Source organism: Collinsella sp. AF36-3AT (assembly GCF_003475205.1).
GTDB lineage: Bacteria > Actinomycetota > Coriobacteriia > Coriobacteriales > Coriobacteriaceae > Collinsella > Collinsella aerofaciens_AF.
Genome location: NZ_QROZ01000005.1, coordinates 1 through 57,671 on the forward strand (window position 1 = coordinate 1; position 57,671 = coordinate 57,671).

At 60.5% G+C, this 57,671-nt stretch carries 49 protein-coding genes and 5 tRNA genes (1 of these 54 running past the window's edge); 43 read left to right on the top strand and 11 right to left on the bottom strand.

All coding sequences use genetic code 11. The features are described 5' to 3' along the window. Window positions 1-147: 147 nt before the first annotated feature. The 7 genes from DW003_RS05660 to typA all read left to right on the top strand — a co-directional run bounded on the left by DW003_RS05660 (window position 148) and on the right by typA (window position 3,956). Window positions 148-224: transfer RNA gene (locus DW003_RS05660), tRNA-Ile, on the top strand. Window positions 225-291: 67 nt separating this feature from the next. Further along, window positions 292-367 (top strand) — tRNA-Ala (locus tag DW003_RS05665). 4 nt (window positions 368-371) lie between these two features. Continuing rightward, window positions 372-448, top strand: a tRNA-Ile gene (locus tag DW003_RS05670). A gap of 184 nt (window positions 449-632) precedes the next feature. Continuing rightward, a complete protein-coding gene (locus DW003_RS05675; RefSeq protein WP_118388028.1) occupies window positions 633-1,133 on the top strand; it encodes a bifunctional nuclease family protein in 501 nt (166 codons plus the stop codon). A gap of 30 nt (window positions 1,134-1,163) precedes the next feature. Further along, a complete protein-coding gene (locus DW003_RS05680; RefSeq protein ID WP_055251342.1) occupies window positions 1,164-1,520 on the top strand; it encodes a hypothetical protein in 357 nt (118 codons plus the stop codon). A gap of 30 nt (window positions 1,521-1,550) precedes the next feature. After that, window positions 1,551-2,000, top strand: a complete 450-nt coding sequence (locus tag DW003_RS05685) for a hypothetical protein (RefSeq protein WP_089572580.1) — start codon at window positions 1,551-1,553, stop codon at window positions 1,998-2,000. A 117-nt stretch (window positions 2,001-2,117) separates the two neighbouring features. Further along, complete coding sequence (gene typA / locus DW003_RS05690) at window positions 2,118-3,956, top strand: translational GTPase TypA (protein WP_118388030.1); 1,839 nt, start codon at window positions 2,118-2,120, stop codon at window positions 3,954-3,956. A 129-nt stretch (window positions 3,957-4,085) separates the two neighbouring features. Here typA and DW003_RS05695 read toward each other — a convergent pair whose 3' ends face one another. Next, entirely contained in the window at window positions 4,086-5,231 is a 1,146-nt protein-coding gene (locus DW003_RS05695) for a polymer-forming cytoskeletal protein (protein ID WP_118388032.1), read from the bottom strand. Window positions 5,232-5,337: 106 nt separating this feature from the next. Beyond that, a complete protein-coding gene (locus DW003_RS05700) occupies window positions 5,338-6,027 on the bottom strand; it encodes a trimeric intracellular cation channel family protein (RefSeq protein WP_233504599.1) in 690 nt (229 codons plus the stop codon). A 304-nt stretch (window positions 6,028-6,331) separates the two neighbouring features. Here DW003_RS05700 and DW003_RS05705 point away from each other — a divergent pair, with 304 nt between their 5' ends. Beyond that, a complete protein-coding gene (locus tag DW003_RS05705) occupies window positions 6,332-7,339 on the top strand; it encodes a hypothetical protein (protein WP_117786844.1) in 1,008 nt (335 codons plus the stop codon). A 190-nt stretch (window positions 7,340-7,529) separates the two neighbouring features. On the opposite strand, the gene DW003_RS05710 is transcribed toward DW003_RS05705, so the two are convergent. Further along, window positions 7,530-7,620, bottom strand: a tRNA-Ser gene (locus DW003_RS05710). Window positions 7,621-7,668: 48 nt separating this feature from the next. Continuing rightward, window positions 7,669-7,759: transfer RNA gene (locus DW003_RS05715), tRNA-Ser, on the bottom strand. A 505-nt stretch (window positions 7,760-8,264) separates the two neighbouring features. Here DW003_RS05715 and rpsF point away from each other — a divergent pair. The 12 genes from rpsF to carB all read left to right on the top strand — a co-directional run bounded on the left by rpsF (window position 8,265) and on the right by carB (window position 22,992). Continuing rightward, window positions 8,265-8,558 carry a 30S ribosomal protein S6 gene (rpsF, locus tag DW003_RS05720; protein WP_006235831.1) on the top strand — a complete coding sequence of 98 codons (294 nt, stop codon included), beginning with the start codon at window positions 8,265-8,267 and terminating at the stop codon, window positions 8,556-8,558. A gap of 48 nt (window positions 8,559-8,606) precedes the next feature. Then, the gene (locus tag DW003_RS05725; RefSeq protein WP_006235830.1) at window positions 8,607-9,059 is read left to right on the top strand and encodes a single-stranded DNA-binding protein; all 453 of its coding nucleotides are present in this window, start codon (window positions 8,607-8,609) and stop codon (window positions 9,057-9,059) included. A gap of 72 nt (window positions 9,060-9,131) precedes the next feature. After that, a complete protein-coding gene (gene rpsR / locus DW003_RS05730) occupies window positions 9,132-9,398 on the top strand; it encodes a 30S ribosomal protein S18 (RefSeq protein WP_006235829.1) in 267 nt (88 codons plus the stop codon). A gap of 15 nt (window positions 9,399-9,413) precedes the next feature. Then, window positions 9,414-9,953: a 50S ribosomal protein L9 gene (rplI, locus tag DW003_RS05735; RefSeq protein ID WP_022094073.1), complete on the top strand. Its 540-nt coding sequence runs from the start codon at window positions 9,414-9,416 to the stop codon at window positions 9,951-9,953. A gap of 218 nt (window positions 9,954-10,171) precedes the next feature. Next, window positions 10,172-11,569, top strand: coding sequence for a replicative DNA helicase (gene dnaB, locus DW003_RS05740; protein ID WP_118388036.1), 1,398 nt, complete (start codon window positions 10,172-10,174; stop codon window positions 11,567-11,569). A 93-nt stretch (window positions 11,570-11,662) separates the two neighbouring features. Then, on the top strand, window positions 11,663-12,949 hold the full coding sequence (locus DW003_RS05745; RefSeq protein WP_022094075.1) for an adenylosuccinate synthase: 1,287 nt from the start codon (window positions 11,663-11,665) through the stop codon (window positions 12,947-12,949). Window positions 12,950-13,066: 117 nt separating this feature from the next. Continuing rightward, window positions 13,067-14,371 carry a phosphoribosylamine--glycine ligase gene (gene purD, locus DW003_RS05750; protein ID WP_118388038.1) on the top strand — a complete coding sequence of 435 codons (1,305 nt, stop codon included), beginning with the start codon at window positions 13,067-13,069 and terminating at the stop codon, window positions 14,369-14,371. A 21-nt stretch (window positions 14,372-14,392) separates the two neighbouring features. Beyond that, on the top strand, window positions 14,393-15,088 hold the full coding sequence (locus DW003_RS05755) for an NUDIX domain-containing protein (protein WP_187361906.1): 696 nt from the start codon (window positions 14,393-14,395) through the stop codon (window positions 15,086-15,088). Window positions 15,089-15,272: 184 nt separating this feature from the next. Continuing rightward, window positions 15,273-17,045 (top strand): ABC transporter ATP-binding protein, encoded by a 1,773-nt coding sequence (locus DW003_RS05760; protein WP_118388138.1) that lies wholly within the window; start codon window positions 15,273-15,275, stop codon window positions 17,043-17,045. Between the two features lie 19 nt (window positions 17,046-17,064). Further along, window positions 17,065-18,030: a hypothetical protein gene (locus DW003_RS05765; protein WP_118388040.1), complete on the top strand. Its 966-nt coding sequence runs from the start codon at window positions 17,065-17,067 to the stop codon at window positions 18,028-18,030. 206 nt (window positions 18,031-18,236) lie between these two features. Then, on the top strand, window positions 18,237-19,676 hold the full coding sequence (gene carA / locus DW003_RS05770) for a glutamine-hydrolyzing carbamoyl-phosphate synthase small subunit (protein ID WP_118388042.1): 1,440 nt from the start codon (window positions 18,237-18,239) through the stop codon (window positions 19,674-19,676). Window position 19,677: 1 nt separating this feature from the next. Beyond that, window positions 19,678-22,992 (top strand): carbamoyl-phosphate synthase large subunit, encoded by a 3,315-nt coding sequence (carB, locus tag DW003_RS05775; protein ID WP_118388044.1) that lies wholly within the window; start codon window positions 19,678-19,680, stop codon window positions 22,990-22,992. Window positions 22,993-23,211: 219 nt separating this feature from the next. On the opposite strand, the gene DW003_RS05780 is transcribed toward carB, so the two are convergent. Further along, a complete protein-coding gene (locus DW003_RS05780) occupies window positions 23,212-23,994 on the bottom strand; it encodes a GntR family transcriptional regulator (protein ID WP_158551165.1) in 783 nt (260 codons plus the stop codon). A gap of 308 nt (window positions 23,995-24,302) precedes the next feature. On the opposite strand from DW003_RS05780, the gene DW003_RS05785 reads away from it, so the two are divergent. From DW003_RS05785 to DW003_RS05830, 10 genes are all read left to right on the top strand, one after another. Further along, window positions 24,303-24,737, top strand: coding sequence for a PTS sugar transporter subunit IIA (locus DW003_RS05785; RefSeq protein WP_089572603.1), 435 nt, complete (start codon window positions 24,303-24,305; stop codon window positions 24,735-24,737). Between the two features lie 79 nt (window positions 24,738-24,816). Further along, entirely contained in the window at window positions 24,817-25,305 is a 489-nt protein-coding gene (locus tag DW003_RS05790) for a PTS sugar transporter subunit IIB (RefSeq protein WP_089572604.1), read from the top strand. A 72-nt stretch (window positions 25,306-25,377) separates the two neighbouring features. Then, window positions 25,378-26,235 (top strand): PTS sugar transporter subunit IIC, encoded by an 858-nt coding sequence (locus tag DW003_RS05795; protein WP_089572605.1) that lies wholly within the window; start codon window positions 25,378-25,380, stop codon window positions 26,233-26,235. Beyond that, a complete protein-coding gene (locus DW003_RS05800) occupies window positions 26,235-27,062 on the top strand; it encodes a PTS system mannose/fructose/sorbose family transporter subunit IID (RefSeq protein WP_118268016.1) in 828 nt (275 codons plus the stop codon). Before DW003_RS05795 ends, DW003_RS05800 begins: the two co-directional genes overlap by 1 nt. 195 nt (window positions 27,063-27,257) lie before the next feature. Continuing rightward, a complete protein-coding gene (locus DW003_RS05805; RefSeq protein WP_118388046.1) occupies window positions 27,258-27,584 on the top strand; it encodes a hypothetical protein in 327 nt (108 codons plus the stop codon). A gap of 104 nt (window positions 27,585-27,688) precedes the next feature. Then, window positions 27,689-28,129 carry a MarR family winged helix-turn-helix transcriptional regulator gene (locus DW003_RS05810; RefSeq protein WP_158550938.1) on the top strand — a complete coding sequence of 147 codons (441 nt, stop codon included), beginning with the start codon at window positions 27,689-27,691 and terminating at the stop codon, window positions 28,127-28,129. Between the two features lie 546 nt (window positions 28,130-28,675). Further along, the gene (locus DW003_RS05815) at window positions 28,676-35,056 is read left to right on the top strand and encodes a discoidin domain-containing protein (protein ID WP_158573187.1); all 6,381 of its coding nucleotides are present in this window, start codon (window positions 28,676-28,678) and stop codon (window positions 35,054-35,056) included. A gap of 217 nt (window positions 35,057-35,273) precedes the next feature. Continuing rightward, window positions 35,274-35,738, top strand: a complete 465-nt coding sequence (gene purE / locus DW003_RS05820) for a 5-(carboxyamino)imidazole ribonucleotide mutase (RefSeq protein ID WP_006235810.1) — start codon at window positions 35,274-35,276, stop codon at window positions 35,736-35,738. Window positions 35,739-35,773: 35 nt separating this feature from the next. Further along, window positions 35,774-36,772 carry a class B sortase gene (locus DW003_RS05825; RefSeq protein ID WP_117584046.1) on the top strand — a complete coding sequence of 333 codons (999 nt, stop codon included), beginning with the start codon at window positions 35,774-35,776 and terminating at the stop codon, window positions 36,770-36,772. A 67-nt stretch (window positions 36,773-36,839) separates the two neighbouring features. Continuing rightward, window positions 36,840-37,256 (top strand): molybdenum cofactor biosynthesis protein MoaE, encoded by a 417-nt coding sequence (locus DW003_RS05830; protein ID WP_117584047.1) that lies wholly within the window; start codon window positions 36,840-36,842, stop codon window positions 37,254-37,256. A gap of 90 nt (window positions 37,257-37,346) precedes the next feature. Here the strand turns inward: DW003_RS05830 and DW003_RS05835 are convergent, their stop codons facing one another. Then, window positions 37,347-38,576, bottom strand: a complete 1,230-nt coding sequence (locus DW003_RS05835) for a putative ABC transporter permease (protein ID WP_118388050.1) — start codon at window positions 38,574-38,576, stop codon at window positions 37,347-37,349. Between the two features lie 294 nt (window positions 38,577-38,870). On the opposite strand from DW003_RS05835, the gene DW003_RS05840 reads away from it, so the two are divergent. The 11 genes from DW003_RS05840 to DW003_RS05890 all read left to right on the top strand — a co-directional run bounded on the left by DW003_RS05840 (window position 38,871) and on the right by DW003_RS05890 (window position 48,998). Next, complete coding sequence (locus DW003_RS05840) at window positions 38,871-40,541, top strand: amidophosphoribosyltransferase (RefSeq protein ID WP_117786181.1); 1,671 nt, start codon at window positions 38,871-38,873, stop codon at window positions 40,539-40,541. A gap of 157 nt (window positions 40,542-40,698) precedes the next feature. Beyond that, window positions 40,699-41,802, top strand: a complete 1,104-nt coding sequence (purM, locus tag DW003_RS05845) for a phosphoribosylformylglycinamidine cyclo-ligase (protein WP_055251557.1) — start codon at window positions 40,699-40,701, stop codon at window positions 41,800-41,802. Then, a complete protein-coding gene (gene purN, locus DW003_RS05850) occupies window positions 41,792-42,493 on the top strand; it encodes a phosphoribosylglycinamide formyltransferase (protein ID WP_118388052.1) in 702 nt (233 codons plus the stop codon). Before purM ends, purN begins: the two co-directional genes overlap by 11 nt. A 125-nt stretch (window positions 42,494-42,618) precedes the next feature. Continuing rightward, window positions 42,619-43,083, top strand: a complete 465-nt coding sequence (locus DW003_RS05855) for a PTS sugar transporter subunit IIA (protein ID WP_118388054.1) — start codon at window positions 42,619-42,621, stop codon at window positions 43,081-43,083. A gap of 134 nt (window positions 43,084-43,217) precedes the next feature. Then, window positions 43,218-44,438, top strand: coding sequence for a peptidylprolyl isomerase (locus DW003_RS05860; protein ID WP_118388056.1), 1,221 nt, complete (start codon window positions 43,218-43,220; stop codon window positions 44,436-44,438). Between the two features lie 54 nt (window positions 44,439-44,492). Continuing rightward, window positions 44,493-44,936 carry a GatB/YqeY domain-containing protein gene (locus tag DW003_RS05865; protein ID WP_006235801.1) on the top strand — a complete coding sequence of 148 codons (444 nt, stop codon included), beginning with the start codon at window positions 44,493-44,495 and terminating at the stop codon, window positions 44,934-44,936. 360 nt (window positions 44,937-45,296) lie between these two features. After that, window positions 45,297-46,028, top strand: coding sequence for an amino acid ABC transporter ATP-binding protein (locus DW003_RS05870; protein ID WP_117766319.1), 732 nt, complete (start codon window positions 45,297-45,299; stop codon window positions 46,026-46,028). An 8-nt stretch (window positions 46,029-46,036) separates the two neighbouring features. Continuing rightward, window positions 46,037-46,912 carry a transporter substrate-binding domain-containing protein gene (locus tag DW003_RS05875; RefSeq protein WP_117766317.1) on the top strand — a complete coding sequence of 292 codons (876 nt, stop codon included), beginning with the start codon at window positions 46,037-46,039 and terminating at the stop codon, window positions 46,910-46,912. Window positions 46,913-46,937: 25 nt separating this feature from the next. Continuing rightward, the gene (locus DW003_RS05880) at window positions 46,938-47,684 is read left to right on the top strand and encodes an amino acid ABC transporter permease (RefSeq protein WP_035136546.1); all 747 of its coding nucleotides are present in this window, start codon (window positions 46,938-46,940) and stop codon (window positions 47,682-47,684) included. Between the two features lie 3 nt (window positions 47,685-47,687). Continuing rightward, a complete protein-coding gene (locus DW003_RS05885) occupies window positions 47,688-48,326 on the top strand; it encodes an amino acid ABC transporter permease (RefSeq protein WP_035136551.1) in 639 nt (212 codons plus the stop codon). Between the two features lie 48 nt (window positions 48,327-48,374). Then, window positions 48,375-48,998, top strand: coding sequence for an AAA family ATPase (locus tag DW003_RS05890; protein ID WP_117766315.1), 624 nt, complete (start codon window positions 48,375-48,377; stop codon window positions 48,996-48,998). 462 nt (window positions 48,999-49,460) lie between these two features. Here DW003_RS05890 and gltA read toward each other — a convergent pair whose 3' ends face one another. The 5 genes from gltA to glmU form a co-directional block, all read right to left on the bottom strand. Next, on the bottom strand, window positions 49,461-50,870 hold the full coding sequence (gene gltA / locus DW003_RS05895; RefSeq protein WP_022094914.1) for an NADPH-dependent glutamate synthase: 1,410 nt from the start codon (window positions 50,868-50,870) through the stop codon (window positions 49,461-49,463). Then, on the bottom strand, window positions 50,861-51,700 hold the full coding sequence (locus tag DW003_RS05900; protein WP_006235793.1) for a sulfide/dihydroorotate dehydrogenase-like FAD/NAD-binding protein: 840 nt from the start codon (window positions 51,698-51,700) through the stop codon (window positions 50,861-50,863). Before DW003_RS05900 ends, gltA begins: the two co-directional genes overlap by 10 nt. A gap of 359 nt (window positions 51,701-52,059) precedes the next feature. After that, window positions 52,060-52,689, bottom strand: coding sequence for an aminoacyl-tRNA hydrolase (pth, locus tag DW003_RS05905; RefSeq protein ID WP_187361907.1), 630 nt, complete (start codon window positions 52,687-52,689; stop codon window positions 52,060-52,062). 224 nt (window positions 52,690-52,913) lie between these two features. After that, window positions 52,914-53,900, bottom strand: a complete 987-nt coding sequence (locus DW003_RS05910) for a ribose-phosphate pyrophosphokinase (protein ID WP_089573682.1) — start codon at window positions 53,898-53,900, stop codon at window positions 52,914-52,916. Between the two features lie 192 nt (window positions 53,901-54,092). Then, window positions 54,093-55,505 carry a bifunctional UDP-N-acetylglucosamine diphosphorylase/glucosamine-1-phosphate N-acetyltransferase GlmU gene (gene glmU / locus DW003_RS05915; RefSeq protein WP_117637148.1) on the bottom strand — a complete coding sequence of 471 codons (1,413 nt, stop codon included), beginning with the start codon at window positions 55,503-55,505 and terminating at the stop codon, window positions 54,093-54,095. A gap of 199 nt (window positions 55,506-55,704) precedes the next feature. Between glmU and DW003_RS05920 the strand changes: the two genes are divergently transcribed. After that, window positions 55,705-56,592 (top strand): energy-coupling factor transporter transmembrane component T, encoded by an 888-nt coding sequence (locus DW003_RS05920; protein WP_233545527.1) that lies wholly within the window; start codon window positions 55,705-55,707, stop codon window positions 56,590-56,592. Beyond that, a protein-coding gene (locus tag DW003_RS05925; protein ID WP_118388058.1) for an ABC transporter ATP-binding protein crosses the window boundary here: on the top strand, window positions 56,592-57,671 show its 5' portion. It continues 564 nt past the right edge of the window; only the first 1,080 of its 1,644 coding nucleotides appear in the window; its start codon is at window positions 56,592-56,594; its stop codon lies beyond the right edge, outside the window. The genes DW003_RS05920 and DW003_RS05925 overlap by 1 nt, the downstream gene beginning before the upstream one ends.

Consider the following 57,671-nt stretch of genomic DNA (forward strand, 5'->3'; position numbering starts at 1 on the left):
CACTTAATGTGCTCTCCGTGCGAGCAGGACTGTCCGAGCAGACGACTTCGCATGCCGCCGGGCAGCCGGGGCCGACATCCCCCAAAGATTTTCAAAAAAGTTGTTGACGCGCGCGTAACGACTCGTCTAATATATCCCTTGCGCGATGGACCTGTAGCTCAGTTGGTTAGAGCGTCCGGCTGATAACCGGGAGGTCACAAGTTCGAATCTTGTCAGGTCCACCACTTTCTTTCGCAATAAACACCCCAGCGAGAGCCGAGTCGCCGCTGGGGTGTTTATTACTGTCTCCGTGGGGGTTTAGCTCAGCTGGGAGAGCGCGGGCTTTGCAAGCCTGAGGTCAGGGGTTCGATCCCCCTAACCTCCACCATGATGGACCTGTAGCTCAGTTGGTTAGAGCGTCCGGCTGATAACCGGGAGGTCACAAGTTCGAATCTTGTCAGGTCCACCATCAAAACTGTGAAGAGCCCTGGGGCGTTGCCTCGGGGCTTTTTTCTTACCTACTGAAAGTAGTCAAAAAAGCCCCGCCCCAAATTAACTACTTTGATTTTGTGTGCTGTGCGAAAGTTTGGGTAGTATAGCTATTCAATGCGGCGGGCTGCCGCGTGTTAACCGCTACGTACCGGAGGTGTTCCATGGTTCGTGTCGACATAGAGACCATCGTCATGGCCGCCGGTCCCGTGCCATCGCTTATCGTACTTCGTGAGCGCAGCAGCAAATCGGACTCGCCCGCGCCGCTGCGTTCCCTTTCCATTCAGACTGGTTCGTTTGAAGCTGCTGCCATCAGCCGCGGCATCGATAGCGGCCGCGCCGAGCGCCCGATTACCCATGACCTGCTGCTCGACACCGTCGACGCCCTGGGCGCCAAGCTCGAGCGCATCGAGATCGTTCGCGCCGAGCCGCCGGTGTTCTACGCGACGATTGTCGTACTGGCCGATGGTGGCGAGCGCAAGATCGACGCCCGTCCCAGTGATGCCATTGCCCTTGCCGTGCGCAGCAATGCTCCCATGTTTGTGGAGGACGACATCATGAATCGCCTGGGTACCGTTTCTGCCCATGCCGAGGAAGTCGACGACGAGCAGGAGTTCGAGAAGTTCGACGAGTTCGTCCATACGCTCTCCCCCGATGATTTCTAAATGTCTGGCACGCGAGCGGAGAGGTCGCTGATGGGTACCCGCGTATCGGCTGAAGCGGCCGCCATCGCGCGTGAAGCCCAGATGCGCTCGGAGGCATCCGAGGCGGCTCGCATTGCCTATGTGACGCAGGCCCGCACGCTTCGCGAGCGCCGCGGCTCGTTTATCAAGATGGTTGTCGTCTCCGCCCTTGTCGCGGCAATCTGCTCGCGCCTTCGTGGTACAGTTGGTGCGCTTGGGTTTTCGATTTCAACAGGCTTGGTAATCTGGGGTGTGGTCGATGCAGTAATGCTGACCAACCAGATCAAGGTACTCGACAAGCGCGCGATGGATATGATGCGCGCCCGCGACGCTGCCGCCAAGATCGCTGCCGAGGCACAAGAACTGTAACGACGCCAGACTCGATGGGAAGGTCTAAAGATGGCACAGGATATGCAGGACGCCGGTAACGTCTCCGCCGAGCTCGACGCCATGGTGTGTGACCTGATCGGCGCGTTCTTGGACGACCTTGCCGCCGGTGAAAACCCTGGCGTGGTCGTGGCAATTGAGGACGCTGCTTCCAACCGTTATCTGGCGGCGCTCGATGAGGATGGCGAAGAGGCGTGCCTCGAGGCGGCCACCAACTTTATCTCCGAGCATAAGATGGGTCTTAAGGACGAGGGCCTGGGCCGTATCGCCCGCTATGCCATCGGCTATACCGGTTGTGTCGAAATTGACGGCGGCTATCACGACGCCCTGCTCGTGAGCTTCTTCGAAACCACGCTCGAGAGCGGTTTTTCGGCATACGTGCTGTATGAGGGCATGGGTGCCGGCGATGGTTTTATGTGGAGCGACCCTGAACCTGCAGGTGAGGAAACCCCTCTCATCTAAAATCGCTAAAATAAACGAGTTTTCGGTAAAAGGCTCAATATTCCCGCTGAGCGTTGTGTTGCTGGGCGGGTCGCATACGCGTGCCGTTTGTATATGGATAGAAGATAGGGGAACTACATGCGCGTAGACAATCTGAGGAACATCGCCATCATCGCCCACGTCGACCACGGCAAGACGACGATGGTCGACAAGCTCCTGCGTGCCACGGACGCCTTCCGTGCCAACCAGCAGGTCGAGGACCGCGTCCTGGACTCTAACGACCAGGAGCGCGAGCGCGGCATTACGATTCTCGCCAAGAACATCTCTATCGAGTACAAGGACGTCAAGATCAACGTCATCGACACCCCGGGCCACGCCGACTTTGGCGGTGAGGTCGAGCGCGTGCTGCGTATGGCCGACGGCGCCCTGCTGCTGGTCGACGCTTTTGAGGGCCCCATGCCCCAGACCCGCTTCGTGCTGCGTCACGCTATCGACACCGGCCTCAAGATCATGATCGTCATCAACAAGATTGATCGTCCGGGTGCTAACCCCGAGAAGGCCTACAACGACTGCCTGGACCTCATGGCCGACCTGGGCGCTACCGACGACCAGCTCGAGTTCGCCATGGAGCATGTCATCTACGCGAGCGGCGTCAATGGCTTTGCCCGCCATGACCCCGAGGACGGCAACATGGACATGTATCCGCTGCTCGATATGATCATCGACGACATGCCTGCGCCCGAGGTTGACGAGAACGCCCCGCTGGCCATGCAGTGCGTGACCATCGACCACTCCAACTTCGTTGGCCGTATCGGCATCGGCCGTGTGTACTCCGGCGCCATCCACCAGGGCGACCAGATCTTGGTTGTCAAGAACGACGGCTCCAGCACCACCGCTACCGTCAAGCAGCTCTTTACCTTCGACTACCTGGGCCGCACCGAGTGCCAGGAAGTCGGCGCCGGCGACATCGCTGCCGTCGTGGGCATCGACCGCACCGATATCGGCGATGTCTACACCGATCCCGAGAACCCCGTTGAGCTCGAGCCCATCGAGATCGACCCGCCGACCCTGTCCATCGTCTTTGAGGCTTCGACCTCCCCGCTCGTCGGTCGCGACGGCGACATCGTGGGCGCCCGTCAGCTCAAGGAGCGCCTGTTCAACGAGGCCGAGAACAACGTGACCATGAAGATCGAGGAGCTCGAGGACAAGAGCGGCGTCGAGGTCTCGGGTCGCGGCATCCTGCACCTGTCCGTTCTGATGGAGTCCATGCGTCGCGAGGGCTTTGAGTTCCAGGTTGGCCGTCCCCGCGTTCTGTTTAAGAAGGACGAGAACGGCAACAAGATGGAGCCCGTCGAGCAGGCCGTCGTCGAGTGCCCGGACGAGTACTCGGGCAAGGTCGTTGAGGTCTTCGGTACCTCCGGCGGCATCATGACGAGCATGGATACCTCGGGCATCGTGACGCACCTCGAGTTTAAGATCCCGACCCGCGGCATCATGGGCCTTAAGAACCGCATCATGAACGTCACCCACGGCGAGGGCGTGTTCTACCACACCTTCTTGGAGTATGGCCCCTACGCCGGCGAGATCGGCAACCGTCAGAACGGCGCCATGATCTCCATGACCACCGAGAAGGCCGTCGCCTACGCTCTGGGTACGCTGCAGGAGCGCGGCCAGCTGTTTGTTGAGCCGGGCACCGAGTGCTACGAGGGCATGATCGTGGGCGAGCGCAGCAAGGCTGGCGACATGGTCGTCAACATCGCCCGTACCAAGAACCTGGGTAACCAGCGTTCCTCGACCTCCGATATCTCCGTCCAGCTGGTGCCGCCCCGCACCTTCTCGCTGGAGGAGGCGCTGGAGTACATCGCCGACGACGAGCTGGTCGAGATTACTCCCAAGAACATTCGCCTGCGCAAGCGTCTGCTCAACGCCACCGACCGCAAGAAGGCCGCCGTCCGCGCCGGCCAGGTCAACAAATAAGCGCTGGGGCTTATAGCGTCTAACAAGAAAGGGCGCCGACCGAGATGGTCGGCGCCCTTTTTGGTGCAAGGGGGACAGGTTCGCTTGCACCACCACAAAGGTGCCTGTCCCCTTTGTGGTGGTTGGCGGCTAGGCGGTGGGGAGTTCCGGCGTATTAGCCGGCTGTTGCGACTTGAGGTGAGCGTTGCGCCAGATGATCTGGATAACATAGCCGAGCGTGAAGACAAAGGCCACGCCGCTGATGAAATCGCCTACGAGGGGGATTGCCGTAAGTGCACCTGCGATCACGCCGCCGGCGGCCGCCATGGCGTAGCGGTTCTGGCTGTGTCCGACCATGCGCGCGATCGCGCACCCTGCAAAGGCGCTCGACACCAACGCGATGCCGATAACGCCGCACAAGAGGGTTCCGGCAAGCGGCAGGCCAGCGATTGAGATAATCAGCAGCAGGACGGCGGGGACGATAGCGACCGTGCCCAGAAGACCGCTCACCCACAGGGGCGTGGGGCGCTGGTGGAGCATTCCGGCGGCGCTGGCGGTCGCGCGCGGAAAGACGAGCTCGAGCAGCAGAGCGACAAAGCAGGTCGAGAGCGCCGCGGCGACGATGCCGCCGATGACATCGTTAACGGTGGAAGAATCCTCGTTCTCGGTGCGGTCGATCTTGAGCGCGCCGACCTCGGCTCCCGCGGCGCGCTCGGGGTCCTCGGAAACATGGGCGTTCACGGTGCCGGTGATGTGGGCGTTCTTGCCCAGGATGAGCTTGTCGGCCCAGACCTCGACATCGCCCTCGACGGTGCCATCGATGGTCACCGTATCGCCCGCGAGCGCTGCCGACTTGGTAGAGCCGCGCAGGGCAACCGTCTCGCCTATCGCATAGAAGCAGTTGGCGGTGCTGTCGGAATTGAGCACGACATGCTGACCGACGACCGTGACGCTGCCATCAACCGTAGTCTTGGCAATGTCGATGGTGCGCGCCGCAAGACGAACGGCGCCGCCCACCGTGCAGTCGCGGATCGAGAGGGTATCGCCCGCAGCGATGATATCGCGGTCGATGGAGGTGTCGTCCAGGTTGAGGCTCTGACCTGCCCAGTACAGGTCACCTTCGACGCCGGACGGATTGGCGTCATTGTCGGTCGCAAGTACGTTGCCTGCGGTGTCCGTGCCGGCAAGAGCCGTAGCGGGAAGTGCGGTGAGCGCCAGAGCGATGAGCGCGAATAGGATGGTGATGCGGCCCCACGCTTTACGGCGTTGGGTCGACGGGAATTGATTGTGGGGCATAGTGAATCCTTCGTCAGATGCTCGATATGCACCTAACAGGGTACCCAACGCGTGGGCGCTCTAAAAGAACCTCTCGGTTGCATTTCGAAGGATGAGCCCGCGCAATCTACTTTTTGTGGTGCAAAAAGCGCGCGATGTCTTCTTCGGTGGGGCTTTTGATGTCAAAACGCAGCGACAGCCAGCGCAGCCCCATGGTTACCGCAACGCATACGATCAACGCGGTGATGTTGCTGACGACGCCGCTCATGACAAGGCATACATAGCTCGCCGAGCCGGCGATGGCTGCGATGGCATAGAAGTTGGTGCGCTGGAAAATGCCCGGTACCACGCCCATAAAACTGTCGCGCAGCATGCCGCCGCCCACCGCGGTGAAAAAGCCCATCATGATGCACACCGCCGGCGCAAAGCCGTAGACCAGTGCCTTGTCTGCTCCAGTGGCGGCGTAGATGCCGACCGAGATGATGTCGAGCAGGGGAATGAGTTTTTCGGGCTTGTCGACGATTGCCGGGAAAATATAGATGATGGCTGCCGTGGCAATGGAAAGCGGCAGCGCCATTGGCTGGTTGAGGATGTAGACGTTGCCCACCTGCAGCGTCATGTCGCGTAAAAGACCGCCGCCCAAGCCACAGACCACGGCGAGCGCAACTGCACCCACCAGGTCGAGTTTGTGCTCGCGCGCGACCAACACGCCCGAGATTGAAGCCGCGACGACGGCGAACATTTCGAGCCAAAACGGGATGGCGACCATGGCATCCGTGGCGTGTGAGGTAACGGTCATAGCGGCGACGACGGGCAAGATGGGGTCCTTTGGATTACGGATTTGGACAATGCCCGTACATAGTACATGTTCGGCGCCGATTGCGACCCCATTGCTCGGCAAACGGTCGGGACTGGGTGGGGGCGTGGCGTTGCTGGAATGCCAGGGGTCCAGAACATGTACGTCACGCTCCAAAAACGACATTTTCCGACATCTTTGAAGGCTGACGTACATGTTTGGATTGAGCTCACAGCATGAGTGAGTTGATTTACTCACATCCGGTATATTTCCCCACTTCAACGGACATAAGAGTTGGATACCGGCTCAGAGCGAGAGGCCCTCAATGGATACCCCTGTTCTCATTTCGCATAAAACTGCATGGCTTGTCCATCATGCACCCCAGAATTTGGTTCAGTCTCTTGCGCGGCACGACTACCAGATAGGCGCACAAGGCATTTCCACCCAACAACGCGTTGTGCGCATACGACAGGCGCTTACCGACTGCGGCATTCCGTCCGATATGCTCAAGACTATCGATATCTCGGTTGTATTCGAGTTCGAGCGAATTCGCACCAAAGGCGTCATTTGCCACATGCTTGGACAAAATCTTCCCTACGAGCATATTAACGAGTTGACGCCCGGAGTCTTTATCACCGACGAAGCCTTCACCTTCGTGCTCGCTGCCGAGTGGATGGATAGGATCGAATATCTCGAATATGGCTATGAAGTTTGCGGCGATTATCGCATGAGGCTCAATCCCGCCGACCCTTATACCGAGCAACCAGCCACCACCTCCAAGGATGAAATAACCGAACTGCTCGATCGGCACCCCGGCAAACCCGGTGCCACACGTGCACGGCTCGCGCTCAGGCACATCTACGATCACTCGGCCTCGCCTATGGAGACCGCTTCGGCAATTGCCCTCTCGCTCCCAACAAGCGAAGGCGGCGTTGGCATTAGAGGTATCGAACTCAACAAACCGCTCGAGATCCCTCAACGTCTCTGGCATTGCGCCAAAGCTCGAACACTCAAAATCGATGCGCTCGTGACCTATAAGCGCAGGGAGCTCGGTATCGAATATAAGGGCGGTTTTCACGATGAGCTCGAGCGCAAGGGAGCAGATGCGGAGCGAGAGGCCGTTCTCTCCCAAATGGGATATCGAATCGTTACGCTCACTTCGGCTCAGTTCGGCAGCCAGCTCGCCTTTCACCGCGCCATGAACAACATTCGCGAAGCACTCGGCATGCCTCGCTGTACCGACACCGGGTACCAGAGAAAACAAAACGAACTACGCAAGGCACTTATCCGCAACTGGAAAAGCATGCGAGACGAAGAGGCACCTTCCGAATAGTGCCGCTCCCGTGAGCTCAATCCAAACGTGTACGTCAGCCTCCAGAGATGTCGAAAAATGTCGGTTTTGGAGGGTGACGTACATGTTTTTGAGGGAGGGGCAGGTTCGAATCCCTCCTCCTCCGCCGTATTTGCTTGTAAGGGACTCTAAACAAAAAAGCCCCCGTTTTCGGGAGCTTTCTCAACCAAAATGGCGGAGGAGGAGGGATTCGAACCCTCGTGACCTTATACAGGCCAAACGGTTTTCGAGACCGCCGCATTCAACCACTCTGCCACCCCTCCGCGTGGGGTAAAAACAAAGCAGGCTCGAAGGCCTGCTTTGGAATTAACTGGCGGAGAGTCAGGGATTTGAACCCTGGAGACGCTTTTGACGCCTACACGATTTCCAATCGTGCTCCTTCGGCCACTCGGACAACTCTCCGTTAAATGCGAAAGTCAGTATACACGAGGAATCGCAAAGTGCAAACAGAAAAGTTGGCATTTTTTAAAACGCTTGGCCGTGCTTGGCGCTGCAGTGGGGCTTGAGGTGCCAAAAAACGGCTTCCGACCAGCGTGGTTGATCAACTCAATTGTTCAAAAAAGGGTATTCATAAGCGACTTGGCAATGAATTTAAAAATCTTTGGGTGGTGCTGTGGGCCACTGGTATGCATTTTGCGACCACAGCCTTGTGCCCGTTGACCTGCGGCTTGGCTCAGCTTGTCCCCACGGCACCGTATCTTGTCAACAGATCCGTCAAGCTTTTGGTCAGCATTTGGTTGGAATGCGCATGAAACGTCGTGTGAGTATGGGCATATGTGGAGGTCATGAGGTTGTAGCTGCATATTCTTGCAGCCTAGGAGGTTGAAAGATATTATTACCAAGTCTTTTCCTGCTTCAGGCGCACCTTCACGACCTGAAGCCACATTTGCCCAGAGGAGGTGACAATATGAAGGCTTATGAACTGCTGTTCTTTGTTGACCCGTCGCTCGACCCCGAGACTCGTCTCGCTGTTATGAAGCGTATCGATACCACGATCGCTGAGGGCGCTGGCAAGGTCGACTCCGTTGACGAGTGGGGCAAGCGCAAGCTCGCCTACGAGATCAACGACCTCACCGATGGTGACTACACCCTCATCAACTTCCACGCAGATCCTACCCAGATCGCCGAGCTTGATCGCGTCCTGCGCATCACCGACGCTGTGGTCCGCCACATGATCGTCCGTCGCGACGACCAGGAGTAAGACTGTCGTTTTGGACTGGGCTTGTGCCCCAAGAGGAAGTAGTGAGTTATGAGCATCAATCGAGTGAACATCACCGGTAACCTCACCCGCGATCCCGAGCTGCGCGCCACCGCCGGCGGAACCCAGGTTCTGTCCTTTGGCGTCGCCGTGAACGATCGTCGCCGCAACGCGCAGACTGGCGAGTGGGAGGACTATCCCAACTTTGTCGACTGCACTATGTTCGGCACCCGCGCCGAGGCCGTGAGCCGTTTCCTGGCAAAGGGAAACAAGGTCGCGATCGAGGGCAAGCTGCGCTACAGCTCTTGGGAGCGCGACGGCCAGCGCCGGAGCAAGCTTGAGGTCATCGTCGATGAGATCGAGTTTATGAGCTCCCGTGGTGGCCAGGGTGGCTACGATCAGGGCGGTTACGCCCCCGCAGCTCCCGCGCCCGCAGCACGTCCTGCCGCACCGGTGGCTACGCCGCCCGCGGTCGACGTCTACGATGAGGACATCCCGTTCTAAGGGTTGTTCACCTATTTTTGAGTGAGAGGCGGCTTCGGTTCGCCGAAGTTGCCAAATGAAAGGTATTTTGACATGGCTAATGATTTTTCTGCACGTCAGCCGCGTCGTAAGTACTGCCAGTTCTGCAAGGAGAACACTGAGTTCATCGACTATAAGGACACTCAGCTTCTCCGTAAGTACATGACCGACCGTGGCAAGATCAAGCCCCGTCGCGTCACTGGCGCTTGCACGCAGCATCAGCATGACATCGCCAACGCCATCAAGCGCGCCCGCGAGATGGCCCTCCTGCCGTACACCGTCCCCGTGGTTTCCTCTCGTGGCAACCGCGACCGCGGCTAAGAAGGGAGACGCATCATGAAGGTTATTCTTCTCGATGAGATCAAGGGCAAGGGCGGCGAGGGTGACGTCGTAGAGGTCGCTCAGGGTTACGCTGAGAACTTCCTGTTCCCCAAGAAGCTCGCTGTTGCCGCCACCAAGGGCAACCTCAAGCAGCTTGACGAGCGTCGCAACAACATCGCCAAGCGCGAGGCCGTCCGTCTGGCTACCGCCAACGAGACCAAGGCTGCCTTCGAGGGCAAGACGGTCACCGTTGACGTCAAGGTCGGCGACGAGGGCATCCTCTTTGGCTCCGTTACCGCCGCTATGATCGCTGACGCCATCAAGGCTCAGCTCGGTATGGACATCGACCGCAAGCGCGTCGAGCTCGGTAAGCCCATCAAGGTTGCCGGTGCCCACACCGTTGCCATCTCGCTGTACCGCGAGATCAAGGCCGAGGTTGTCGTTCTCGTCGGCGTTACCGCCGAGGAGCTCGCTGCCGAGGCTGAGGTCGAGGAGGCCGCTGAGGTCGCCGAGGCCGAGACCGCCGAGGTCGAGACTGAGGCTGCTGCCGAGTAGCATTTGCTGCAACGCAACAATCTTGTTCTAAGAAGGGCGCTCTGGGAAACCAGGGCGCCCTTTTGTTTTTTGCGCTGAGTGAGTGTCATGGTGAACGTTGCGTCGAAGTCCTATATACAGGACCGTTCATCCGTTTGGTTCGGTGGTGATTGGCGGCGCGCGGCGCGTTTTGGGACCGTGACTGATACTATGGATGCTCGCAAGCGATATGAATGAGGATGCTCATGGCATATGACGATAGGGAGACCGGGCTGACGGTTGAGGACCGCGGCTCCAAGTTGGGTCTTCCCCAAAACCAAGATGCAGAGGCCAATGTACTGGCCGCTATGCTGCTATCGCCCGAGGTGGTCGAAGAGGCCCAGGTCGAGCTGCAGCCCGATGACTTCTACCGGCCCATTCATAAGACCATCTATACCGCGATGGTCGATATGTACAACAGCCGCATTCCCATCGACTCCATCTCGCTGATCGATTACCTGAGAAGCATTAACAAGCTTGATGCCGTGGGCGGCGAGGCCTATATTTTGGAGTTGATGGGTCAGACCCTGTCGCTCGTCAACTGGCAGCACCATGCCGCTATCGTTCGCCGCGATTCGATGCTGCGTGAGCTGATCGGCGCCACCAACGAGATCAACGCGCTGGCCTATAACGCTCCCACCGATACCAAAGAGGTCGTGGAGCTGGCCGAGAGCAAGTTGCTCAAGGTCACGGCGCGCGAGGTCAAGTCGAGCTACAAGACGCTGACCGAGTTTATGGTCGAGGCCTATAACGAGGCCGAGGAAGTGTGCCAGGCAGGCGGCCAGGCTGCGGGCGTGCCCACGGGCTTCCCGTCGCTCGACCGCATGCTCATGGGTTTTCGCGAGGGCCAGCTCATCATTATCGGCGCCCGCCCTGCTGTGGGTAAGACGTCGTTCGCCCTGAATCTGGCGCTCAACGCTGCCGCTGCCGGTTATACCGTCGGTTTCTTCTCGCTGGAGATGTCGGGCAAGGAAATTGCCCAGCGTTTGATTTGCGCCTATGCCATGATCTCGATCAGTGATTTTCGCACGGGCCGTATTAGCCCCGAGCAGTGGGCCAATATCAACGAGGCCACGCAGACCTTGTCCAAGCTCGATGTTCTGATCGACGATACGCCCGGCACCACGGTGACCGAGATCCGCGCCAAGAGCCGCCGCATGCTCCACAACAAGGAGAAGGCCATCATCATCCTGGACTACCTGCAGCTGGTGAGTCCTCCGCCGGGACGTCGCTCCGAGAGCCGTACCGTCGAGGTCTCCGAGATGTCGCGTGGTCTGAAGATCATGGCCAAGGAGCTCAAGATCCCGCTCATCGCGCTGTCGCAGCTCTCGCGTCAGGTCGAATCCCGTACCGGCAAGCGTCCGCAGCTTTCCGACCTTCGTGAATCGGGCTCCATCGAGCAAGACGCCGATATCGTTATGTTCTTGGACCGCTCCGCCGACGAGGCCGAGGCCTCGCGCGACGATCGACCCGACGAGGGCGTTACGCGTATCGTCGTGGCCAAGAACCGTTCGGGTCCGATCGGCGACGTCGACCTGATGTTCCTGCCGGCATCCACCAAGTTCTATGAGCTTGATGGGGCACATGCCGAGGAGTAGGACAGGCGCCCGTTGCACGGGTATACTGGGAATGTTTTGTGCTTCTGCGTGCCGGCGTGGCGCGTAGACAGTCCATGAATGTAAGGAGTAAACATGCCGTCAACCGTTTTGGTCGGTGCCCAGTGGGGCGATGAGGGCAAGGGTAAGATTTGCGACCTGGTCGCCGGCGACTTCGATGCCGTCGTGCGCTACTCGGGCGGCAACAACGCCGGTCACACCATCGTCGTCAACGGCAAGAAGTACGGCCTGCACCAGGTGCCCTCCGGCATCATGTATTCCGACCACGTGTCGGTGATCGGTAACGGCTGCGTCGTCAACCCCAAGGTTGTCCTTGAGGAGATCGACATGTTCGAGGCCGACGGCATCACCACCAAGAACCTCAAGATCAGTGGCAACGCGCATGTCATCATGCCGTACCACATCGATCTGGATGGCGCCTTTGAGCAGAAGCTCGGCAAGAAGAACATCGGTACCACCAAGCGCGGTATCGGTCCGTGCTATCAGGACAAGATGGCCCGCATTGGCCTGCGCATGCAGGACATGCTGGACGAGGCGCTGTTCCGCGACAAGCTGGAGACCGCTCTCGCCCGCGTGAACCCCGAGCTCGAGCTCATCTACAACCTGCCCACCTACACCGTGGACCAGATTTGTGACGAGTACCTGCCGATGGCCGAGCGCCTGCGTCCCTACATCACCGAGACGAGCCTGCTGCTCAACAACATGATCGATGAGGGCAAGGACCTGCTGTTTGAGGGCGCCCAGGCGACGCTGCTCGACATCGACCACGGCACCTATCCGTACGTGACGTCTTCCAACTGCACCGCCGGCGGCGCCATTACCGGCTCCGGCGTGGGCATGAAGAACGTCGACCGCGTGCTGGGCGTCATGAAGGCCTATATCACCCGTGTCGGTTCGGGCCCCATGCCCACCGAGCTTTCCTATGAGTCCGAGGCTGGCCACACGCTGACCGAGGAGGGCTATGAGTACGGCGTGACCACCGGTCGTCGTCGTCGTTGCGGCTGGTTTGACGGCCCTATCGCCAACTATGCCTCGCGCGTCAACGGCCTCACCGACATCGCCGTGACCAAGCTCGACGTGCTTTCGGCTTTCGACACCATCAAGGTGTGCGTGGCCTACGACGTCGATGGCGAGCGCTACACGAGCGTGCCCGAGCATCAGGTGCGCTTTGAGCATGCCAAGCCCATCTACGAGGAGCTCCCCGGCTGGAAGTGCGACATCACCGGTTGCCGCAGCTTTGATGAGCTGCCGCAAGAGGCTCAGGACTACGTGGCGTTTATCGAGGATCTGGCACACACCCGCGTGACGTTCATTGGCGTTGGCGCCGGTCGCGAGCAGATCATCAACCGATTCTGGAAGTAATCGGTTTATACGGTTATTGCGATATACCCCTTTGCAGCCCAGACGGGCGGCCGAGGGGTATATTTGCTTGCAAAGGGCTCGCGCGGAGCGGGCCATTCATCCATAGAGGAGGCACCCTTGAAGGCGGACACTCAAACCATCGACATCCTGTTGTTGGGCAGCGGCGGCCGTGAGCATGCTTTGGCAGCCAAGCTCGCAGCATCACCGCGCGCCGGCAAGCTCTACATCGCGCCGGGTAACGGCGGCACCGCGAGCTGCGGCGAGAACGTGGTTCTCGACGATTGCGATCCTGTGGCCGTGGCGGCGTTTGCCCAGAGCCATGGATGCGGACTCGTCGTGATTGGCCCCGAGGCTCCGCTCGTGGCGGGCGTTGCCGATGCCGTCCGCGCGGCGGGCATTCCCTGCTTTGGCCCGGGTGCCGAGGGCGCCCAGATGGAGGGCTCCAAGCTGTTCTCCAAGCAGCTCATGGAGCGCGCCGGTATCCCGACGGCAGCCTACGGCTCGTTTACCGACGAGGCTTCGGCTCTTGCCTACGTGCACGAGCAGGGCGCCCCGCTGGTCGTCAAGGCCGACGGCCTTGCCGCGGGCAAGGGCGTTATCGTGGCGACCGAACTTGAGCAGGCCGAGGAGGCCGTGCGCGAGTGCTTTGGCGGCACCTTTGGCGATGCCGGCAACACCGTGGTTATCGAGGAGATGCTGACCGGTCCCGAGTGCTCGCTGCTGGCCTTTACCGACGGCAAGACCGTGCGCCCCATGGCTACCTCGCAGGACCACAAGCGCGCGCTCGAGGGCGACAAGGGCCCCAACACCGGCGGCATGGGCGTCTACAGCCCGGTGCCCATCGTGACTGACGAGGAGCACGCCACCATGGTGAAGGTCATGGAGCAGACCGTGGCCGAGCTCGCTGCCGAGGGTATCGATTACCGCGGCTGCCTGTACGGTGGCTTTATGCTCACGCCTGCCGGTCCCAAGGTACTGGAGTTCAATGCCCGCTTTGGTGATCCCGAGACTCAGGTCGTGCTGCCGCGCCTTAAGAATGACCTGGTCGAGGTCATGCTGGCTTGTGCCAACTGCGAGCTCGATCAGATTGAGCTCGACTGGCGTGACGAGTGGGCCGTGGCCGTTGTCCTGACGAGCGCGGGCTATCCCGGCAGCTACGAGAAGGGCAAGGTCATCACCGGTATCGCCGACGCCGAGGCCATGGAGAACGTGACCGTGTACCACGCGGGCACTGCCGTGGTGGACGGCCAGCTCGTGACCAATGGTGGCCGCGTGCTTGCCGTGACCGCGCTGGGCGACACGTTCGAGAACGCTCGCAACCTTGCCTACGAGGCCTGCGAGAAGATTGATTTTGAGGGCAAGACCCTGCGTCACGACATCGGCCTGCGCGCGCTGCGCGGCCGCGACGCCTGGGATGCCTAAAATCCGAGAGGAATGAGACGGATGGACGAGAAGAACGAAGAGCTCGTGGATGCGCAGATCGTTGAAGAGGACAGCCGCATGTATGGGCACGCCGAGGGCGAGCCCGGCGGCGAGGTCGCTGACGAGCCGGCGCTGGTGCTGGGCGACGACGACCCACACGATGCCGAGCTGCACGAGAAGATTCTTTCGGAGGAGTGCGCCTGGAAGGGCAAGATCCTCGACGTCCACCGTCTTGAGGTTGAGCTGCCCAACGGTCGCCGCAGCGCCCGCGATATCGTTCGCCATCCGGGTGCGGCGGCCGTTGTGGCGCTGACCGAGAGCGGCAAGATCGTACTGGTGCGTCAGTACCGCACCGCTATCGACCGCGTGACGGTCGAGATTCCCGCCGGCAAGCTCGATCCAGGCGAGGACCCGCTCGATTGCGCCAAACGCGAGCTGCATGAGGAGACGGGCTTTAGGGCTGGTCGTATTCGCTTTTTGACGTCGATTGTCACGTCCTGTGGTTTTTGCGATGAGATCATCCACATCTACTTGGCTACCAAGCTCGAGTTTGATGCGCCCAACCCCGATGATGACGAGTTTGTCAACGTGGACCTGGTGCCGCTGCACGAGCTGATCGACGCCGTGCTCGACGGCAAGATCGAAGACGCCAAGACCGTTGTAGGCGCGCTTGCCTGCGACAGCATCGCACACAGGCTGGGCGGAGCGGAGATTTAACGAGCGGGAATGATCCCGCAGGTTTGTGTAAGTCAGCGAAAGTGCTCCATTTGAGACAAGGTGGCCTAAAAGAGGAGGGAAGCGTATGGGTATACGCGACCGACGATTGAAGGCCAGATTGTCCAAATGGAGCACTTGCAGCGTCGAGATGAAACGCGGTTTGGTAAAACCGCGTAAGGTGATTATGCTGAAGAGGTTTCTTTCGTATTACAAGCCCCAGATGGGGCTTTTTGTTGCTGATACTGTTTGTGCTCTGGTGCTTGCCGCCATTGACCTGGCGTTCCCCATTATCCTGCGCAATCTGACCGGTGGGCTGTTTACCCAGGGTCAGGCTGCCATTATGCAGGCGCTCGGCATGATCGCGGTGGGCTTGGTGCTGATGTATGCCATCCGCTGCGCCTGCCGCTATTTTGTGAGCTATTGGGGTCACGTGATGGGCGCGCGTATGGAGTCCAAAATGCGCGAGGACCTGTTCGACCAGTATGAGCGCTTTAGCTTTGCGTACTTCGACCGCAACAGCTCGGGCGACATGATGAGCCGCGTGGTCAACGACCTGTTCGATATCTGCGAGGCGGCGCACCACGTGCCCGAGTGGATCATCATCTGCGGCATCGAGATTATCGGCTCGTTTGTGATCCTCTTTACCATCGCCCCGGTGCTGGCGCTCGCCATGGCCGTGGTGACGGCGGCGTTTGCGGTCATCATGTTTTGGCAGAACATGCGCATGCGCGAGGTCTTTAGCGACAACCGCAAAAAGATCAGCGGCATCAATGCGCAGCTGCAGGATTCGCTGGCGGGCATGCGCGTGGTCAAGAGCTTTGCCAATGAGGAGGCCGAACGTTTCAAGTTCCGCGCCTCCAACAATCGCTATCTTTCGTCCAAGGAGAACATGTATCACGCCATGGGCGTCTATACCGCGACGTATGGCCTGCTCTCGGGTGTGCTCTATGTGATCGTGGTGCTGCTGGGCGGTTGGCTGGTTGCCCAAGGCCAGCTGCAGGCAGTCGATATGGCAACCTTCGCGCTCTACATTTCGCTGTTCTGCACGCCGCTCGAGACACTCGTCAATTCGGCCGAAATGTATCAGAAGGCTATCGCCGGCTTTAAGCGTATGGACGAGGTACTCTCGACCGCGCCGGATATCCAGGACAAGCCGGGCGCCACGGATCTGCAGGTGACTGCCGGCGCCGTGGAGTATCACGACGTGTGCTTTAACTACGAGGATGTTGAGCTGGGCGAGGGCGATGCCGACGAGCGTCCCGTTATCGACCATATGGATCTGTCTATCAAGCCCGGGCAGACCATCGCTTTGGTTGGCCCTTCGGGCGGTGGCAAATCGACGACCTGTTCGCTGCTGCCGCGCTTTTATGACGTGGCCGCCGGATCCATTAGCATCGACGGCCAGGACGTGCGCGATGTGACGCAGCAGAGCCTGCGTCGCGCCATCGGCCTGGTGCAGCAGGATGTCTATCTGTTTGATGGCACGATTGGCGAGAACATCGCCTACGGCAAGCCGGGCGCTACGGCAGGAGAGATCGCCGAGGCCGCCCGTCGCGCCAACATCGATGCCTTTATCGAGTCGCTTCCACAGGGCTATGACACGGTCGTGGGCGAGCGCGGCAGCCGTCTTTCGGGCGGACAGAAACAGCGCGTTGCCATCGCGCGTGTGTTTCTCAAGAATCCCAAAATCTTGATCTTGGACGAGGCGACGAGTGCTTTGGATAACGAGAGCGAGGAGGCGGTCCAGGAGTCGCTCGAAGAGCTGGCACGCGGCCGCACCACGATTATCATCGCCCACCGTCTCTCGACCATTAAACACGCCGATGAGATTGCGACCGTTGAGCATGGTCGCGTTGTGGAACGTGGCACGCACGAGGAGCTTCTCGCCCGTGGCGGCACCTATGCCCGTTACTATCGAATGCAGTTCGAAGGTGCGCGTGCGCACGAGCTCGACTGATTGATATGACAGGAAGTTTATGGCTGACAAGAACCCTTTGACTCCGGAAGAAGTGACGGAGTTATTCTCCGAAATCGATGCATCCGGTGTCTTGGATCCCACGCTTGCCAAAAAGCGCACCGAGCGCATGCGCGAGAAGGAGGCGGCGGCCAAGCGCGGTGACAAAGCGGCGCTAGCGCAGCTGCGCAGCGAGGACCGCGCGAGCCAGGCAAAACATATCGACCCGCTGTCCGAGGACGATCCTTCGGGTTCGCAGGTGAGTCATACCATTACGAAGACCGCGATGGCCGTGGTCATTGGTATTTTGGTGCTGATCGTGGGCATGCAGATTGGCTACGGCGTGATGCGTCGTCTGAACACCGCCAACCTGTCCGAGAGCGTTTCGGTCGATACCGTTTCGACGGCGCTGAAGGGCGGCCTCGAGTGGGGCAACGGCTTTACGCAGTTCCCACTCGACTTTACCGTCGATGAAGCCGATGAGCGTACGGGCACGGTCGAGGTGACGGTGTTGGACACATCGTCTGCCAACGAGCTCGAGCTGCTGTCCAACGGGCAGATCCAGGCCGCGGCGCTTGCGACCAACGCGCTGCTCAACGATAAGATTGACCGCGTGGTGTATAACGTTCACGCCTATATCGACGAGGATAGCAACATTCAGCACGATTCCTTCTTTGGCATGTTCCCCGCGCGGGGCCACCAGAGCGCCATCCTGACGTTCGTGTGGACCAAGCGCTCATCCAACGCCACGAATATCGACTGGAAGATGCGCATCGTGAGTATGGATGACACCATCGCCGAGCGCATTCAGAAGCAGGTGAACTCGGTGTCGTCGTTGATTGAGGACCCGGTGGTGAGCCAGACCAAGATTGACGAGGAAAAGGCCGAACGTGACCTGGAGCATCGTCTGCATGGCCGCGAGATTTTCCGCGGCGGCAAGCCCGACCGAACGCCGTCCGAACTGCTGGAGCAGGACAAGAAAAAGTAAGACGCCATCATCCCGCGTGAGCCACAAGCCCCGCGGGATGATTTTTCTGGGACGGGGATTAAAAATCATTATGCATAGAAAGTCATAATTATCATTTCGTAAACATTTCGATGAAATTAACGCCATGAGGCATGCTTGCGGTTACAATACCGCGAGGCCTAACTACACACCTTTAAGCCGGTCCTGTGAGACCGGGAAGGAGAATTATGGCGAACAACCATACCGCGGGCGCTGCCGCCCGCACCTTCGCGCCCAGCGAGCTTTGCCAGCGTATGCTGGCCAAAACCAGCAAGGGCACCTGCGGTCCCTGTATCCTGTATCTTGAGGATGGGACCATTTTTTATGGACGTGCATGCGGCGCCGAGGGCACCGCGACCGGCGAAGTCTGCTTCAACACCTCGCTCGAGGGCTACTTTGAGGTCATGACCGACCCGAGTTATGCCGGCCAAATTGTAACCATGACCTATCCGCAGATCGGCAATTACGGTATCGACGAGACCGATGTCCAGTCGGCCTTCCCCGGCGACGCCGTGCGCCCTGCGAGCGCTCCGGCTATGCGCGGCATGATCGTTCGCGACATGTGCGCCACGCCTTCTAACTGGCGCTCGGCCGTCAGCGTGCCGGAGTACCTGCGCGCTCACGGCATCGTCGCTATCGAGGGTGTCGACACCCGCGCTCTGGTGCGCCATCTGCGCGACAATGGTTCCAAGATGGGCATTATCTCGACCGAGATCTTCGACGTCGACGAGCTTGCCGAGTGTCTGGCCGCTGCGCCCACGCTGGTAGGCGAGAACCTGGTCAAGACCGTAAGTTGCCCCGCGCCTCACGAGTTTGTGGCCGCCGACCTGCCTGCCACGCATGACTTTGCGCTTGCGGCTGCCGCTCCTGCCCGTCACAAAGTGGTCGCCTACGACTGCGGTGTGAAGCGCGGTATTCTGGAGGGCCTGGTCCGTGCCGGCTGCGATCTCACCGTCGTGCCGTGGGATACGCCCGCCCAGCAGGTGCTCGACATGAATCCCGATGGCGTCTTTTTGTCCAACGGCCCCGGCGACCCCGATGCCGTGGTGGAGACCTATGAGCAGGTGCAGCAGCTGATCGGCAAGGTGCCGGTCTTTGGCATTTGCCTTGGTCACCAGATGATCAGCTTGGCGTGCGGCGCCCAAATGGAAAAGCTTAAATTCGGTCACCGTGGCGGTAACCAGCCGGTTATGAATCTGGTGAGCCGTCGCGTGGAGATCACCGCGCAAAACCACGGCTTTGGTCTGCTGTTCCCCAGTCTGGGCAAACTGATTCCGGAGCTTTCCGGCGGCGAAACCGAGCATGCGGCCGATGGCGACCTGCGCGCCTGGGTGCGTCGCGGAATCGCGCCGGTCGTGATGAACGAGCGCTTTGGTCGCATTCGCCTGACACATGTGAACCTCAACGACGGCACCGCCGAGGGCATCCAGCTGCTCGACGCCCCGTGTTTCTCGGTCCAGTACCACCCCGAGGCTTCGCCTGGCCCCACCGATGCCCACTATCTCTTTACCGCCTTTACGCGACTCATGGACGGCGAGGAGAACTACCTGGACACCGACATCGCGAAGGACCGCCTCGCCGGCTGGAATTTCGCCGAGTCCGAGAACGCTGCGACCGAGGAGAACTAACATGCCGAAACGTACTGACATCAAGCGTATCCTCGTTATTGGTTCGGGCCCCATCGTTATTGGACAGGCCTGCGAGTTCGACTACTCCGGCGCCCAGGCCTGCAAGGTGCTCAAGGAGGATGGCTTTGAGGTTATCCTGGTCAACTCCAATCCGGCGACCATCATGACCGACCCGGGCTTGGCCGACCGCACCTATGTTGAGCCTATCACCGCCGAGTTTATCGAGCGCGTGATCAAGAAAGAGCGCCCGGACGCGCTGCTGCCCACGCTGGGCGGCCAGACCGGTCTGAACGCCGCCGTCGAGCTGGCAAAGGACGGCACGCTCGACAAGTACGGCGTCGAGATGATCGGCTGCGACCTGGCCGCTATCGAGCGCGGCGAGGACCGCAAACTCTTTAACGAGGCCATGGCCGAGATCGGCCTGGAGGTCGCGCGCTCGGGCTATGCCTACAGCGTGGCCGACGCCGAGGCTATCGCCGAGCGCGTGGGATATCCCTGCGTACTGCGCCCGAGCTTTACCCTCGGTGGCGCCGGCGGCGGCATCGCGCATACCCACGAGGAGCTCGTCTCCATCGTGAGCCAGGGCCTTGAGCTCTCGCCTGCCCATGAGGTGCTGGTCGAGGAGTCCATCGAGGGTTGGAAAGAGTATGAGATGGAGGTCATGCGCGACCACGCCGGCAACGGCATCATCGTGTGCTCCATCGAGAACCTCGACCCCATGGGCGTGCACACCGGCGACTCCATCACCGTGGCGCCAGCGCAGACCCTCTCCGACCTTGAGTACCAGCGCATGCGTGTCGCGTCGCTCGCCATTCTGGAGAAGATTGGCGTCGAGACCGGCGGCTCCAACGTGCAGTTTGCCGTGAACCCCCAGACCGGCCGCCTGATCGTCATCGAGATGAACCCGCGCGTGAGCCGTTCGTCCGCACTGGCCTCCAAGGCCACGGGCTTCCCCATCGCCAAGGCCGCCGCTCGCCTGGCCGTGGGCTACACGCTCGACGAGATCGTCAACGACATCACCAAGGCAACGCCCGCCTGCTTTGAGCCCACAATCGACTACTGCGTCGTCAAGGTGCCGCGCTTTGCCTTCGAGAAGTTTAAGGGCACTGATCCTACGCTCACCACGCGCATGAAGGCCGTGGGCGAGATTATGGCGATCGGCCGCACCTTTGAGGAGGCCTTCGGCAAGGCCATGCGCTCACTGGAGGACGGGCATCAGGGCATTTGTGCCGGTGGCAAGGAGGGTGCCGACAAGCTGAGCGACGATGAGCTCGCTCAGGCCGTGGCAACCCCGACCGAGCACCGCATCTTCTTTGTGGTCGAGGCCCTGCGCCGTGGCTGGGACATCGCCCGCATCCACGCCATCTGCGGTATCGATCCGTGGTACCTCAACCGCATCAACGACATGGTGCAGGTCCAGGAGAGCATCCGCGGCCTGCGTGTGGAGGATATCGACGCCGACGCGATGCGCCTGCTCAAGCAGTATGGTACGAGCGACGCCGAGATCGCCGCGTTGACCGGCTCGGACGAGCGCTTTGTGCGCGCCTATCGCAAGGGTCTGGGCGTGGTTCCCAGCATGAAGACGGTCGATACCTGCGCTGCGGAGTTCTCGAGCGCCACGGAATATCACTACAAGACGTACGAGAACATCTACCGCACGAGCCCGGACGCCAAGAAGTGCGTGGCTCCCGACGAGACCACGCCGGCGGACAAGCCCAAGGCGATGATCCTGGGCGCCGGCCCCAACCGCATTGGCCAGGGTATCGAGTTCGATTACTGCTGTGTGCACGCGAGCTACGCGCTGGCGGCCCGCGGCTTCGAGACCATCATGGTCAACTGCAATCCCGAGACCGTCTCGACCGACTATGACACGTCCGACCGCCTGTACTTTGAGCCGCTCACCTACGAGGACGTCATGGACGTTATCGATGTTGAGCGCCCCGACGGCGTCGTGGTGACGCTCGGCGGCCAGACTCCGCTTAAGCTGGCGCGCATGCTCGAGGAGAGCGGCGTGAACATCATGGGCACCAAGCCCGATGCCATCGACTTTGCCGAGGACCGCGAGCGCTTCGCCGCTCTGCTCGACAAGTTAGGCATCATGTACCCGCCGGCGGGCCAGGCCACCTCGTTTGAGGAGGCCGAGGCCGTTGCCGCACACATTGGCTACCCGCTGCTGGTACGTCCGAGCTATGTGCTGGGCGGCCGCGGCATGATGATCGCCTACGATGCCGAGCATCTGCGCGATTACATGACCGAGGCTGCACGCATTAGCCCCGACTACCCGGTGTATCTGGATCGCTTCTTGGAGGGTGCGATCGAGTCCGATGTCGACGCCCTGTGCGACGGCGAGGAGGTCTACATCGGCGGTATCCTGGAGCATATCGAGGAGGCCGGTATTCACTCCGGCGACTCCGCGACGTGCATTCCGCCGTTTAGCTTTAGCGAGAGCCTGCAGGCGAAGCTCCGCGAGACTACGCGCCGCATCGCGATGGCGCTGGGAGTCCGCGGCCTGGTCAACGTGCAGTACGCCATTAAGGGCGAGACCGTCTACGTGATCGAGGCCAACCCGCGCGCGAGCCGCACCGTGCCGTTTATCTCCAAGGCCACCGGCGTGCCGCTGGCCAAGTGCGCGGCGCGTATCATGGCGGGCGATTCCATCGCGAGCCTGGGCCTGCCGAGCGACGAGCGTCAGCTGGACTGGTTCTGCATGAAGGAAGCCGTTATGCCCTGGGGCCGTTTCCCCGGTGCCGACGTTATCCTGGGGCCCGAGATGAAGTCGACCGGCGAGGTCATGGGTATCGCCAAGAGCTATCCCGAGGCATACGCCAAGACGCAGCTGGCGATCGACTACAACCTGCCCGACCCGAGCGCCGGCAAGGTATTCATCAGCGTGTGCGACCGCGACAAGCGCCACATCCTTTCGGTCGCCCGCATCCTGCGCTACCTGGGCTTTGACATCTGCTCTACCGAGGGTACGGCGCGCGTGCTGCGTGGAGGCAACGTGACGTGCGAGATCGTGGAAAAGATCAGCGGCCCGCACGACGGCGAGCGCCCCAACATCGGCGATCTCATCGCCGATGGCAAGATTGCGGTGATCATCAACACGCCGTACGGTCCGGGCTCGCGTGGCGACGGCTATCTGTTGCGCACCGAGGCGGTGCGCCGCGGTGTGACCTGCGTGACCGCGATGTCTGCCGCCAACACGTACGTGAGTGCCATCGAGGCGGTGCGCGAGGACCAGCAGGGTCACGGCAGCGCCAACGACATGGGCATGGACGTCATCGCCCTGCAGGACCTGCCGCAGCACACGGTGTAGATTGACCTGTCCGGCCGGGGCGGAGGGGGCCGAGTTTCCCCCTTCGCTCCGGCTGCAAGCAGAGTCGCTCAGTGGGAAACTCGGCCCCCTCCGCCCCGGCCTGCGGTGACTCGGCTGCACCGTGTGCTGCCGAAGGGGCTTTGCGCGATGACTAGGGCTGAATAGAAAATGAGTGTGGGCGCCGTCGTTCGTTTGAACGACGGCGCCCACGTTTTGGATTTATTGGGCTGTGGCGGTGAAGGTTGTTTTGTCGGCGGCGATGTGCACGTGCAGCTTTGCCTGACCGTCGCAGCTGATGAGCACGCCTACCTCGAACGGGGTTCCCGTCTTGTCGTAGGTCGAACGCACGATGCGCATCGCCGCCTTACCGGTGTTCTGTCCCAAAAGGCGCGCCTCATGCTTGTCGAGGTTGACCGTCTCGTAGACGGCATCGACGCTTGCGGGCAGGATGCCGGTCTTTTCCGCGATATAGGCGTAGAGCGAGCCATCCACGTCTTTGCGTGTGAGCTCGGGGCAAAGTGACACGGGGATATAGACGTAGTTGAGCTCCATGGGTTTGTCGTTGGCGAGACGCAGGCGGCGAATCTCCCAGACGGGTGTCCCCTCGGGCACTTTGAGCCCAGAGGCGATGCCGCGGACGGCCGGTATGCTTGAAAAGGCGAGAATCTGCGAGCTCGGAACCCGTCCCGCTTCGCGCATCCGCGCGCTGAAATTCAGGGCCAGGTCGATGCCGGGTGCTGAGGTTTGGGGTTTGATGAACGTGCCCTGCCCACGTTTGCGCACCACGCGCCCCTCGATGACGAGATCTTGGAAGCAACGGCGCACGGTCGCGCGCGATAACTCTAGCCGCTCACAGATTTCGAGCTCGCGTGGCAGCGGCGTCTTGGTGTCGAACGCCTGGCTGGCGATAAGCAGGGCGATTCGATGTTTAAGTTGGACATAGAGCGGCGTATCACCGCTGCGGTCGAAGGGTTCGGAGGCGAGAAACGAGATCATATCCATGGGGTACCTCCATGTCGTGGGCGTACGTGACATGGTCTGACACTGCGGAGCAAACCGGAGATGCCAGGCCCGATTCTTGCTGGTATGTATGGTGCATAAGGAACATAAAACATTTATCAGGCAATCTACCTGCTATTTTAAAAATAATTAGAAGAAAAAATAATTTAGGCACAAAAATAGTTGCTACCGTTAACCGATGAATAGTTGCCGTTCACAACTATTTTCTTGTACCGAACATGCCCCGGCGCAACAATAATCTCAGCAAAAAGCAAAGCCGTGCGACACACGGCAGGTCGAGAGGAGACCGCATGCGGTATCTGGTAATGGTTAGTCACGGAACGCTCGCTCCCGGACTGCACAGTGTCCTCAAGATGCTCGGCAATGACGCCCCGAACATCTTGTCGACGAGTCTCGTGGACGGCATGGGCGCTGACGAGTATGTCGAGAACGTCAAGGCGATGCTCGCTCCCGTTACCGCCGATGACGAGGTTGTCCTGCTTGGTGACATCCTGGGCGGATCGCCGCTCACCAATGCCATGAACACGCTGGCCGAGAAGGGCCTGCTCGCCCACACCATTGCCTTCGGCGGCATGAACCTGCCCATGGCTATGACCGCCATGATGGGGCTTGCCACCATGGACCTGGATTCCCTCAAGCAGATGATGCTGCAGGAGGGCAAGAACGGTATGTCCGAGCTCGTTGTCCCGACCGATGACGCCGACGACGAGGACGACGACATCTAGGCAGCGCATCCGCCCAAATTTTCGTGATGGAGCGGGGGTTAAGAGGAAAGACCCCCGGTGATAAAGAAAGGGAGAACGCATGATTTCGTTCATCCGCATTGACGACCGCATGATCCATGGACAGACCGTTACCCGTTGGGCCCTCGAGTATCCCTGCGACGGTCTTATCGCCGTCAACGACGCTGCGGCGTCCAACCCCGTGCTCAAGGAGGCCTACAAGAGTGCCTCGGGCAAGAAGACGTTCGTGTGGACCAAGGAGCACTTCAAGGAGGTCTCCGAGAAGGTTCTCAAGTCCGACACCAAGTACTTCCTGATCACCAAGAACCCGCTCGACATGAAGGAACTTCTCGTCGATTTTGGCTTTAAGCCCGGCATGGACCGCATCATCGTCGGTCCCTGCAACGATCGTCCCGGCACCACCAAGCTCGGCAACAACCAGTCGATCACGCAGGAAGAGGCCCAGGCGCTCGAGGATCTCACCAACGCCGGCTACACGGTCGAGTTCGCCCTTATCAAGGAGAAGTCCATCGGTGAGTGGCCCAAGTTCCGCGGTCAGTTTGGCTTCTAGTTAGGCGCCAGCCGCATTTTGGTATCTACAGCCCTTGGTGAAAGGGGCTGAGGAATAAAGAAAGGGGAAAGCATGGCAATCAATGCATTCCAAGCCGCGCTGTTCGGCCTGTTCGCCTGCCTGGCATCACTGCCTGGCATGGGCGGCACGACGATCGGCAACTACACTCTGGGTCGTCCTCTGGTCGCCGGCCTCATCGTCGGCATCATCATGGGCGATATGCAGACGGGCATCCTCGTCGGCGCTGCCATCCAGGTTGTCTACATCGCTCTCGTGACCCCCGGCGGAACCGTCTCCGCCGACGTCCGCGCCGTGTCCTATATCGGCATCCCGCTGGCGATCCTCGCCATCAAGAACTCGGGCATCGATCCCGCCTCCGCTGAGGCTGCCGGCATGGCCGCATCCCTCGGTGCCGCCGTCGGCACGCTCGGCACTGTGCTCTTCTATGGCACCGCCACCATCAACCTGGTGTGGCAGGGCATGGGGTGGAAGTGGCTCGAGAAGGGCGATCTCCACAAGCTCTACCTGGTCAACAACGTTCTGCCTTGGATTGGTCACATCGTCTGCTCGTTCCTCCCGACGTTCATCATCACCATGGGCGGCACCGCCATGGTCGACCTCATGAAGACCTACATGCCCATGGACGGCATCGCGATGAAGACGCTGTTCACCGTCGGCTCGCTGCTGCCTACCGTCGGTATCGCCATCCTGCTCAAGCAGGTCATCTCCAAGCCGACGGACTTCCTCACGTTCTTCTTCGGCTTCACCCTGTCCGCTGTCATGGGATGCAACCTGATTGCCGCTGCCGGCATCGGCTGCTTCTTCGCCCTGATCAACTATGAGATCGCTTCGCTCAAGATCGACCTCGCAAACGCTCCCAAGGCAGCTATCGCCTCGGGCTCCGATGATGAGGAAGAGGAGGACATCTAATGGCAGAGAAGAAGAAACTCTCTAAGAAAACGCTTGCCAAGTCGTTCCGCAACTGGTCCTATGGCAACCTGACTTGCTTCTCGCAGGAGCACATGCAGACCTTCGGTTACTTGTGCGCCATGCTTCCGATCGTCGAGGAGCTCTACGACACGCCCGAGGAGCAGAAGCAGGCCCTCCAGACCTACTCCGCGTTCTTCAACACCGAGCCGCAGATCGGCACCATGATTGTCGGCGTCACCGCCGGCCTCGAGGAGGCTCGCGCAAACGGCGAGGCCATCGACGACGACGCCATCAACGGCATCCGCGCCGGCCTCATGGGCCCGCTCGCCGGCCTTGGCGACTCGCTGATCGTCGGTACCCTGATCCCGATCCTGCTCGGTATCGCCCTCGGTCTCTCGACCGGCGGCTCCCCGCTCGGCGCTATCTTCTATATCGTCGTGTGGAACCTGCTCATGTACCTCGGCATGCGCTTTGCCTACAACCAGGGCTATGAGCTCGGCGGCAAGGCGGTCGAGGCACTGGTCGGCCCCAAGGCCAAGGCTCTGCGTGATTCCATCGTGATGGTCGGTACCATGGTCATCGGTGCCGTGGGCGCAACTTGGGTCTCCATCACCTGCAGCCCCAACCTGGTGCTGCCCGGCGGCGGTAAGTTCCAGGACACGCTCGATGGCATCTATCCGCACCTGCTGCCGATGGTCTTCATCATCTTCTGCTGGTACATGATGACCAAGAAGAAGGTCAACCCCATCGTTATGATGCTGATTCTCGTTGTGATCGCATTTGTGGGCGTTCTCATTGGCTTCTTCGACCCGGCACTGAGCTACTAGTCATCATCCCCTGGCCCCCTGTAAGGCCGTGCGGCCTCAACCGCACGGCCTTCTGATTTTGCGCCGCCCTTCAAGGGCAATATGGCCAGCGACCTCCATCGCCTACACGACACCCGCTATATTGCTCTTGAAAGATGACGTATTCGACAAACGATGCACTTGCGCATGATGCACACTTTGCACGAGGAGGACCATATGCACGAGAAACATGGACACGACCTTTCACGCGACGACTTGATTCGCGAGGCAAAGATGCAGACCGATGCTATTCAGCGGCTCAATGTTTGGCTGCGCCTGGGCTATTCGCTCGTGGCGATTGGCTTTTTGATGGGGATGTGGGGTATGCAGGGCGGCCCCGGCTGGGGTGTCCCCGTGGGCATCGTGTGCCTGGTGGTGGGCACTCCGCTTTCGATCGTGCTTAAGGTCGGCACGACCAACGCCAAAAAGAATGTCGAGCGCATGCTCGAGGCCGCTGGTGTCGACGTTGAGGAGCTTATGCGATGCAAGAAGGACGAGCAATAGACTTCCGCGTTGGGGTATCATAAATAATTGTTGCGAATGTTAACTAATGTACGGCAAATGACGGTTTTATGGCCCTTCTAGAGTTGCAAAGGACAATATCCCCAGTGGATTACGATGACGTCGCTCGAAAACTGATTGTGTACTCACGTTCCCTTGCCAAGGGATCCTTGAGTGCTGCCGGCGGCGCCAGTGTGGGCGAGGCACCGGTTTTACAGTATCTATCGGGTATTGACGGTGATGTCATTCCCTCCGAGATTGCCAAGAAGCTGAAATTCTCCCGTGCGCGCATGTCGCATATCTTGGATTCACTCGAGAGTAAGGGTTACGTTCAGCGCAGGACTGATCCAAACGATCGTCGGCGTGTGCTGGTGAGCATTACCGAGGAAGGCCGTGATTTCGCGGCGAAAAAAAATGCCGAGAGTGTGGCATCGCTCTCGAAACAACTCTCAGCGCTCGGCGAGCACGATGCCCAGGAGCTCGTGCGCATCCTGAATAAAGCTTACAGCCTTACCTATGATGCCGACGACTACCTGGACAATCTATAAGGATAAAGGCAGACATTTAGGTGCATCATGAAATGCATCCGGGGCAATTGTGCCCATCAGCCACCGTCAACATCTCATTCCAAACAAAATCAGCCAACGTACGTCATGGCAATCCCCGGTAGGTCGCAGGGTGGCGGCTGAGCCTTTCTCTCGGGAAACTTCGCGAAGCCCAGTTCCCGAGGGAAAGGTATGGTCTGTGTAATACCAGATAAACAGTACATTTTTGCTAGATTGGTATCTGACTGAAGAACCAATTGGTATGGCTTATTAAGCCCACCTTGCCGTTGACGCTCATTTTACTGCCGCTGGTGGACTTCCGAACTTGGTTGCGCAAGTGCTCCCATATATTGATATGACCTAGTAGGTGGCTATCTGGTTACTACCAGTTGGCCCCTTGGTAACGGGTGGCCCCATTGTGCGGAATGTACCGAACATCCCCGTTTGATACGTTTTCCCATGCTGCCGGGGGGGGGCGTCCTCGGCACCTCAGCATCTCGGAAGAAAGGAGACCAGGTGCGCAGGAATTCCATTTTTACGAAACGGTGGGTGAAGGGAAGCGCGGTCCTCGTTGCCACTGCAGCGACGCTCGTGTTTGCCAATCCCCAGCAGGCGATTGCCACGCCACTCAAGGGCGTCGACTCAGCGACCGTGTCCCAGTCTGCCTCGAATGTCGTCGACATCGATTTCGCTGACGGCATCAAGGGCCGTATTACGTTCCTCGAGGACGGTATTTTCCGTTATAACGTCGACCCCAAGGGTGAGTTTTCCGATTACGCCACGCCGCGCAGTAAGTCCCACACGGCTAAAATCCAGGCTCAGCCCGATACCTCGGACACCTACAGCAAGCCGAGTGCGACGGTTGCCGACAAGGGCGACACTATCGAGATCACCGGCGGAAAGGCGACCGTGATCCTGGACAAGGCGACTGGCAAGATGAGTATCAAGTCAGGCGACCGTGTCGTGGTTTCCGAGTCCGCGTCCCTCGACCTTGATAAGAAGGGTACCGTCCAGACGCTCGCCAAGGAGAAGTCCGAGAACTTCTTTGGCGGCGGCACCCAGAACGGACGCTTCCTGCACACCAACCAGACCATCGCCATCTCCAACACGAACAACTGGACCGATGGCGGCGTTGCCTCGCCCAACCCGTTTTATTGGACGAGTGACGGCTACGGCGTACTCCGAAACACGTTTGCAGAGGGTTCCTACGACTTCGGTTCCACGGACTCATCGACGGTCACGACTTTGCACAGCGAGAATGAGTTTGATGCCTACTACTTCGTGGCGACCAACGAGGGCGCTTCGAACGTGGCAACCGAGATGCTGCAGGACTACTACAAGGTGACCGGTAACCCGGTACTGCTGCCCGAGTACGGGTTCTACCTTGGTCATCTTAATGCCTATAACCGTGATGGCTGGTCAACGACCTCGGGTCAAAAGAAGTGGGAGACCAAGGGCAGCAAGTCCTCGAGCGAGAAGGGCGACGTTAAGTACGAGTCTGGCATGTCGACGGGCTACAAGCTCGACGGCACACTTGCGGCCGAGACGCTCAACGGTGAGGGCCCTTCGGTTGATACCGAGAACATGAAAGCGACCGATTTCGACCGCCAGTTCTCTGCTCGGCAGGTTATCGATGACTACGAGGACAACGACATGCCGCTCGGTTGGTTCCTGCCGAACGACGGCTACGGCGCCGGCTATGGCCAGAACGGTTACTACAAGACCGGCGGCGTCAACTCCGACGGAACGAGCTCGGCTGACCGTCTTAACGCTGTGCGTGCCAATGTCGACAACCTTAAGAAGTTCACCGAGTATGCCAACTCCAAGGGTGTGAGCACGGGCTTGTGGACCCAGTCCAACCTTGAGCCCGACAGCAACTCCGAGACCCCGTGGCACCTGCTTCGCGACTTCGACGCCGAGGTCAAGACGGGAGGCATCTCTACCCTTAAGACCGACGTCGCCTGGGTTGGATCTGGCTACTCCTTTGGTCTTAATGGCATCAAGACAGCTTATGACACGGTGACGACCGGCGCCAACAAGCGCCCCAACATCATCACGCTCGATGGCTGGGCCGGCACGCAGCGCTTTGGCGGCATTTGGACCGGCGACCAGTATGGCGGTAACTGGGAGTACATTCGCTTCCATATCCCCACGTATATCGGTCAGAGTCTTTCGGGCAACCCCAACATCGGCTCCGACATGGATGGCATCTTTGGCGGCGACCCCATCATCTCTGCGCGTGACTATCAGTGGAAGACGTTCACGCCCTCTATGCTCGACATGGACGGTTGGGGCACCTACCGCAAATCGCCCATGACGCACGGCGATCCCTACACAGGCATCTCGCGCTTCTACCTCAAGCTCAAGGCGCAGCTCATGCCCTATATCTACACGAGCGCGGCCTCGGCGGCCAACATCGACACGGGTAACGGCGATGCCGGCCTGCCCATGATCCGCGCCATGCTGCTTTCCGACAACTCCGAGTACGCCGCAAGCACTTCGACGCAGTACCAGTATATGTTCGGTGAGAACTTCCTAGTGGCACCGGTGTATCAGGATACCCAGGCAGATGAGAACGGCAACGACATTCGCAATGGGATTTACCTCCCCAACTACGGCACCGACGAGAATCCCACCATCTGGATCGACTACTTCTCGGGTAAGCAGTATCGCGGCGGCCAGGTTCTCAACAATTACGAGGCTCCGCTTTGGAAGCTGCCGCTGTTTGTGAAGGCCAACGCTATCGTGCCGATGTACGCCGAGAACAACAACCCCGAGGCCGTGAGCGACACCAACACCAAGGGTACCGACCGCAGCCAGCGTATCGTCGAGTTCTTCGCCACCGAGGGCGACGGCACCTTTACGCAGTACGAGGACGACGGCTCCTCCATCGAGAACAACACGACTGAGGACGATTCCTACGGCACGATCGACAATATCTCCTACGGTGAGCATGTGAGCACCGTCTACAGCTCCAAGGCCGCAGGCGGCACCGCGACCTTTACCGCCGAGGCCTCGCAGGGCGGCTACAACGGCTACGACTCCAACCGCACCACGACCTTCGTGGCCAATGTGTCCGCCAAGCCCACGAGCGTTGTCGCCAAGAACGGCGGATCCGCACTCAACGTGGTTGAGGTCGACTCGCAGGAGACCTTTGACGCCGCGACCCCCGAGGCCGGCCAGGCGGTCTACTTCTACAGCGAGACCCCCAACCTCAACCACTACGGCAGCGATGCGGACGGCACCGAGGCCGAGCAGGGCGAGAGCTTCAACAACACCAAGATCACCACGAACCCCAAGGTCTACGTCAAGTTCGCGAAGACCGATGTTGCTGCAGCGGCGCAGACGCTTGAGCTGGGCGGTTTCGTGAACGCCGACGCCACGCTCACAGCCGATCGCCTCAACGAGAACCTCTCCGCACCCACGAACCTTGCTGCCCCCGAGGACGCCACGACCCCAACGAGCATCAAGCTCACCTGGGGAAAGGTCGATGGTGCTACCTCCTACGACCTTAAGGTCGACGGCACTGTGTTTGCCGTGGGTGATGCGGCCGAGTTCACGCACACCGACCTCGCCTACAATAGCAAGCACACCTACCAGATTCGTTCGCGCAACGCCGAAGGTTACTCCGCCTGGAGCGATGTGCTCGAGGCGAACTCCGCACTCGATCCGTGGCGGAACGTCCCCGACGCCGAGGAAATCACCTGGGAGGGCTCACTTTACGGCAGCCATAAGGCCGAGCTCGCCTTCGACCATGAGTTCCAGTCGGGCGACGGCGGTTTCCACTCCGGTGGCAACGATCTGGGCAAGGCGCTTACCGTTGACTATGGACGCGCTTACAAGCTCGATAAGCTCGAGTACTATCCGCGCGATGACGCCGGCAACGGCACCGTGACCAAGATGCGTGTTGAGACGAGTCTCGATGGCGTCCACTGGACGAGCCAGGAGGTCGATTGGGCACGTTCCGCTGATTGTAAGACGGTAGCGTTTGACGGCACCGTGGCCGCCCGTTACGTGCGCATGACACCGCTCGCCTCGGTCGGCAATTTCTTCTCCGCGTCCGAGATTGCCATCTACAAGACCGACGGCACGGATGGCTTCGCCGTGGGCTCCAACCTCAACAAGGCCACGATCTCCGACGGAGACTACTCCAACATGAAGAACTATCTGGGCCTCGAGAATCGCGAGCCCGATACCCCGACGTTCGGTTCGCAGATCCGCGACCACTTCGCCGACCTCAACGATAACGGCGTTTACGACGTCTACGATTACTCGTTCACCATGGCGGGTCTTGACGGCGGCACTAAACAAAAGGGCAAGGTCGCAGGTTCGCTCGCGGTGATTCCGAGCAAGACCGAGGTCGAGGCCGGTGATGAGATCACCGTTGATGTCTATGCGGCCGACGCCAAGAACGTCAACGCCCTGGGCGCCCTCGTCAACTTCAAGAGCGACCAGTTCGAGTTTGTGTCCGAGAGCATCGCGCAGGACGGCTCGACTGCCGGCATGGAGAACCTGTCTCGCGAGAAGGTCCAGTTCGTGGACGGAACGCAGACTATCAATCTCGCCTTTGCCAACCGCGGCGATGGCAAGCTCTACAACGGTACTGGCGCGGTGGCGAGTTTCAAGCTCAAGGCCAAGACCGCCGGAAAGGTCGAACTGCCCTCGACATCTTGGCTTATCGGCCCGGCATGCGACGCACTTGAGTTTGCGAGCGACGGCACGGTGACGATGCCGGACGTTCCTCAGCCAACGGTCGCCGAGTACGCCCAGGATGCCTTCAACATCACGATGACCAACGATGAGCTCACGACCGACGACGGGACCAACGTCGAGAAACTTATCCAGCAGAAGAGCTATAACGCGCTGTTCGATAATAACGAGGGCGACAACGGCTTTGAGTTCCTGTGGAACTGGAGTGGCAACTGGGACAGCGAGGGTAAGCTACCGAGTTACGTGAAGCTTCCCACCACGATGACATTCGCATTTAAGACGCCGTCGAAACTCGATAGCGTCGAGGTCGTTAACCGCAACGGCGGCAACGGAACCGTACAGAAGATCAAGGCCGTCGTGACGTTCGAGGATGGCTCGATCCAAGAGTTCGCGGGCGGGGAGTACGATTCCTTCCTGGCTCGCTACGCCTTTGACCTCTCTGCCGAGAACAAGGGCAAGAAGGCGACCAAGGTCGAGGTCACGCCGCTTGAGGCATCGGGTGACCAGATGCTCACACTGCGTGAGGTCAACTTCAACTACACGCAGGGTGTCGAGGCCATCGAGGGTGTCGAGCTAGGCAAGAACCAGACCGAGTTCTTTGAAGGCGACATTACGCCCGTCGACGCCAAGGCTACGCCTGAGAGCGCTGGCTACCCCTATGTGACGGTCGAGAGCTCCGACCCCTCTGTGGTAAGCGTCTCCGCTGTTCAGGCTGGCGATAGCGTGAGCTACTACCTGCGTGCCAACAAGGCCGGCAAGGCAAAGATCACGGTGGCGTCGGTACTCGACCCCTCCAAGACCGCATCCTATGAGGTCGAGGTCAAGGCTGGTGTCGATACCTCTGCGCTCGTGGCAGCGCTTTCCAAGGCCGCGGGCTACAGCGAGTCCGTCTACACCAAGGATTCCTATGCAGCTCTCACCACTGCGGTCGAGGCGGCTCGGAAGCTCCTCGACAGCGGCCAGGGCAGCTATAGCAAGAAGGATGTCGCAGACGCCACTGCCAAGATCGAGAAGGCAATCGACGGCCTCAAGATGCGCCCTGTCGATGAGAAGATCCTCATCAACACGCCCGAGAACCGCAAGAACGTCAAGGTGGCCGACTTCTCGAGTGAGGCCGACTACGAGGGCAGCAACGCCGTCAACGCTCTCGACGGCGACGAGCGGACGCTTTGGCACAGCGACTGGGCCCATGGGACCGGTATGCCCCAGTATCTGAGTGTCGACCTGGGCCGCGACTACGATCTCACCGACGTTACATTCCTGCCGCGCCAGGACGGCGGCACTAACGGCGATATCTTCGAGGCCGAGATACTGGTCTCCGACACTGCCGACGGTTATGAGATGGGCACCGCCGCGTCGATGGGTACGTTCGCCTTCGACAACGACGGCCGCGTGCTCACCGACCGTGGCGACTGGAAGCAGATGAGCTTTGGCGCCGCGCGCGGTCGCTACGTGACCGTCAAGGTGATTCACGCCGGCGGTGGCGACGTTGATGCCTACTGCAGCATGGCGGAGCTCAAGTTCTACGGTACGGCCGTCCCCGATCCGGTGGCGAAGGATGATCTCGCTACCGCGATCGAAAAGGTTGATGCCGAGGTTGCTGCCGGCGACCTCAAGGCCGGTGACTACACCGAGGCCTCCTGGACGGCGCTCGAGAACGCCCTGGCGAGCGCCCGCGCCATCTTGAGTGACGAGAACGCCACGCAGGACGAGGTCGACCAGGCGCTCAGGGCGCTCGAGAGCGCCCGCGGCGCGCTCGAGAAGACCCCGGTGGCCCCGGTCGAGAATCCGACTAAGAAGCAGCTCAAGGCTCTGGTCAAGCAGGCGAAGGAGACTGACACCAGGGGCAAGACGGCCGAGTCTGTCAAGGCCCTGACGGATGCCATTACCTACGCCGAGGACGTCTTGGGTGATGAGGATGCTTCCGACACCCAGATCCAGGCGGCCTATGGCCAGCTCAAGCTGGCCATTGAGAGCCTCAAGGATGCCGATTCCGGCAACCAGGGCGGCTCGGGCAACCAGGGTTCCGGCAATGGCTCGAACGGCGGCAACCAGGCGGGCAAGCCCGCAGGCGACAAGGCCCAGGGCAGCAAGAAGAACGGTTCGGCGATTCCCAATACCGGAGACCAGACGGCGGCGACCGTCGCGACCGTCGGTGGTCTTGGCGCCATCATCGCCGCGATCGGCGCTTTCTTCCATCGTCGCAGCAAGGCTAAGTAGCCCCAGCAACAGCTAAGCAAGCGTGCCCGCCGCCCCACCCAAGGACGGTGGGCACGCTTTTTGAATGTAGGCAGAAAGCTCCGACCCTTCGGCCCTAATCTCGCAAAGCGTTCCGTCTCCCGCCGAACACATCAGCATCGGCGGCTATACTTGATTTATTTGCAGTTAAGGGTCGCGGATCCGCCGCGTCGCCGCTCTCAACAGGAGGTCTTTGTTTATGGCAGATCAAAAGCCGGTTGTCGGGATCATCATGGGTTCCAAGTCCGATCTGGGCGTTATGGAAGGTTGCACCGCCGAGCTCGAGGCGCTGGGCGTGCCCTATGAGCTTGTCATTGCGAGCGCACACCGCACACCGGCGAAGGTCCACGAGTGGGCTTCGACTGCCGCCGATCGCGGTATCAAAGTGATTATCGCCGCTGCCGGCAAGGCCGCCCACTTGGGTGGTGTCGTGGCTGCCTTTACGCCGCTGCCGGTTATCGGCGTGCCTATGAAGACGAGTGACCTGGGCGGCATGGATTCGCTGCTGTCGATGGTGCAGATGCCTTCGGGCGTGCCCGTGGCCTGCGTTGCCATCAACGGCGCCAAGAACGCCGCCATCTATGCCACACAGATTCTGGGTGCTTGCGACCCCGAGTACCGCAAGGTTATCGAGAAGATGAAGCAGGAGATGGCTGACGCCTAAGCGTTCCGCCGTTTCACCGCAGTATAAGGAGAGCCATGTCCGATTATCAGGGAAAACGATTCAAGGCTTCTCAGATTCCCGATCCGTCGAAGCCGGGTGCTGCCCGTGCGGCACAGCAGGGTCGGACATCCTCTCCTCAGCAGCCGCGCGCGCCGCGCCCCGTGACACCGGCGACGCATCGTCGACAGGACGCGCCGGCCGCATATCGTCCTTCGTCTTATAGCTCCGCTAAGAAGCCGCCCCGGTCTTCATCGCATGCCGCGCCGTCGGATTGCACCGAGCCGCCGCGCAAAAAGCGCCGCTCCATTATTCCCATTCTGCTCATCATCATCGGTATCGGTCTGATTGTCGCCGCCGCCGCTATTTTTATTAATGCCCAGATTGGCTATAAGCAGGCGAGCGATTCGTATCAGAAAATCGAGAAGCAATATGTAAGCGATAAGGACGCCAGCGGCGTGCCGATTATCGACTTTGATGCGCTTGCTCAGACGAACCCCGAGATTGTGGGTTGGATTTACGTGCCGGGAACCAACATCAACTATCCCGTGGTGCAGACCAACAACAACTCCAAATACCTCAACACGCTGTTCGACGGAACGGCTAACGCGTCCGGTGCTATTTTCCTGGATAGCGATGACACCGCGCCGGGAATGGTCGACCAGCAGACCACGATCTACGGCCACCATATGAACGATGGGTCGATGTTCAACGTGATTTCGGACACCACTGATCAGGCGACGTTCGATAGCATCGAGTTTGTGTATTACATCACACGGGATGCTACGTATAAGCTGCGACCACTGGCGACCAAAGTTGTCGAGGACACGTATGCCAAGGCGCGCACGCCCAATTTTGAGGGCGATGACGGGCTCAAGAACTACCTGTCCGAGATGTTCGACGGTGCCTCTGCCGTGGCGAGTGATGCCACCGATCGTGCCGCTTCGGCAACCAAGGTTGTAACGCTCGTGACCTGTCGTTCGCTGTCGCTGAGCAACACACGCGCCGTCATGGTGCTCACGCCGGTCGAGGAATAAGTTGTTCGAGAGTAGCTAAAAAGGCCCCGTCCCAAATTGGCTACTCGACGACGGTAAGGGAGAAATGATGCTCGAGAGTGGCAAATTGATGCCTTCGATTGATGCTTGGCTGCGCGAGGCCAAGGCCGATGCTTCGGCGGCAGGCTGTGGGATGTATCTGACGCATAACGGTGTGGTGCGCGCGACGCCCAAGGCCGAGGTGCGCGGAGTCGAGACCGATGGCGTGGCGCCAGGCCACAGGGTGGGCGGCATGGTCTTTGACTACGACGCCGAAAAGGTACGGTCTGCTATCGAGGCCACGCGCGCGATGCCGGGTATCGGCTATGTGCGCGTGTGGCTGGCAAGCGGCGAGCTTACCGTAGGTGACGACATCATGCTCGTGCTTATCGGCGGGGACATTCGCCCACACGTGGTCGATGCACTGCAGGCGCTCGTTGGCACCATCAAGAACGAATGCGTGAGTGAGGTCGAGCGCGAGGCATAGAGGATTGCGTCGATAGAAGGATCGTTTATAAAAATGCCCACCGGTACATGTGATACCGGCGGGCATTTTGCGTTTTGGGCGCGGTGAGCGCTATACGCGCGTCGCATCCTTGGGGCTCATGGTCATGCTCTGGAAGCGGTTTTCCATGTACTCGTTATCGAAGTGCTCTCCGTAGAACTGTGCGACGGGAATGTCCGGCTCCGTGCCGTTAACGCGCTGGTACCAGTAGTCGAGCGACTGCAGCGTCATGACGCCGTCGACCAGCATGATAACGGTAAAGATGACGGTGGCCGAGTAGCGGCTCTTCCAGGGGATCTTGTTGATAAGCTTAAGCAGCCTCGGCAGCAGCAGCTTGATCCAGATGAGGCCGCCCAGGCCCCACAGGCAGGCGAAGCCCGTGCAGGTGCGTCCGCCCGTGAGGACCACGAGCGGATCGGGCAAACCGAACAGCGTTATGTGCGAGTAGCTCCACGAGACCACGCCAAACGCGGTCTGCATAAACCAGCCCACGAACACCTCAAAGCTGGCGCCGAGCAGGGCGCTCACCAGGAAAATGATGATGGGGTTCTTTTTGTAGAAGCGGTTAAGCACCATGGTCATGAGCACGGCGCCAAATCCGTAGATGGGGCTGAAGGGGCCAAACAGCATGCCGGCGCGGTTCTGATAGACGCCCGGGTCGTCGACTGTCATGTGCCAGATGTCCTCGGCGATCAGGCCGAGTATGCAGCAGACAAAGAACACCCAGAACAGGTTGAAGTAGTTGAGCTTGATGTAGCCTTCGCCGGTTTCATCGCGCCCGAGCATGCCCTCGGCGGCGGCGTCGCGGTCGAGCATCTCCTGCAGGCGGCGCTGCAGTTCGCGCTCCTGACGCAGCGTGGGGTCGACGGTGGCCGAAAGCGCGATGAGGATGCCGAGCTGAATAGCGGGACGCAGCAAGAAGGGCCCGATACCCTGGAGCATCACGTCGACCAAAAGCTCGACGACGGTAAATGCGATGAGGATATAGGACAGGCGGGCGGCGTTGCGGCGCTGGTTTTTGATAAGGTCCAGGCCAAAGATGATTAGGATGACGGCACTTGCCGCAGAGAGCATGATGCCGGCGACGATAAGGCCGACTGCGACGAGCGTGTTGTCGCCGAGGTTGGCGGCGGCGTTGCCGTTGATGAGCGCGGTGATGACCTGCCACATAAAGGCGCCGACCGAAGGGAGCGTGCCCACGCCGGACAGGATGCACAGGACGGCGTACACCTTAATGATGAGGGGGATCTTCTTGACCTCCGTGGCGCTGGGGACGCTGGGGTCGAGTTCGTTTCGATCCATACATAACCTTTCTCGTTTTGCTGTAGGTACAAGGATACGCCGCCGACCTGCCAAAAGACAGGACGAACGTCCCAATTGCAACAATGCAAGCCCCAACGGCGGGCGAGACGCGTCGTAACGGAAGTATGCGGGATCGTCGGCCCCGAGGCGGTTGCCCAATAAAATGTTTGGCTGCAAAACGGATTATTAGCTCGGTGGGCTTTTAAAAAGCGCTGTTCATGCGCGGGAGTGCTTGTCTTGCCGTGCGTATAATAGGGCAGGTAACGCCAAATAACGAGGCTCTGAGGGGATGCCATGTCTCAAGAAACCATCCACGCGGCCGAGCGTGCCGCGGGACAGGTGAAGACCATGTCGACGTATGATCCGGACTCCGACCAGCTGCATGAGGAATGCGGCATTTTTGGTGTGTGGGCACCCGATCGCGATGTGGCTCGACTGACGTACTTTGGTCTGCGCGCGCTGCAGCATCGCGGCCAGGAATCGGCGGGAATCGCCGTGGGTGATGGCGGCACGGTTATGGTCCGCAAGGATCTGGGCCTGCTCGACCGCGTGTTCTCCAACGCCGACCTGTCGACGCTCTCCGGTCAGCTGGCCGTGGGTCATGTGCGCTACGGCACTGCCGGCGCCAAGAGCTGGGAAGCCTCTCAGCCGCATCTTTCCACCATCAACAGCGTCATTATCGCGCTTGCTCACAACGGCACTCTGGTCAACACCGACGAGCTGCGCCGCCAGCTGATCGAGCTGGGCGTGCCGTTCCTCTCCAATTCGGATTCCGAGGTCGCGACCAAGCTTATCGGCTACTTTACTCAGCGTACAGGCCATCTACGCGAGGGTATCCGCAAGACGATGGAGCTCGTGCGCGGCGGCTACGCCATGACGCTCATCAACGAGCAGGCGCTCTACGCATTCCGCGATCCTCACGGCATTCGCCCGCTGGTGCTTGGCAAGCTCGTGGACGAGGGCCTGGATCAGGCTGACGCCGCTTCTGTTTCGCAGCTGCCCTCGCAAGACGGCGCCGCGACGGTTGACGCCACCACCCATGTCACCCGCGCCGGCGGCTGGGTCGTCGCCTCCGAGACTTGTGCGCTCGATATTGTGGGCGCCGAGTACGTCCGCGACGTCCGTCCCGGTGAGATTTTGCGCATCAGCGCCGAGGGCCTGGTGTCCGAGCAGGGCGTGCCTGCCGCCGAAGAGCCTGCTAACTGCATCTTTGAGCAGGTCTACTTCGCTCGCCCCGATTCCATCATGAACGGCAAGAGCGTCTACGCCTGCCGTTATGACATGGGTCGTCAGCTGGCACACGAGGAGCCCGTCGAGGCCGACCTGGTCATCGGCGTGCCCGACTCCGGCCTGCCGCCCGCGGAGGGCTATTCGCATGAGAGTGGCATTCCCTTTGGTGAGGGCCTTATCAAGAACCGCTACGTGGGTCGTACGTTTATCGAGCCTACGCAGGAGCTGCGCGCCATGGGCGTGCGCATGAAGCTCAACCCGCTGCGCGACAACATCGAGGGCAAGCGCCTGGTCGTCATCGACGACTCCATCGTGCGTGGCACCACTATGGTGCAGCTCGTCAAGATGCTACGCAACGCTGGCGCCAAGGAGATTCATATCCGCATCAACTCGCCCGAGGTCATCTGGCCGTGCTTCTACGGTATCGATACCGACGTGCAGTCGCAGCTTATCAGCGCCAACAAGACGGTCGACGAGATTTGCGAGTATATCGGCGCCGATTCGCTGGCCTTCCTTTCGGTCGAGGGCTTGCTGAAGGTCATGCCCAAGGGCGGTTACTGCGACGCGTGCTTTACCGGCCGCTATCCCGTGGCGATTCCCGAGAGCTTTGGCCGCGACAAGTTTATGGAGGGCTTTAAGCCCCGCAACCTGGACAAGCCGCTGCACTTTGACGACGACGCCGTGGTCGAGAAATACGACGACCGCAGCTGGGAAGAGGAGCACGGCGAGGCCTAAAACCTGCCATATGGGGACAGGTTTATTTTGGTGGGTTTTACCTGCTGTTTTGTTGATATGACGGCGTGTGCTGTTATGGCACACGCCGAAATGAACGCAACTATGAGCACCGTTTGGCGCACGCGCGGCGCCACGGTAGTGGGAGAGGAAGGCTCAGATGAGCGACAGCAAGCATGTGACGTACGAGGACGCCGGCGTCGATACCGCCGAGGGCGGCCGCGCCGTCGACGCGATTAAGCAGATGGTCAAGGATACCAACCGCCCCGAGGTTATCGGCGGTATCGGTGGCTTTGGCGGCCTGTTCTCGGCCGCCGCGCTTAAGGATATGGAAGACCCGATCCTGATCAGCGGTACCGACGGCGTGGGCACCAAGCTCGTGCTCGCCCAGATCATGGACCGTCACGAGACGGTGGGCCAGGACCTGGTCGCTATGTGCGTCAACGACATTTTGGCTTCGGGCGCCGAGCCGCTGTTCTTCCTGGACTACGTTGCCATCGGTCACATCGAGGCCGAGCACATGGCAAAGATCATCAAGGGCGTGGCCGACGGCTGCAAGCTCGCGGGCTGCGCGCTCGTGGGCGGCGAGATGGCCGAGCACCCCGGCGTCATGGCTCCGGCCGACTACGACCTTGCCGGATTTACCGTGGGCGTCGTCGACCGTCCCAAGATGCTCGACCCCGCAAACGTCCGCCCGGGCGATGTGATCCTGGGTCTGCCTTCCACCGGCGTGCACTCCAACGGCTACTCGCTCGTGCGTAAAGTCATCGGCGTCGACGGCATTAAGCCGGGCACGCCCGAGGCCGCCGCTAAGGCCGAGGAGCTGAGCCGTCCGCTCGAGGAACTCGGCGGCGCATCGCTGGCAGACGCCCTGCTGGCTCCCACGCGCATCTACGTCAAGCCGATTCTGGAGCTGCTGCGCGGCGGCGCCAACGTGCACGCTATTGCCCACATCACTGGCGGCGGTATTACTGAGAACCTCAACCGCGCGCTCGCCGACGACGTCGACGCTGTGGTCACCCGCAACGGTGCCGAGATGGGCTGGGACGTTCCGCCCGTCATCACCTACGTGTCGCGCCAGGCCGAGCTCGCGCCCAACGAGGCATGCAAGACCTTCAACATGGGCGTTGGCCTGTGCCTGATCGTCGCCCCCGAGGACGAGGCCGCGGTGACCGAGGCCCTGGTCGCGCTGGGCGAGAAGCCGTTCCGCGTGGGCGAGTGCGTTGAGGGTTCCGGTAAGGTCGTGTACTCCGATGAGCGCTAACGAGCAGATGGCTGCCGCCGAGGGCCTGGGCTTTGTGCCCTATACCCGTCCGACCGGCACCGATACGGCCGAGCCGCTCAAGATCGGCGTGCTCATCAGCGGTTCGGGAACCAACTTGCAGGCGCTGATCGATCTGATCGCCGCCGGCAAGCTCAACGCTTCGATTGAGCTTGTGGTGTCGAGCCGTCCCTCGGCTAAGGGTCTGCAGCGCGCTGAGCGCGCGGGCATCCAGACGCTCACGCTATCCAAGGATGTCTACGCCGACCCCATCGCCGCTGACGAGATCATCGCGCACGAGCTGCTCGAGCGCGACTGCGAGTATGTGGTCATGGCCGGCTACATGCGCATGGTGCATACGCCGCTGCTGGCGGCGTTCCCCAACCGCGTGGTCAATCTGCATCCGGCGCTGCTGCCGAGCTTTACCGGTGCGCATGCGATTGACGATGCCTTTGCGCGCGGCGTCAAGGTGACTGGCGTGACCGTGCATTTTGCCAACGAGATTTACGACAACGGCCCCATCATCGCCCAGCGCGCGCTGGCTGTCGAGGAAGGTTGGGATGTCGACACGCTCGAGGAGCACATCCACGCGATCGAGCATGTGCTGTATCCCGAGGTCGTGCAGATGCTCGCCGACGGCCGCGTTCACGTGCTGGAGAGCGGCAAGGTGGCAATTGACGCGCCTCGCGGCTAGCGACGCACAGTACAATTTAGCCGAGTAGTCAGGGTGGTCATTGGCGCCAAGGCGCGCGTGGCCACCTTTTGTTTTGGGTAGTCATCGGGGACGTTCTTGAATGACTAGGTGAGAGAGGTGAGCGCATGGCGGATAACGAAGCGCTGTTTACGCCTGAGCTGGTGTTTTTTGATTGGGAGTGTGCGACGCCGGATGAGGTGTTCGCGCGGCTTGAGGGCGAGCTTGCCCCGCGCGGCTACATTGCCGACGGTTGGCTCGATGCCGTTCGCACGCGCGAGGATGCCTATCCCACGGGTCTTGCCATGCCGGCGGCCAACATCGCCATCCCACACACCGACCCAGGGTTTGTGGCCAAGCCCTATATCGCGGTGGTAAAGCCCGCCGCGCCCGTGACGTTCAATGCTATGGCCGGCATGGGTGCCCCCGTGCCGGCGCAGATCGTCATCAATTTGGGTATTGCCGAGCCGGGCGGCCAGGTCGAGGCCCTGCAAGCGCTCATGAATATCTTTATGGACGCGGACGTCGCAGCCGATGTGCTCGGCCAGACCACGCCCCAAGGCATGGTCGACGCCATCCGCCGCCACTTTTAAAGCCGGCACTTGGGGACTGTCCCTAACTGCCGGCAGAAAAGGAACGTCCCCAAGTGCCAGGGTTGCCCCTTTGTCGCGGGGGCTGCGTTGTGACACAATGGCGTTTGTTCGATTCGTGATGCGAAAGGCCAACTATGGCAAACAAGAAAAAGAACTCCGAGGCCGCACCGACGCCCGAGCAGCAGGCCCGCGCCGCGTCGAGCTCTCGTAAGAAGCAGCGCAAGACGTACGTGTCTAAGACCGTCAAGATCGTTCTGGTGGTCATCGGCGTGCTGGCGATGCTGCTTTCCGTCTCGGCCATGGCATGCTCCGGTCTCATGTCGCAGGCAGAGGATACCTCGGGCTACAAGCTTACCGGCGGTGTGGCTGCCACTATCAACGGCACCAACCTCACCGAGGACACCGTGACAAAGCAGATCATGAGCATGCGCACGTCTTACGGCTACACCAAGGACAAGGACTGGGCGCAGTATCTGGTCGACAACGACCTCACGCCCAAGAAGTACCGCAAGCAACTCATCGACTCCTACACGCAGCAGATTCTGCTTCAACAGGCACAGAAGGAGAACGGCGTGACGGTGTCGGACGAGGAGGTCGAGAAGGCTTGGAAGGACGCGTGCAAGAGCGCGGGCGGTGCCAAGGCCTTTAAGAAGACCCTCAAGACCTACGGCTACACCGAAGACACCTATAAGAGCTCGCTCAAGGAGAGCCTGGCGCAGCAAAAGCTCAAAGATGCCGTGGCGCCCACCAGCAAGCCCAAGGACAGCGAGATCGTCGATTACATCAACGAGAACCTGTCGAAGTACAACGATGCCCGCCGCTCGTCGAACATCCTGATCAAGGTTGATTCCGATGCGTCCGACGAGGACAAGGCTGCCGCCAAGGCCAAGGCGCAGGAGTGCCTGGACAAGATCAACTCCGGTGAGCTGAGCTTTGAGGATGCCGTTGAACAGTACTCCGAGGACACCGGTTCCAAGGAGAAGAAGGGCGATGTGGGCTGGGATAAGCTCACCACCTTTGTCGACAGCTACCAGACGGCGCTCGAGGGGCTCAACAAGGGCGACGTGAGCGAAGTCGTCGAGTCGACCTATGGCTACCACATCATCAAGTGCACCGACTACTTCCATGTCGATAATCAGGTTGATGACATCAACCAGGTGCCCAAGGACATCAAGAAGTACGTTTCCAACGTGGTGAAGACGCAGGCGGCCAGTACTGCATACAGCGAGTGGCTGGAGCAGTACAAGAAAGACGCCGACATTACCGTCAACCCCATGCCCAAGGATGTGCCCTACAACGTGAGCCTGAAGGGCGTCACCAAGAGCTCGACCGACGATTCGTCGACGACTGAGTAATCATGGGGCGGTGCTCGCGCGAGTGCCGCCCACGCTATTAGAGAGGATTTGCAGATGACCAACGAAGAGCTGCAGAAGGAAATGATCGCGGCCATGAAGGCTAAGGACAAGGTTCGCCTGTCCATCATTCGCCAGGTCAAGGCCGAGGTGAAGAATATCGAGGTCAATGAGCGCCGCGATGTGACCGAGGAAGACGTCAACAGCATGATCAAGCGTCTGATTAAGCAGACGAGCGAGACGCTGGAGATGTCCATCAAGGCCGGCACCGACCAAGAGCGTACCGACAACCTGACTGAGCAGGTCAAGATTCTGGAGAGCCTTCTGCCCGCGCAGGTTTCGGGCGAGGAGCTCGAGGCCCTGATCGAGCAGGTCATCGCCGAGCTGGGCGCCACGTCCAAGAAGCAGATGGGCCAGGTCATGGGCGCTCTGGGTAAGGCCACTGGCGGCAACTTCGACAAGCCTGCCGCGGCCAAGATCGTCGGAGCCAAACTCGCGTAATTTGTTACGCGGTTTTACCAAACCGCGTAACGGCTCGACGCTGCAAACCCGTACACGCGGCAATCTGACGTTCAATTTCAAGGGCGCGACCATAAGGTCTGCGCCCTTTCATTTCACGTCACCTTGCTCGCGTGTACGGGTTTTCGCTGACTTATGCTCAACAAGGGCGGTTGAGCGCTCATTGGGGACAGACTTAAATGAGTGCCCAATGAGCAGGTACTCATTTAAGTCTGTCCCCAATGAGTGCCAACGAGCAGGTGGAAGATTGCGGGTTCTTTACGGGAATGTAGTGTGGGCTGCGGAAACGTGGTTCTTTCCGTACAATAGTTCAACTCGTGTAAACGCAGGGAAGGGACATTCATGGCAGACATGATCGAGATTAAGCATCTCAACAAGTACTTTGGCGACCTGCATGTGCTCAAAGATATCAACCTCACCGTCAAGCGCGGCGAGAAGCTCGTAATGATCGGGCCCTCTGGTTCGGGTAAGTCGACGCTCATCCGCTGCGTCGATTATCTTGAGGAGCCCACGTCGGGCGAGGTCATTATCGACGGCACGCCGCTTACCAAGAAGAATCACCTGGAGATGGCTCGCAAGTACAGCTCCATGGTGTTTCAACAGTTCAACCTGTATCCCAACATGACGGTGCTTGGCAACCTGACGCTCGCGCCCATCAAGCTGCAAAAGAAGAGCAAGGAGGAGGCGACCGAGATCGCCATCGCAGCGCTCAAGCGCGTCGGCATGGCGCATAAGGCCGGCGAGTATCCGCAGAATCTCTCGGGCGGCCAGCAGCAGCGCATCGCCATCGCCCGTGCCCTGTGCACTAAGCAGCCCATCATCCTGTTTGACGAGCCGACCTCGGCACTCGACCCCGAGATGGTGCAGGAAGTCCTGGACGTTATGATTGAGCTCGCGCAGGAGGACATCACCATGATCTGCGTGACGCACGAGATGGGCTTTGCGCGCCAGGTGGCCGACCGCGTCATCTTTATGGAGGACGGCCGCATCCTTGAGGAGGGCACGCCCGAGCACTTCTTCGATAGCCCCGAGAACCCGCGCTGCCGCGAGTTCCTGTCCAAGATTCTGCACTAGGCGCGGTGATGGACATGACGGATATGACGAGGGCGGCCGTGTCGCGCCGTCACTTTTTGCAGCTGGCGGGCGCTGGCATGCTCGCGCTGACGGGGACTGCGCTCACCGGTTGCGGCAACTCCACCAGCGGCGAGGCCTCCGACAAGGGGTCCAAGCTTGCGGCCATCAAGTCGCGTGGCCACCTGAACGCCGGCGTCAAGAAAGACGTTCCCGGCTACGGTTATTACGACACCGCCAAGGGTCGCTTTGAGGGCATGGAAGTCGATTTGTGCTACCAAATCGCCGCTGCCGTCTTTGGCGTGAGCTACAAGGAGGCCCGCGCCCAGGAGCTGGTCGAGTTTACCGATGTAACGCCCAAGACGCGCGGCCCGCTGATCGATAACGGCCAGCTCGACGTGGTCGCGGCAACCTACACCATCACCGACGAGCGCAAGAAGAGCTGGGATTTCTCGACGCCGTATCGCACCGACTACGTGGGACTCATGGTCAAGAAGCGTTCGGGTTTTACCTCGATTGAGGACCTGGACGGCAAGGTCATCGGCGTGAGCCAGGGTGCCACCACGCAGGGCCTGATCGAGCAGATGATCAAGGACAACGGCTTTACCTGTAAGCCCGAGTTTAGGGCCTTTAGCGGCTACCCCATCATCAAGAGTTCGCTCGACGCCGGCAATATCGACGTCTTTGCCATGGACCGCTCCACGCTGGCCGGCTATATGAACGAGACCGTCGAGCTGCTGCAGCCCGAGGTCAAGTTTGGCGAGCAGGGCTACGGCGTGGCGACCAAGAAGGACTGCGACCTTTCGGCCGTGGTCGATCAGGTGATTTGCGATCGCCTGGCCGATGGCTGGCTCGACCAAGAGGTCAAGACCTGGGGTCTTGTATAGGCGCATCGTCCAAGGAAGGAATCAAATGCTCGAAGGATTATTTGACGCCGACCGTTGGTCGACGACATTTCAAAACATGGGGCCCTTCTGGGAGGGCTTTGGCGTGACGCTGCAAGTGGTCGTTGCCGGCCTGCTGCTGTCGCTGGTGCTGGGCACGCTGCTGGGCGTGTTCTCTACCACTCGCTCGCGCGTGCTGCGCGCCATAAGCCGCGTGTACGTGGAGTTTTACCAGAACACCCCGTTGCCCGTGCAGGTGCTCTTTATGTACATGGCCGGTCCGCAGTTTTTGCAGGCCATAACCGGTGCCGACCAGCCGGTGCGCATTGCGCCGTTCGTGCTGGGCTTCTTGGGTGTGGGCCTGTATCACGCGGCCTACATTTCCGAGGTCATCCGCACCGGTATCGAGGCGGTTCCGCGCGGTCAGATGGAGGCGGCCCAGAGCCAGGGCTTCACCCGTGCGCAGGCCTACTGGTACATCGTGCTGCCCCAGACGTTCAAGATCATTCTGCCGCCGCTGTGTAACCAGGCACTCAACCTAGTCAAGAACACGTCGGTGCTGGCGCTTGTGGCCGGCGGCGACCTTATGTACCGTTCCGACAACTTTGTGAGTCTGTACGGGTACCTGCAGGGATACATCGTCTGCTGCCTTATGTATTTCATCATCTGCTTTCCGCTCGCCATGCTGGTGCAGTGGCTCGAGCGCCGCTCCAAGGAGCGTCCGCGCGGCGTGAGCCTGGCCGAGCTGGGACTCGACAACGTAGAGGAGGCCTAGCGCATGGAAATCTTCAACGCGACCAACCTGCTCTACATTTGGGGCGGCTTTGTTAAGACCATTGAGATCTCGGTACTGTCGATCTTTTTCTCGCTCATCTTTGGCACGGTGCTGGCGCTCGTTAAGAGCTATGCGCCCCGTCCGTTCCGTATTTTGGTGAGCGCCTATATCGAGCTGTTCCGCTGCACGCCGAACCTGCTGTGGATCCTGTTTATCTACTTTACGGTGCAGGGTTTGGACATTGTGATTTCGACCATCGCCTTTACGCTGTTTACCAGCGCTGTTATGGCCGAGATTGTGCGCGGCGGCCTCAACTCGATTCCGCGCGGCCAGTTTGAGGCAGCGCAGAGCCAGGGCTTTGGCTTCTTTGCCACCATGCGCTACATCATTCTGCCGCAGACGTTTAAGACAATCATCCCGGCGCTGTTTAGCCAGTGCACGACCGTCATCAAGGACAGCTCGTATCTTTCGGGCATTAACGTGGCCGAGCTCATGTACACGGCAAATGTTGTGATGGCCCACGCGATCGATCTGTCGCAGGTGCTTATGCTCTACGGCCTGGTGTTTGCGATGTACTTTGTGCTCAACTTTGGTATCTCGCTGCTGGTGAGGGCATATCAGAGGCGAATGGTGGCAGCGTAGAATGTGGCAAAGGGACAGCCCCTTTGTCACATAGAGAAAGGAATCGCGATGAGCGATCTGGAGAATAAGAAGAATCCTGTGGTCATTTCCATCGCGCGCGACTTTGGCGCCGAGGGCCACGAGATTGGTCGCATGCTTGCCGACGAGTTGGGGATTCCGCTGTATGACAACGAGCTGCTGGTGCGTGCGTCGCTGCGCGCGGGCGAGTCGCTCGATAAGATGGCCGCCTACGACGAGCGTCTGGCTGTGGAGAACATGGCGTTTCTGCCCGACCGCTACGATGCGCGTTCGTACTCGGATAAGTTGTTCCAAAAGATGAGCCAGGTGATCTTGGACCTGGGCGAGACCGAGAGCTGCATTATCGAGGGTCGTCTGTCCGATTATCTGCTGCGTAACAACCCCAACCACATTGCTGTGTTGGTGACCGCACCCTTTGAGGATCGCGTCGAGATTGTGCGCAAGAAGCGTGGCCTTAACAAAAAGAAGGGCGCCAAGCTGGTCAAGCAGCAGCAGAAGGCGCGCGAGGCGTTCTATAAGCGCTATAGCGCCGGCAAGTGGAAGATGACGAGCGGTAAGGACATCGTCGTCAACCGCGCCAAGCTGGGCCGCGAGGGCTGCAAAGACGTTATCGCCGCTGCCTACCGCTACAAAGTAGCGCAGCTCGAAGACTAACCGACCAAACCACCACAAGGGGGACACAGGCACCTTTGTGGTGGTTTTTGTTTTAGGCCGAGGGAAAGGCCTTGGCGGCAGTGCCTATCCTCGGCTTTTGCATAGTCTCGATCTGTAACACCAAGCCAGCGAAAATGGCTCTAACTGTTACAGATTTAGATGAACCGTTCGGCCGTCAGCCCAACGTCTTGATCTGTAACACCAGGCGGCATATTTGGTCTCTAACTGTTACAGATTGAGATGCGGCGTGGGCGGCCGGCACAATATCTCGATCTGTAACAACTGCAGGGCTCAACGGACTCCAACTGTTACAGATTGAGACAAAACGATCAGGCAAGTCCAAAACCACCACTAAGGTGCCTGTCCCCTTTGTGGTGGTCGGGCGGCCGGCATAGAAAAAAGTCCCCGCCGGGCGTGTGCTCGACGGGGACTTTGCCGTTTGGTGGCTAGCGCTGTAGGTGATTACTCGCCCAGCAGGCTCTTGGTGATGGAAGCGGCGGCCTTCTTGCCGGCGCCCATCGCCAGAATGACCGTAGCGGCACCGGTGACGATGTCGCCGCCGGCCCAGATGCGGGGATCGGTGGTCTGGCCGGTCTCCTCGTCGGCGACGATGTAGCCCCACTTGTTGAGCTCCATCTTGCCGCCGATCTTCTTTGCGAAGGGGTTGGCGTTGGTGCCGATAGCCGAAATCGCGACGTCGCAGGGGATCTCCTCGATGGCGCCCTCGATGGGCACCGGGCGACGACGGCCGGACTCGTCGGGCTCGCCGAGTTCCATCTTCTGGACCTTGACGGCGCACACGGAGCCGTCCTCGCCAGCGACAAACTCGAGCGGGGAGACGAGCGGCAGAACCTCGACGCCCTCGGCCTTAGCATGGTGCAGCTCGGCGCGACGGCAGGGCATCTCGTCCTCGGTACGACGGTAGGCGATGATGGCGTGCTCGGCGCCCAGGCGCTTGGCGGTACGGACGGCGTCCATGGCCACGTTGCCGCCGCCAAAGACAACGACGTTCTTGCCGTGCTTGGTGGGGGTGTCGTACTCGGGGAACTTGTTGGCCTTCATCAGGTTCACGCGGGTGAGGTACTCGTTCGCGAAGAAGACGTTGGGCAGGTTCTCGCCGGGGACGTTGAGGAACTTGGGCAGGCCAGCGCCGGTCGCCACGTAGATGGCGTCGAAGCCCTGCTCGAACAGCTCCTCGGCCGTGGCCATGTTGCCCACGACGGAGTTGTACTCAAACTTGACGCCCATGTCCTCCAGGCCGTCAATCTCGCGTTTGACGACCGCCTTGGGCAGACGGAACTCGGGGATGCCGTAGACCAGCACGCCGCCGCCGGTGAAGAAGGCCTCAAAGACGGTAACGTCAAAGCCGTTACGGGCGAGCTCGCCGGCGCAGGTGATGCCGGACGGGCCGGAGCCGACGACAGCGACCTTCTTGCCGTTCTTGGGGGCCATCTTGGGCGTGGAGGCGAGCTCGGGGCGGTCACCCAGGAAGCGCTCGAGCTGGCCGATGGCCACGGGCTCGGACTTCTTGCCACGGATGCACTTGCCCTCGCACTGGTTCTCCTGCGGGCAGACGCGGCCGCAGATGGCGGGAAGCATGGAGTCCTCGCGAATGGTATCGAGAGCGCCGCCGAAATCCTTCGCGCGGATCTGCTCGATAAAGCGGGGAATGTTGATGTTGACGGGGCAGCCCTCAACACAGAACGGCTTCTTGCAGTTGAGGCAGCGCTCGGCCTCGGCCAGCGCCATCTCTTCGGTGAAGCCCTTGTCGACGGGGCGGAAGTCGCAGGCGCGCTCGGCAGCCGGCTCCTCGTTATCGGGGGTGCGGGGCGACTTCATATCGGCAACGAAACGACCGTTAACTAGTGGCATGCGCAGCTCTTTTCCTCATAGGCCTTGAGGGACTCGCCCTCTTCGGAACGGTAAGCGGCCTGGCGGGCACGAAGGTCATCCCAGTCGACCAGGGTGGCATCGAAGTCGGGGCCGTCGACGCAAGCGAACTTGGTCACGCCGCCCACCTCGACGCGGCAGCAGCCGCACATGCCGGTGCCGTCAACCATGATGGGGTTGAGGGACGCGGTGATGGGGGTGTCGTACTTCTGGGCGGTGAGGGTCGAGAACTTCATCATCGGAACGGGGCCGACGCAGAAGACCTGGCTCACGGCCTTGTCCTGCAGCAGGCGCTCCAGCGGAGCGGTGACAACGCCCTGCTCGCCGTAGGAACCGTCATCGGTGGTGATGTGGATGTGGTCCTCGTCGAGGAGCTCGCGGAACTGGTCCTCCATGAGCAGGAGGTCCTTGGTGCGGGCGCCCATGATGGCGTGCACCTCGTGACCGGTCTCGACCAGGTGCTTGGCGACCGGGAAGGCAATTGCCAGGCCGACGCCGCCGCCAATGACGGCGCAGGGGCCCTCGGCCATCTCGGTGGGAACGCCCAGCGGGCCCACGACGTCGCGCAGCGACTCGCCGGCCTCGTAGGTGGACAGCATCTCGGTGGTCTTGCCGATCACCATGAAGATGAACTCGACCCAGCCCTCGTCACCGTTCCAGCCGGCCAGGGTAAACGGGACGCGCTCGCCCGTCTCGTTGGCGCGAACCATGAGGAACTGTCCAGCGTGCGCATGCTTGGCGATAGCGGGCGCCTCGATGCGGAACTTGAACACCTTCTCAGAGAACTGCGTCTTCTCCAGGATCTTATACATAGAACCCCTCTCTTGTTAGGGCGACCGAACCGTGCCTCCACGGAAATAGACGGCAGCCCGATTAGAACCGTACGCGCACAGGCGATGTGCAGACATACGGTGCAAATTATACCCTCATGGGCATGTCGCTTGCGTGTATCTTCGGCAGGTGGGAAAAGTGACCTACCAAAAAGGGACAGGTTTATTTTGGCAGGTTTTATCAGGCAAAACGGCAAAGGGGGCCGGCCTCGCGCATCGGTGAGGCCGGCCCCCTTTGGAGCGTTGCGTATGTATGGCGGCACAGGGTTTATTGCGACGCGGCCGCCGCGGCGTTTCCGCAGATAAAACCTGCCAAAATAAACATCCCTAAATGGCAGGTTTTAGTGTTTGCCGTTGGCGGAGGCGGAGCCGTTGACGTGGTCGCGGGCATAGATCACGCCGTGCACGATGGCGAGGCCCGCAGCGTCGGCGGCGCGGGCGCAGGCGTCCTGGAAGTCCTCGGCCTCGCGGGCGCGCAGCTGCTTGAGCACATAGTCTGCCACGGCCATCTTGCCGGGAGGGTTGCCGATGCCGGTGCGGATACGGCTAAAGTCGCGGCTGCCCATCTTGTCGATGATGGAGCGCAGGCCGTTGTGGCCGGCGTGGCCACCGCCCACCTTGACGCGCACGTCACCGGCGGGAATGTCAAGCTCGTCGTGGATGACGAGCAGCTCCTCGGCCTTGATCTTGTACTCGCGGCAGAGCTTGGAGATGGGTCCGCCCGAGGTATTCATATACGACTGCGGCTTGACCAGCACGATCTGGCGCTTGCCACCCTCTTCCTCGGGATCGTTGATGTTGATGAGTGCGACCTCGGCGCCGGCCTGGTTTTTCCAGTACGTGACGCCGGCCTGACGGGCCAGCTCGTCAATCGCCTTAAAGCCGGCGTTGTGGCGGGTCTCGGCATATTCCTCACCCGGGTTGCCAAGTCCGGCAACCATGCGAATCTTAAGCGGCTGTGCAGCTGCCATAGGTTTCCTTTCGTTACATAAGTAGTTCGTTCAACGACAAAGGCTACCACGCCCGCCGAAGCCGAGACCTTGTTTCAGTGAAATCCCACCAGACAAAAGCACGGCCGCGGCAGAGCGAGCCGCCGGAACAGAAGAAACCCCCGCGCGACCTTTGCGAAGCAAGGGGGAGCGCGGGGGTTTCTTCTGTTCCGGCGGTGATGCGCCGGGTTGCAAGGACGATGCGATTACAGCGCGAAGTCGCCGCCGACGAGCGTGGAGACGGGCTCCTCGTGGTAAACGGCGGAAATGGCCTGGGCGAACTCCTCGGCGACCGAGATGGTCTTGATCTTGCCGCCGACCTCGACGGGGATGGCGTCGGTGACGACGCACTCGACGATGGGGGCATCGTTCAGGCGCTCGATGGCAGGACCGGAGAAGATGCCGTGGGTGGCGCACACGTAGATGTCGCCGGCGCCCATTGCCTTGAGCTCCTTGACGTTGGCGCACAGGGTGCCAGCGGTGTCGATCATGTCGTCGTTGATGATGCAGGTCTTGCCCTTGATGTCACCGATGATGCCCATGACCTCGGCGGCGTTGTGGCGCGGACGGCCCTTGTGGGCGATGGCCAGGTCGCAGCCGAGCATGTCGGACAGCTTCTTGGCGGCCTTGGCGCGACCCACGTCGGGGGAGACGACAACCAGGTTGTCGGTGTCGAAGTGCATGTCGTTGTAGTACTGGCCAAACAGCGGCAGTGCGGACAGGTGGTTAACCGGGATATCGAAGAAGCCCTGGATCTGGCCCTGGTGCAGGTCGAGGGTGATGATGCGGTTGACGCCGGCACGCTCGAGCAGGTTGGCGACGAGGCGGGCGGTGATGGGCTCGCGCGGGCCGGCCTTGCGGTCCTGGCGGGCATAGCCGTAGTGGGTGATGACGGCGGTGATGGAGCGGGCGGATGCGCGCTTGGCAGCGTCGGTGGCGATGAGCAGCTCCATGAGCATGTCGTTGACATTGCCGCCGGCCACGGACTGAATCAGGAAGACGTCGGCGCCGCGGACGGTCTCGTCGTAGCGGGCGTAAATCTCACCATTGGCGAACTGCTTTAGCGTAAGGCCCGAAAGCTCGACCCCAAGGTACTCAGCAATCTTCTGAGCGAGGGGACGGTTGGAGGAACCGGAATACACGCGGATGGACTTGCGCATATTCTCCGACTTCTCGGGATCATTAATCGGCATTACCCTTCTCCTTTATACATCGAATGCCATATAGATGCCTTGTTGCATTGTAACCGCGCGGCGGGGTTTATCGGGTCCTGATAACGTCTTTACCGCCAACGGACACGAACCGACCACTCATCCGGTTGCGCAGGTCACGATAGAAAAAGGAGCCGCCCCCATGGAGCAGCTCCTTTTGTGCTTGGTAAAACGTTATACCTCGTCGTCCTCGTGCAGGCGGCGGCGGTAATCGGCGGCCCAGCCCTCAATATTTACCTGACGGGCGCGGCCCAGACCGAGCGCGTCTGCCGGGACCGGCTCGGTGATGACGGAGCCAGCGGCCACGAGCGCGCCGTCGCCGATCTGGGCGGGCGCGACCATCATGGTGTCGGAGCCAATGAAGGCGTCCTTGCCGATGACGGTCTTGTGCTTGTGCACGCCATCGTAGTTGCAGGTGATGGAGCCCGCGCCCACGTTGACGCCGGAGCCCATGGTGGTGTCGCCGATGTAGGACAGGTGCGGCACCTTTGAGCCCTCGCCGATCGTGGACTTCTTGATCTCCACGTGCGTGCCGGCCTTGGATCCGTCGAGCATGTGGGTGCCCGGGCGCAGGTAGGCGCGCGGGCCGCAGTCGACGCCGTTCTCGATGACGGCCTCGATGGCGATGGTCTCGTCGATGACGCAGCCGCTGCCGACGGTGGTGTCGGTGAGGCGGCTGTTGGGGCCGAGCTGGCACTCCTCGCCCACGGTGACGTGGCCGATCAGGTGCGTCTGCGGCCACACGACGGTATCGCGGCCGATAACGGCATCGGGGCCGATCCAGGCCTGCGTGGGGTCGATGAAGGTAACGCCCTCGGCCATCCAGTGCTCGTTGATGCGGTCGCGCGCGATGGCGGTGAGCTGTGCGAGCTGGATGCGGCTGTTGACGCCCAGGCCGTCGCGGTAGTCGTCGCAGTGGAAGATGGAGACAGCCTGGCCGTGGCCCTTGAGGATCTCGAGCATGTCGGGCAGATAGTACTCGGACTGCGCGTTGTCGTTGCCGATCTCGTTAATGTGGGCGGCGAGCTGCGCGCCGTCAAAGGCGTAGCAGCCGGCGTTGCACTCCAGCAGCGTGGCGGCCTGCTCGGGCGTGCAGTCCTTCTGCTCGATGATGCGCTCGATCTGACCATCGGCGCCCAGCTTGATGCGGCCGTAGCCGAAAGGATCGGGCGGGGTCATGGTCATGACGGTGCAGGCGAGCTCGCCGGTGGCGACGGTTTGCGCGAACTTGGCGACGGTGTCGGCGGTGATGAGCGGCAGGTCGCCGTTGAGCACCACGACGGGGCCTTGCGTGATGCCACAGGCCTCGAGTGCGACCTTCACGGCGTGACCGGTGCCCAGACGCTCGGTCTGCTCGACGCACTCGACCTTGGTGGCGCTGTTGGCGTAGGCGCCGTCGATGAGGGCGCGCATCTCGTCGGCGTGGCTGCCGATGACAACCACGACGCGGCTGCAGCCGGCCTTGATGGTAGCGTCGACGATCCACTGGACCATGGGCTTACCCAGGATCTTGTGCGAAACCTTGCAGTGGTTCGACTTCATGCGGGTGCCCTCGCCGGCAGCGAGGATAATTGCGGTTGCGTCCATGTGATCTCCTGTTACGTTATAGAGACGTGTGTTTGGAAACGATACACGGCGCAATATGATACCGCAGGCATATGACGAGCGCGTAACGATTGGTTTGCGGCGGTTGAGGCTTGCGCCGCCGGCGTGGCGTTTGCACTGCTTGCGTGCGGCGTTGGCGGTGCTGCGGAGCTGTTGTTTGAGCGAGGGGACGGGGGTGCCCGTGGACAACATACGAGAGGAGTTTGGCGGCGAGCCCGTCGCGGCATTCTCGATGTCGCATCCGGCTGTGCCGGCACTCTATATAGTGCTGACGCTGGGGCTCACTATGTTCTCGATGCAGCCGGTACTGATTGCGCTGTCACTTGCGGGCGGGCTGGCGTATGGATTTGCGACGCGTGGGGCTGCCCGCACGCTGGGCGCGCTCCGCTGGCAGCTGCCGGTGATTTTGATCGTCGCGGTGCTCAATCCGCTGTTTAGCGCCTCGGGCTCGACGGAGCTGTTCCGTATTGGCATGCGCGCGGTGTATCTGGAGAGCATGGTATACGGCCTGTGCATGGGCGGGCTGTTTGTGGCGAGCGTGCTGTGGTTTGAGGCGGCGGCGTCGATGCTCGAATACGACAAGGTGCTCGCGCTGCTGGGCAATGCCGCACCGGTGATTGCGCTCATGATCTCGATGTGCATGAGGCTTATCCCGCAGTTTTTGCGCCGCGGCCGCACGGTGCTGGCGGTGCAGGACGCGATCGATGTGCCGGGCCGCGCGCCGGCCGACCCCGTACGCTCGCGCCTGCGGGCGTCGAGCGTGTTGATGGGCTGGGGCATGGAAGATTCGCTGGAGCGCGCGGACTCGATGCGCTCGCGCGGGTGGGGTGCCGCGACGCATCGTACGACGTATACGCGGTATCGACTGGGGCGCAGCGACGTTGCCGCGCTGGCCGGGCTCGCACTGTTTGGTGCTGTCGCGGTGGCGGTGGCGTGGACCGCGACGACGCAGTATTCGTTTTATCCGCAGCTCTCGGTGCCGGCGCCGTGGCTGGGCTATGTCGTGTACGCTGCCTGGATGATGCTGCCTTGCGCGTTGCACGCGATTGATGAGAAGAGGTTTGGCTGATGGCTCGGTTGGATAGGGGCCCGGTGTCGGGCGCGGCGTGCGGCCCGGATATTCCGGCGATTGAGGTGCAGGGCCTTAGTTTTGCCTATCCCGGGGCCGAGGCACCGGTGCTCGAGGGGCTTGATTGGCGTGTTCCCCAAGGTGCATTTGCGCTGCTTGTTGGCGGTACCGGATCGGGTAAGTCGACGCTGCTGTCGCTGCTCAAGCCCGAGATCGCGCCGGCGGGCGAGCGCACTGGTGATGCGCGCGTGCTGGGCGAGAACGTTGCCGACATGGACGTGCGGGCATCGGCGGAGCGCGTGGGCTATGTGTTCCAGGATCCCGAGAACCAGATCGTGTGCGAAACCGTGTGGCACGAGATGGCGTTTGGCCTGGAAAACTTGGGGCTAGCACGTGATGAGATGCGCCGTCGCGTAGCTGAGACCAGCTATTTCTTTGGTCTGGAGGACTGGCTTCATCGCGATACTGACACGCTTTCGGGCGGCCGCAAGCAGCTGCTGTCGTTGGCGGCCGTCCTGGCGCTGCGTCCGCGTGTGCTGCTGCTCGACGAGCCCACGTCTCAGCTCGATCCCGTTGCCGAGAAGAATTTTCTGCACGCGCTGTTTCGCGTGAACCGTGAGTTGGGCTGCACGGTTGTTGTGGCTACGCATCAACCGCGCCCAATGCTCGAGTATGCGACGTGTGCGTACCGGATTGAGGACGGTCGCGTGCGCGAGGTGGCGGATATGGCTTCTTTGGGACGCCGAGAATCGTTGTTTTCCGACGACATGTTGGGGTGGGGTGCCGTCCGATGTGCAAAAAACGGAGTATTCAGCAGGCGTGAGGACAATTTGGGCTCTCTGGAGCCGCCCGGGGACGTATCGAGCGCGAAAAAAAGTTCGGAATTGGACAAATCGTCCGAATTTGTGGCGCAAACGTCGCTCGAGAACGGCTCGGAAGCCTTCCCGCGCACGGATGGGAGCAGAATACTCCAAAAAATGCACGGCGGGTCGGCTACCACCCTGTCGGAAGGCTGGTTTCGCTACGATCGCGCGGGCGGTTGGGTGCTGCGCGGGCTCGATGCGTCGTTTTCGGCTGGC

Bases quoted from the DNA above. Each gene is read 5' to 3' on its own strand.
- pth (WP_187361907.1), bottom strand. From the start codon at position 52,689: ATGGCAGCTGCACAGCCGCTTAAGATTCGCATGGTTGCCGGACTTGGC.
- glmU (WP_117637148.1), bottom strand. From the start codon at position 55,505: ATGGACGCAACCGCAATTATCCTCGCTGCCGGCGAGGGCACCCGCATG.
- DW003_RS05875 (WP_117766317.1), top strand. From the start codon at position 46,037: ATGGACATGACGGATATGACGAGGGCGGCCGTGTCGCGCCGTCACTTT.
- DW003_RS05790 (WP_089572604.1), top strand. From the start codon at position 24,817: ATGATTTCGTTCATCCGCATTGACGACCGCATGATCCATGGACAGACC.
- DW003_RS05885 (WP_035136551.1), top strand. From the start codon at position 47,688: ATGGAAATCTTCAACGCGACCAACCTGCTCTACATTTGGGGCGGCTTT.
- DW003_RS05860 (WP_118388056.1), top strand. From the start codon at position 43,218: ATGGCAAACAAGAAAAAGAACTCCGAGGCCGCACCGACGCCCGAGCAG.
- DW003_RS05695 (WP_118388032.1), bottom strand. From the start codon at position 5,231: ATGCCCCACAATCAATTCCCGTCGACCCAACGCCGTAAAGCGTGGGGC.
- purN (WP_118388052.1), top strand. From the start codon at position 41,792: ATGAGCGCTAACGAGCAGATGGCTGCCGCCGAGGGCCTGGGCTTTGTG.
- DW003_RS05800 (WP_118268016.1), top strand. From the start codon at position 26,235: ATGGCAGAGAAGAAGAAACTCTCTAAGAAAACGCTTGCCAAGTCGTTC.
- DW003_RS05780 (WP_158551165.1), bottom strand. From the start codon at position 23,994: ATGGATATGATCTCGTTTCTCGCCTCCGAACCCTTCGACCGCAGCGGT.
- DW003_RS05785 (WP_089572603.1), top strand. From the start codon at position 24,303: ATGCGGTATCTGGTAATGGTTAGTCACGGAACGCTCGCTCCCGGACTG.
- DW003_RS05835 (WP_118388050.1), bottom strand. From the start codon at position 38,576: ATGGATCGAAACGAACTCGACCCCAGCGTCCCCAGCGCCACGGAGGTC.
- dnaB (WP_118388036.1), top strand. From the start codon at position 10,172: ATGCTCATGGCATATGACGATAGGGAGACCGGGCTGACGGTTGAGGAC.
- DW003_RS05880 (WP_035136546.1), top strand. From the start codon at position 46,938: ATGCTCGAAGGATTATTTGACGCCGACCGTTGGTCGACGACATTTCAA.
- DW003_RS05855 (WP_118388054.1), top strand. From the start codon at position 42,619: ATGGCGGATAACGAAGCGCTGTTTACGCCTGAGCTGGTGTTTTTTGAT.
- DW003_RS05760 (WP_118388138.1), top strand. From the start codon at position 15,273: ATGCTGAAGAGGTTTCTTTCGTATTACAAGCCCCAGATGGGGCTTTTT.
- carA (WP_118388042.1), top strand. From the start codon at position 18,237: ATGGCGAACAACCATACCGCGGGCGCTGCCGCCCGCACCTTCGCGCCC.
- DW003_RS05870 (WP_117766319.1), top strand. From the start codon at position 45,297: ATGGCAGACATGATCGAGATTAAGCATCTCAACAAGTACTTTGGCGAC.
- rpsR (WP_006235829.1), top strand. From the start codon at position 9,132: ATGGCTAATGATTTTTCTGCACGTCAGCCGCGTCGTAAGTACTGCCAG.
- DW003_RS05675 (WP_118388028.1), top strand. From the start codon at position 633: ATGGTTCGTGTCGACATAGAGACCATCGTCATGGCCGCCGGTCCCGTG.
- DW003_RS05685 (WP_089572580.1), top strand. From the start codon at position 1,551: ATGGCACAGGATATGCAGGACGCCGGTAACGTCTCCGCCGAGCTCGAC.
- purM (WP_055251557.1), top strand. From the start codon at position 40,699: ATGAGCGACAGCAAGCATGTGACGTACGAGGACGCCGGCGTCGATACC.
- DW003_RS05910 (WP_089573682.1), bottom strand. From the start codon at position 53,900: ATGCCGATTAATGATCCCGAGAAGTCGGAGAATATGCGCAAGTCCATC.
- typA (WP_118388030.1), top strand. From the start codon at position 2,118: ATGCGCGTAGACAATCTGAGGAACATCGCCATCATCGCCCACGTCGAC.
- DW003_RS05725 (WP_006235830.1), top strand. From the start codon at position 8,607: ATGAGCATCAATCGAGTGAACATCACCGGTAACCTCACCCGCGATCCC.
- DW003_RS05840 (WP_117786181.1), top strand. From the start codon at position 38,871: ATGTCTCAAGAAACCATCCACGCGGCCGAGCGTGCCGCGGGACAGGTG.
- DW003_RS05795 (WP_089572605.1), top strand. From the start codon at position 25,378: ATGGCAATCAATGCATTCCAAGCCGCGCTGTTCGGCCTGTTCGCCTGC.
- DW003_RS05765 (WP_118388040.1), top strand. From the start codon at position 17,065: ATGGCTGACAAGAACCCTTTGACTCCGGAAGAAGTGACGGAGTTATTC.
- DW003_RS05805 (WP_118388046.1), top strand. From the start codon at position 27,258: ATGCACGAGAAACATGGACACGACCTTTCACGCGACGACTTGATTCGC.
- DW003_RS05830 (WP_117584047.1), top strand. From the start codon at position 36,840: ATGCTCGAGAGTGGCAAATTGATGCCTTCGATTGATGCTTGGCTGCGC.
- DW003_RS05865 (WP_006235801.1), top strand. From the start codon at position 44,493: ATGACCAACGAAGAGCTGCAGAAGGAAATGATCGCGGCCATGAAGGCT.
- DW003_RS05825 (WP_117584046.1), top strand. From the start codon at position 35,774: ATGTCCGATTATCAGGGAAAACGATTCAAGGCTTCTCAGATTCCCGAT.
- DW003_RS05745 (WP_022094075.1), top strand. From the start codon at position 11,663: ATGCCGTCAACCGTTTTGGTCGGTGCCCAGTGGGGCGATGAGGGCAAG.
- DW003_RS05890 (WP_117766315.1), top strand. From the start codon at position 48,375: ATGAGCGATCTGGAGAATAAGAAGAATCCTGTGGTCATTTCCATCGCG.
- carB (WP_118388044.1), top strand. From the start codon at position 19,678: ATGCCGAAACGTACTGACATCAAGCGTATCCTCGTTATTGGTTCGGGC.
- purE (WP_006235810.1), top strand. From the start codon at position 35,274: ATGGCAGATCAAAAGCCGGTTGTCGGGATCATCATGGGTTCCAAGTCC.
- DW003_RS05755 (WP_187361906.1), top strand. From the start codon at position 14,393: ATGGACGAGAAGAACGAAGAGCTCGTGGATGCGCAGATCGTTGAAGAG.
- rpsF (WP_006235831.1), top strand. From the start codon at position 8,265: ATGAAGGCTTATGAACTGCTGTTCTTTGTTGACCCGTCGCTCGACCCC.
- rplI (WP_022094073.1), top strand. From the start codon at position 9,414: ATGAAGGTTATTCTTCTCGATGAGATCAAGGGCAAGGGCGGCGAGGGT.
- DW003_RS05680 (WP_055251342.1), top strand. From the start codon at position 1,164: ATGGGTACCCGCGTATCGGCTGAAGCGGCCGCCATCGCGCGTGAAGCC.
- DW003_RS05705 (WP_117786844.1), top strand. From the start codon at position 6,332: ATGGATACCCCTGTTCTCATTTCGCATAAAACTGCATGGCTTGTCCAT.
- gltA (WP_022094914.1), bottom strand. From the start codon at position 50,870: ATGCCACTAGTTAACGGTCGTTTCGTTGCCGATATGAAGTCGCCCCGC.
- DW003_RS05900 (WP_006235793.1), bottom strand. From the start codon at position 51,700: ATGTATAAGATCCTGGAGAAGACGCAGTTCTCTGAGAAGGTGTTCAAG.